At 69.0% G+C, this 54,634-nt stretch carries 59 protein-coding genes (2 of these 59 cut by a window edge); 37 read left to right on the top strand and 22 right to left on the bottom strand.

What is annotated here, in order from left to right; translation table 11 throughout:
• The 3 genes from ACWDOP_RS06245 to ACWDOP_RS06235 all read right to left on the bottom strand — a co-directional run.
• Window positions 1–738: the 5' portion of an aldo/keto reductase gene (locus ACWDOP_RS06245; protein ID WP_456344198.1), read on the bottom strand. 234 nt of this gene lie to the left of the window's left edge; the window shows 738 of its 972 coding nt (coding positions 1–738); it begins with the start codon at window positions 736–738; the stop codon falls past the left edge of the window.
• A gap of 61 nt (window positions 739–799) precedes the next feature.
• The gene (locus ACWDOP_RS06240; protein WP_454204384.1) at window positions 800–2,023 is read right to left on the bottom strand and encodes a cation:proton antiporter; all 1,224 of its coding nucleotides are present in this window, start codon (window positions 2,021–2,023) and stop codon (window positions 800–802) included.
• A gap of 104 nt (window positions 2,024–2,127) precedes the next feature.
• Entirely contained in the window at window positions 2,128–3,063 is a 936-nt protein-coding gene (locus ACWDOP_RS06235) for a MerR family transcriptional regulator (protein ID WP_456344197.1), read from the bottom strand.
• A 62-nt stretch (window positions 3,064–3,125) separates the two neighbouring features.
• Here ACWDOP_RS06235 and ACWDOP_RS06230 point away from each other — a divergent pair, with 62 nt between their 5' ends.
• The gene (locus ACWDOP_RS06230; RefSeq protein ID WP_456344196.1) at window positions 3,126–3,725 is read left to right on the top strand and encodes a maleylpyruvate isomerase family mycothiol-dependent enzyme; all 600 of its coding nucleotides are present in this window, start codon (window positions 3,126–3,128) and stop codon (window positions 3,723–3,725) included.
• A gap of 51 nt (window positions 3,726–3,776) precedes the next feature.
• Here ACWDOP_RS06230 and ACWDOP_RS06225 read toward each other — a convergent pair whose 3' ends face one another.
• Window positions 3,777–4,913, bottom strand: a complete 1,137-nt coding sequence (locus ACWDOP_RS06225; RefSeq protein WP_456344195.1) for an epoxide hydrolase family protein — start codon at window positions 4,911–4,913, stop codon at window positions 3,777–3,779.
• A gap of 61 nt (window positions 4,914–4,974) precedes the next feature.
• On the opposite strand from ACWDOP_RS06225, the gene ACWDOP_RS06220 reads away from it, so the two are divergent.
• The 3 genes from ACWDOP_RS06220 to ACWDOP_RS06210 all read left to right on the top strand — a co-directional run bounded on the left by ACWDOP_RS06220 (window position 4,975) and on the right by ACWDOP_RS06210 (window position 7,730).
• Window positions 4,975–5,949 (top strand): helix-turn-helix transcriptional regulator, encoded by a 975-nt coding sequence (locus ACWDOP_RS06220; RefSeq protein ID WP_456344194.1) that lies wholly within the window; start codon window positions 4,975–4,977, stop codon window positions 5,947–5,949.
• 141 nt (window positions 5,950–6,090) lie between these two features.
• The gene (locus tag ACWDOP_RS06215; RefSeq protein ID WP_456344193.1) at window positions 6,091–6,306 is read left to right on the top strand and encodes a hypothetical protein; all 216 of its coding nucleotides are present in this window, start codon (window positions 6,091–6,093) and stop codon (window positions 6,304–6,306) included.
• 110 nt (window positions 6,307–6,416) lie between these two features.
• Window positions 6,417–7,730 carry a cytochrome P450 gene (locus tag ACWDOP_RS06210; RefSeq protein ID WP_456344192.1) on the top strand — a complete coding sequence of 438 codons (1,314 nt, stop codon included), beginning with the start codon at window positions 6,417–6,419 and terminating at the stop codon, window positions 7,728–7,730.
• A 222-nt stretch (window positions 7,731–7,952) separates the two neighbouring features.
• On the opposite strand, the gene ACWDOP_RS06205 is transcribed toward ACWDOP_RS06210, so the two are convergent.
• Window positions 7,953–8,360 carry a MerR family transcriptional regulator gene (locus ACWDOP_RS06205; protein ID WP_456344191.1) on the bottom strand — a complete coding sequence of 136 codons (408 nt, stop codon included), beginning with the start codon at window positions 8,358–8,360 and terminating at the stop codon, window positions 7,953–7,955.
• A gap of 117 nt (window positions 8,361–8,477) precedes the next feature.
• Here ACWDOP_RS06205 and ACWDOP_RS06200 point away from each other — a divergent pair, with 117 nt between their 5' ends.
• The 5 genes from ACWDOP_RS06200 (at window position 8,478) to ACWDOP_RS06180 (ending at window position 12,090) form a co-directional block, all read left to right on the top strand.
• The gene (locus ACWDOP_RS06200) at window positions 8,478–9,434 is read left to right on the top strand and encodes an MBL fold metallo-hydrolase (protein WP_456344190.1); all 957 of its coding nucleotides are present in this window, start codon (window positions 8,478–8,480) and stop codon (window positions 9,432–9,434) included.
• Window positions 9,435–9,438: 4 nt separating this feature from the next.
• On the top strand, window positions 9,439–10,047 hold the full coding sequence (locus ACWDOP_RS06195; protein WP_456344189.1) for a GNAT family N-acetyltransferase: 609 nt from the start codon (window positions 9,439–9,441) through the stop codon (window positions 10,045–10,047).
• 234 nt (window positions 10,048–10,281) lie between these two features.
• Window positions 10,282–10,557, top strand: a complete 276-nt coding sequence (locus ACWDOP_RS06190; protein WP_456344188.1) for a YggT family protein — start codon at window positions 10,282–10,284, stop codon at window positions 10,555–10,557.
• Window positions 10,558–11,421, top strand: a complete 864-nt coding sequence (locus ACWDOP_RS06185) for a hypothetical protein (protein ID WP_456344187.1) — start codon at window positions 10,558–10,560, stop codon at window positions 11,419–11,421.
• Between the two features lie 177 nt (window positions 11,422–11,598).
• Window positions 11,599–12,090, top strand: coding sequence for a beta-class carbonic anhydrase (locus tag ACWDOP_RS06180; RefSeq protein ID WP_454204372.1), 492 nt, complete (start codon window positions 11,599–11,601; stop codon window positions 12,088–12,090).
• Between the two features lie 58 nt (window positions 12,091–12,148).
• Here ACWDOP_RS06180 and ACWDOP_RS06175 read toward each other — a convergent pair whose 3' ends face one another.
• Window positions 12,149–12,454 carry a hypothetical protein gene (locus ACWDOP_RS06175; RefSeq protein WP_456344186.1) on the bottom strand — a complete coding sequence of 102 codons (306 nt, stop codon included), beginning with the start codon at window positions 12,452–12,454 and terminating at the stop codon, window positions 12,149–12,151.
• A 240-nt stretch (window positions 12,455–12,694) separates the two neighbouring features.
• On the opposite strand from ACWDOP_RS06175, the gene ACWDOP_RS06170 reads away from it, so the two are divergent.
• Window positions 12,695–13,885 (top strand): NAD(P)/FAD-dependent oxidoreductase, encoded by a 1,191-nt coding sequence (locus ACWDOP_RS06170; RefSeq protein ID WP_456344185.1) that lies wholly within the window; start codon window positions 12,695–12,697, stop codon window positions 13,883–13,885.
• Window positions 13,882–14,799: an RNA polymerase sigma factor SigJ gene (gene sigJ, locus ACWDOP_RS06165; protein WP_456344184.1), complete on the top strand. Its 918-nt coding sequence runs from the start codon at window positions 13,882–13,884 to the stop codon at window positions 14,797–14,799. The genes ACWDOP_RS06170 and sigJ overlap by 4 nt, the downstream gene beginning before the upstream one ends.
• Before the next feature lie 75 nt (window positions 14,800–14,874).
• Here the strand turns inward: sigJ and ACWDOP_RS06160 are convergent, their stop codons facing one another.
• Entirely contained in the window at window positions 14,875–15,666 is a 792-nt protein-coding gene (locus ACWDOP_RS06160) for an SAM-dependent methyltransferase (RefSeq protein WP_456344183.1), read from the bottom strand.
• A gap of 323 nt (window positions 15,667–15,989) precedes the next feature.
• The gene (locus tag ACWDOP_RS06155; protein ID WP_456344182.1) at window positions 15,990–16,910 is read right to left on the bottom strand and encodes a hypothetical protein; all 921 of its coding nucleotides are present in this window, start codon (window positions 16,908–16,910) and stop codon (window positions 15,990–15,992) included.
• 511 nt (window positions 16,911–17,421) lie between these two features.
• On the opposite strand from ACWDOP_RS06155, the gene ACWDOP_RS06150 reads away from it, so the two are divergent.
• The 4 genes from ACWDOP_RS06150 (at window position 17,422) to ACWDOP_RS06135 (ending at window position 22,187) form a co-directional block, all read left to right on the top strand.
• Complete coding sequence (locus ACWDOP_RS06150; protein ID WP_456344181.1) at window positions 17,422–17,988, top strand: hypothetical protein; 567 nt, start codon at window positions 17,422–17,424, stop codon at window positions 17,986–17,988.
• Window positions 17,989–18,115: 127 nt separating this feature from the next.
• Window positions 18,116–18,967, top strand: a complete 852-nt coding sequence (locus tag ACWDOP_RS06145; RefSeq protein WP_456344180.1) for a hypothetical protein — start codon at window positions 18,116–18,118, stop codon at window positions 18,965–18,967.
• A gap of 203 nt (window positions 18,968–19,170) precedes the next feature.
• A complete protein-coding gene (locus tag ACWDOP_RS06140; protein WP_456344179.1) occupies window positions 19,171–20,694 on the top strand; it encodes a MutS-related protein in 1,524 nt (507 codons plus the stop codon).
• Window positions 20,691–22,187 carry a MutS-related protein gene (locus ACWDOP_RS06135; RefSeq protein WP_456344178.1) on the top strand — a complete coding sequence of 499 codons (1,497 nt, stop codon included), beginning with the start codon at window positions 20,691–20,693 and terminating at the stop codon, window positions 22,185–22,187. Before ACWDOP_RS06140 ends, ACWDOP_RS06135 begins: the two co-directional genes overlap by 4 nt.
• A 75-nt stretch (window positions 22,188–22,262) precedes the next feature.
• On the opposite strand, the gene ACWDOP_RS06130 is transcribed toward ACWDOP_RS06135, so the two are convergent.
• The gene (locus tag ACWDOP_RS06130) at window positions 22,263–22,580 is read right to left on the bottom strand and encodes a hypothetical protein (RefSeq protein ID WP_454204361.1); all 318 of its coding nucleotides are present in this window, start codon (window positions 22,578–22,580) and stop codon (window positions 22,263–22,265) included.
• Between the two features lie 261 nt (window positions 22,581–22,841).
• Window positions 22,842–23,264 carry a hypothetical protein gene (locus ACWDOP_RS06125; protein ID WP_456344177.1) on the bottom strand — a complete coding sequence of 141 codons (423 nt, stop codon included), beginning with the start codon at window positions 23,262–23,264 and terminating at the stop codon, window positions 22,842–22,844.
• 160 nt (window positions 23,265–23,424) lie between these two features.
• Between ACWDOP_RS06125 and ACWDOP_RS06120 the strand changes: the two genes are divergently transcribed.
• Together ACWDOP_RS06120 and ACWDOP_RS06115 are read left to right on the top strand one after the other, a co-directional pair.
• Window positions 23,425–23,910 carry an HAD domain-containing protein gene (locus ACWDOP_RS06120; RefSeq protein WP_456344176.1) on the top strand — a complete coding sequence of 162 codons (486 nt, stop codon included), beginning with the start codon at window positions 23,425–23,427 and terminating at the stop codon, window positions 23,908–23,910.
• Between the two features lie 97 nt (window positions 23,911–24,007).
• Window positions 24,008–24,346 carry a helix-turn-helix domain-containing protein gene (locus tag ACWDOP_RS06115; RefSeq protein ID WP_456344175.1) on the top strand — a complete coding sequence of 113 codons (339 nt, stop codon included), beginning with the start codon at window positions 24,008–24,010 and terminating at the stop codon, window positions 24,344–24,346.
• A 19-nt stretch (window positions 24,347–24,365) separates the two neighbouring features.
• Here the strand turns inward: ACWDOP_RS06115 and ACWDOP_RS06110 are convergent, their stop codons facing one another.
• The 4 genes from ACWDOP_RS06110 to ACWDOP_RS06095 all read right to left on the bottom strand — a co-directional run bounded on the left by ACWDOP_RS06110 (window position 24,366) and on the right by ACWDOP_RS06095 (window position 28,671).
• Window positions 24,366–25,871 carry a DUF4246 domain-containing protein gene (locus ACWDOP_RS06110; protein ID WP_456344174.1) on the bottom strand — a complete coding sequence of 502 codons (1,506 nt, stop codon included), beginning with the start codon at window positions 25,869–25,871 and terminating at the stop codon, window positions 24,366–24,368.
• Window positions 25,872–25,937: 66 nt separating this feature from the next.
• The gene (locus tag ACWDOP_RS06105; RefSeq protein ID WP_456344173.1) at window positions 25,938–27,416 is read right to left on the bottom strand and encodes a DUF4246 domain-containing protein; all 1,479 of its coding nucleotides are present in this window, start codon (window positions 27,414–27,416) and stop codon (window positions 25,938–25,940) included.
• 65 nt (window positions 27,417–27,481) lie between these two features.
• Complete coding sequence (locus tag ACWDOP_RS06100; protein WP_456344172.1) at window positions 27,482–27,910, bottom strand: ABC transporter permease; 429 nt, start codon at window positions 27,908–27,910, stop codon at window positions 27,482–27,484.
• A 272-nt stretch (window positions 27,911–28,182) separates the two neighbouring features.
• Window positions 28,183–28,671, bottom strand: coding sequence for a nitroreductase/quinone reductase family protein (locus ACWDOP_RS06095; protein ID WP_456344171.1), 489 nt, complete (start codon window positions 28,669–28,671; stop codon window positions 28,183–28,185).
• Between the two features lie 105 nt (window positions 28,672–28,776).
• On the opposite strand from ACWDOP_RS06095, the gene ACWDOP_RS06090 reads away from it, so the two are divergent.
• From ACWDOP_RS06090 to ACWDOP_RS06045, 10 genes are all read left to right on the top strand, one after another.
• Complete coding sequence (locus tag ACWDOP_RS06090) at window positions 28,777–29,454, top strand: TetR/AcrR family transcriptional regulator C-terminal domain-containing protein (protein WP_456344170.1); 678 nt, start codon at window positions 28,777–28,779, stop codon at window positions 29,452–29,454.
• A gap of 316 nt (window positions 29,455–29,770) precedes the next feature.
• On the top strand, window positions 29,771–30,817 hold the full coding sequence (locus ACWDOP_RS06085) for a fatty acid desaturase family protein (protein ID WP_456344169.1): 1,047 nt from the start codon (window positions 29,771–29,773) through the stop codon (window positions 30,815–30,817).
• Between the two features lie 222 nt (window positions 30,818–31,039).
• Window positions 31,040–31,951: an SGNH/GDSL hydrolase family protein gene (locus ACWDOP_RS06080; RefSeq protein ID WP_456344168.1), complete on the top strand. Its 912-nt coding sequence runs from the start codon at window positions 31,040–31,042 to the stop codon at window positions 31,949–31,951.
• Between the two features lie 220 nt (window positions 31,952–32,171).
• Complete coding sequence (locus tag ACWDOP_RS06075) at window positions 32,172–32,513, top strand: hypothetical protein (protein ID WP_456344167.1); 342 nt, start codon at window positions 32,172–32,174, stop codon at window positions 32,511–32,513.
• 25 nt (window positions 32,514–32,538) lie between these two features.
• Complete coding sequence (locus ACWDOP_RS06070; RefSeq protein ID WP_456344166.1) at window positions 32,539–33,444, top strand: SGNH/GDSL hydrolase family protein; 906 nt, start codon at window positions 32,539–32,541, stop codon at window positions 33,442–33,444.
• Complete coding sequence (locus ACWDOP_RS06065) at window positions 33,441–34,733, top strand: acyltransferase family protein (RefSeq protein ID WP_456344165.1); 1,293 nt, start codon at window positions 33,441–33,443, stop codon at window positions 34,731–34,733. Before ACWDOP_RS06070 ends, ACWDOP_RS06065 begins: the two co-directional genes overlap by 4 nt.
• Window positions 34,734–35,098: 365 nt before the next feature.
• Window positions 35,099–36,016 carry an ABC transporter ATP-binding protein gene (locus ACWDOP_RS06060; protein ID WP_456344164.1) on the top strand — a complete coding sequence of 306 codons (918 nt, stop codon included), beginning with the start codon at window positions 35,099–35,101 and terminating at the stop codon, window positions 36,014–36,016.
• On the top strand, window positions 36,017–36,757 hold the full coding sequence (locus ACWDOP_RS06055; protein ID WP_456344163.1) for a hypothetical protein: 741 nt from the start codon (window positions 36,017–36,019) through the stop codon (window positions 36,755–36,757).
• Window positions 36,754–37,905 carry a sensor histidine kinase gene (locus ACWDOP_RS06050; protein WP_456344162.1) on the top strand — a complete coding sequence of 384 codons (1,152 nt, stop codon included), beginning with the start codon at window positions 36,754–36,756 and terminating at the stop codon, window positions 37,903–37,905. Before ACWDOP_RS06055 ends, ACWDOP_RS06050 begins: the two co-directional genes overlap by 4 nt.
• Window positions 37,902–38,558: a response regulator gene (locus ACWDOP_RS06045; RefSeq protein ID WP_456344161.1), complete on the top strand. Its 657-nt coding sequence runs from the start codon at window positions 37,902–37,904 to the stop codon at window positions 38,556–38,558. The genes ACWDOP_RS06050 and ACWDOP_RS06045 overlap by 4 nt, the downstream gene beginning before the upstream one ends.
• 354 nt (window positions 38,559–38,912) lie before the next feature.
• Here the strand turns inward: ACWDOP_RS06045 and ACWDOP_RS06040 are convergent, their stop codons facing one another.
• Window positions 38,913–39,404 (bottom strand): DUF488 domain-containing protein, encoded by a 492-nt coding sequence (locus ACWDOP_RS06040; protein WP_456344160.1) that lies wholly within the window; start codon window positions 39,402–39,404, stop codon window positions 38,913–38,915.
• 170 nt (window positions 39,405–39,574) lie between these two features.
• A complete protein-coding gene (locus tag ACWDOP_RS06035; protein WP_456344159.1) occupies window positions 39,575–39,928 on the bottom strand; it encodes a YybH family protein in 354 nt (117 codons plus the stop codon).
• A 63-nt stretch (window positions 39,929–39,991) separates the two neighbouring features.
• Here ACWDOP_RS06035 and ACWDOP_RS06030 point away from each other — a divergent pair, with 63 nt between their 5' ends.
• Window positions 39,992–40,966, top strand: coding sequence for a helix-turn-helix transcriptional regulator (locus tag ACWDOP_RS06030; protein ID WP_456344158.1), 975 nt, complete (start codon window positions 39,992–39,994; stop codon window positions 40,964–40,966).
• A gap of 42 nt (window positions 40,967–41,008) precedes the next feature.
• Here ACWDOP_RS06030 and ACWDOP_RS06025 read toward each other — a convergent pair whose 3' ends face one another.
• The 5 genes from ACWDOP_RS06025 to ACWDOP_RS06005 are packed head-to-tail and all read right to left on the bottom strand — an operon-like array spanning window position 41,009 to window position 45,528.
• Entirely contained in the window at window positions 41,009–42,013 is a 1,005-nt protein-coding gene (locus tag ACWDOP_RS06025; protein ID WP_456344157.1) for an ABC transporter substrate-binding protein, read from the bottom strand.
• 17 nt (window positions 42,014–42,030) lie between these two features.
• Entirely contained in the window at window positions 42,031–42,372 is a 342-nt protein-coding gene (locus ACWDOP_RS06020) for a 4Fe-4S binding protein (protein WP_454204339.1), read from the bottom strand.
• On the bottom strand, window positions 42,369–43,961 hold the full coding sequence (locus ACWDOP_RS06015) for an FAD-binding protein (protein WP_456344156.1): 1,593 nt from the start codon (window positions 43,959–43,961) through the stop codon (window positions 42,369–42,371). The genes ACWDOP_RS06020 and ACWDOP_RS06015 overlap by 4 nt, the downstream gene beginning before the upstream one ends.
• Window positions 43,958–44,686: an ABC transporter ATP-binding protein gene (locus ACWDOP_RS06010; RefSeq protein ID WP_454204337.1), complete on the bottom strand. Its 729-nt coding sequence runs from the start codon at window positions 44,684–44,686 to the stop codon at window positions 43,958–43,960. Before ACWDOP_RS06010 ends, ACWDOP_RS06015 begins: the two co-directional genes overlap by 4 nt.
• A complete protein-coding gene (locus ACWDOP_RS06005) occupies window positions 44,686–45,528 on the bottom strand; it encodes an ABC transporter permease (RefSeq protein WP_456344155.1) in 843 nt (280 codons plus the stop codon). Before ACWDOP_RS06005 ends, ACWDOP_RS06010 begins: the two co-directional genes overlap by 1 nt.
• A 175-nt stretch (window positions 45,529–45,703) precedes the next feature.
• On the opposite strand from ACWDOP_RS06005, the gene ACWDOP_RS06000 reads away from it, so the two are divergent.
• Window positions 45,704–47,446 carry an N-acyl-D-amino-acid deacylase family protein gene (locus tag ACWDOP_RS06000; protein ID WP_456344154.1) on the top strand — a complete coding sequence of 581 codons (1,743 nt, stop codon included), beginning with the start codon at window positions 45,704–45,706 and terminating at the stop codon, window positions 47,444–47,446.
• An 8-nt stretch (window positions 47,447–47,454) separates the two neighbouring features.
• On the top strand, window positions 47,455–48,078 hold the full coding sequence (locus ACWDOP_RS05995; protein WP_456344153.1) for a TetR/AcrR family transcriptional regulator: 624 nt from the start codon (window positions 47,455–47,457) through the stop codon (window positions 48,076–48,078).
• On the opposite strand, the gene ACWDOP_RS05990 is transcribed toward ACWDOP_RS05995, so the two are convergent.
• Entirely contained in the window at window positions 48,073–48,774 is a 702-nt protein-coding gene (locus tag ACWDOP_RS05990; RefSeq protein ID WP_456344152.1) for a GAF and ANTAR domain-containing protein, read from the bottom strand. The genes ACWDOP_RS05995 and ACWDOP_RS05990 overlap by 6 nt on opposite strands.
• Window positions 48,775–49,200: 426 nt before the next feature.
• Here ACWDOP_RS05990 and ACWDOP_RS05985 point away from each other — a divergent pair, with 426 nt between their 5' ends.
• The 7 genes from ACWDOP_RS05985 to ACWDOP_RS05955 form a co-directional block, all read left to right on the top strand.
• A complete protein-coding gene (locus tag ACWDOP_RS05985; protein ID WP_454204332.1) occupies window positions 49,201–49,641 on the top strand; it encodes a response regulator in 441 nt (146 codons plus the stop codon).
• Window positions 49,642–49,663: 22 nt separating this feature from the next.
• Complete coding sequence (locus ACWDOP_RS05980) at window positions 49,664–50,443, top strand: ATP-grasp domain-containing protein (RefSeq protein WP_456344151.1); 780 nt, start codon at window positions 49,664–49,666, stop codon at window positions 50,441–50,443.
• Between the two features lie 37 nt (window positions 50,444–50,480).
• Window positions 50,481–50,828: a hypothetical protein gene (locus tag ACWDOP_RS05975; protein WP_456344150.1), complete on the top strand. Its 348-nt coding sequence runs from the start codon at window positions 50,481–50,483 to the stop codon at window positions 50,826–50,828.
• Window positions 50,829–50,981: 153 nt separating this feature from the next.
• The gene (locus tag ACWDOP_RS05970; RefSeq protein ID WP_456344149.1) at window positions 50,982–51,974 is read left to right on the top strand and encodes a hypothetical protein; all 993 of its coding nucleotides are present in this window, start codon (window positions 50,982–50,984) and stop codon (window positions 51,972–51,974) included.
• Entirely contained in the window at window positions 51,971–53,008 is a 1,038-nt protein-coding gene (locus ACWDOP_RS05965; protein ID WP_456344148.1) for a hypothetical protein, read from the top strand. The genes ACWDOP_RS05970 and ACWDOP_RS05965 overlap by 4 nt, the downstream gene beginning before the upstream one ends.
• Window positions 53,005–53,841, top strand: a complete 837-nt coding sequence (locus ACWDOP_RS05960; protein ID WP_456344147.1) for a hypothetical protein — start codon at window positions 53,005–53,007, stop codon at window positions 53,839–53,841. The genes ACWDOP_RS05965 and ACWDOP_RS05960 overlap by 4 nt, the downstream gene beginning before the upstream one ends.
• On the top strand, window positions 53,838–54,634 hold the 5' portion of the coding sequence (locus ACWDOP_RS05955; protein ID WP_456344146.1) for a hypothetical protein. Its footprint extends 223 nt past the window's final position; 797 of the gene's 1,020 nt are visible here — the first part of the coding sequence; it begins with the start codon at window positions 53,838–53,840; the stop codon falls past the right edge of the window. The genes ACWDOP_RS05960 and ACWDOP_RS05955 overlap by 4 nt, the downstream gene beginning before the upstream one ends.

The raw sequence follows: 54,634 nt of genomic DNA, 5'->3' as shown, positions 1-54,634 counted from the left end.
GGCTACATGTGCCGGGGGTACGCCGAGGTCGGCGGCCACCTCGGTGACCGCGGTGGCGATCGCCAGGTCGTGTCCGGTCAGGGTCGACGGATCCGAGCGGTTGCCCGCGACGCCGGTCAGCCTGCCCTGGGCCAGCGGGGCCCAGGCGGTCACGCTCAGGCCGAACGCCTCGGCCATCGGCAGCAGCTCGCGTTCGGCATCGCGCTGCAGCAGGTTGTAGGGCACCTGCAACCCCGCGAACTCGGTCCAGCCGCGCAGTTCGGCGATCGTATTCGCCTGCGCCACAACCCAGGCCGGGGCGTCGGAGATGCCGATGTGCAGGACCTTGCCCGCGCGCACCATATCGTCCAGCGCGCGCAGGGTCTCCTGGATCGGAGTGCGCCGATCCCACACGTGCACCCAGTACACGTCCAGGTAGTCGGTGCGCAGGCGGCGCAGACTCCGCTCCAGCGACGCCACGAGATTCTTGCGGTGATTGCCCCCGGCATTGGGATCGCGCGCGTCCCTCGTCAGGGTGTATTTGCTGCCGATCACGAACCGGTCCCGGTCGGTGATCGTCGCGCCGAGCACCTCTTCGCTGGTGCCGTACGCGGAGGCCGTATCGAGGAAGTTGCCGCCCGCCTCGGCGAAAACCTCCAGTACCCGGCGTGTTTCGCTCTCCTCGCGCAAGGCCATGGTCCCCAGGACGAGTTCGGACACCCGCAGCCCGGTCCGGCCGAATAGTCGGTATCGCATCATGGTGAGCAGTCTGCGTCAGAAGGGCGAGTGTAGGGAGGCCGTGCCAGTGCCTCCATAAGGCTCAGGCACTCACATTCCTGCGCCGATACAGCCTGCGCCGCTGGAACGTGCGCGCGGTCAGCGACGAGCCGAGCCCGTGCAGCACCACGCTGCCCGACACGGTCAGCACCATGATCGTCAGTGCCAGATCGGCGTCCCTGTCGTCCTGCAACTGGTTGAAGGCCAGCAGCGCGAACACGATCGACGTCGTCCCGCGCGGCCCGAGCCCGCCGATGAGCAGCCCCTCGATCCGCGTGAGCCCGGACCCGATGAGCGAGAGCATGACCGGCACGATCCTGATCACCGTCAGCACCGCCGCGCTGAACAGCCACAGCCGCCAATCCCCCACCTCACCCACGATGTACACCGCGACCACGCCGAACACGAACCACATCACGATGGTCAGCAGGAACCCGACGTCGTCGATCAATTCGAGCTCCCGCAGATGCTGCTCCCGCTTGCGGAAGCGGTGCAGCGCCAGCCCGCACACGAACGCCGCCACGAAGCCGTTGCCGCCGATCTGCGTGGACAACGCGTAGGTCAGCAGCGGCGCCGCGACCAGAATCATCCGCTTCGCCTGCGCGTTCATGAGATTGGCGCTGTCGGACCGATTGCTCAGTCCCGCGAGCACGGCCCCGACCAGCACACCCACCGCGATCGCTTTGAGCGCGGCGGGCACCGCGGTGCCCAGCGCCTGCGCCGGCGACTGCTGCTGGGACACGTCACCGGCCAGGATGAGCGCGAAAATGATGATGGGCGAGACGATTCCGTCGTTGTAGCCGCTCTCCACGTTCAGGATGTCGCGTACCCGCGTCGGGAGCCGCCCGTCCCGCAGAATGGCGGTGGCCGGCGCGAAGTCGATGGGCACCACCACACAGGCCACGACCAGCCACATCGCCCAGCCGTAGTCCGGGAGCACCAGCAACCCCAATCCGACCGCCGCCGCGAGGCTCAGCGGCATGGCGATGAGCAGCAGCCGCAGCGACGCGCCCGGATTGCGCCCCAGCAGCCCGCCGCGCACCTCGACCGCATCCACGAACAACAGAACCGCGAGCACGATCTCCGCGGTATGCAGCGCCACACTCGTATTGAGCGCCGAGCCGATGTTCTCGCGCGTCGACAGACCCACCAGCGCGCCGGCGGCCACGACCACCACCGCGGGACCGATGCGCCACGTATCCAGCTTGGCGGCCAGCAACGCCCACACGATGATGGTGGCGGTCACGGCGAGTATGGAAGCAACCATTCGGTTATCTTGTCAGGCGAGTTATCCGACCGCGCGGCGAGTTCGGCTCGGCACGCCGCAGAGGTGATCAACGGATTCGCGAAGGACAGCGCGATCGCCGAGAGCTACGCGGGCACTACTTGATCGGGCCCGTCCACCGACATCGCCAAGGCGGTATCCAGCCACGACAGAGCGGTCGCCGAGGTGATCGGTGCACCGAGCAGCTCACCGGTCGCACTCCAGTACCGGTCGACCCGACCGCCGACGGGGCCGATCAGCAACCGCCGCCGCAACTCCGGCGTGTCCGCCACCCCGCGGGCCCGGGCGTGCGCGTCCACGAAACGATCGAGTTCGACACCGGGCCGGGGCGCTACTCCCTCGGCCACCCGCGAGCCCGCTTCCACGCACGCGTCGGCCACCCCGACGAGCAGTCCGCGCCGGTCCCGGATCCGGAACGGCTCCTGCCGCCACAGCTGTTGTTTGAGCTGCGCACGCACCACCGGATCAGAGACCGCCACAACGAGTTCGGCGTAGCCGACGAGCTGCGCCGGACTCGGCTCACCCTCCGGAACCGGCACGTTCATCGACAGAAACGCCTCGAGCAGATCCGGCGGGAGGGCGCCGAGCGCACCCCGCCAGAACCCGATCAGCGTCTCGCGCGCGCCCCGTCGATCCGCGACGGCCGCGAGCAGTTCCAGGCGCACCGCGCGCTCGACCGGCCCGGCAGACTCGACCGCCACCAGCGCCGCACGCCGCCACGCCAGCGCGTCGAGTTCGATTTCGAGCGCGGCTCGCTCGGCGGCCAGTACGTCGTCGAGTGATCGTTCCCCCGCGAGTACCTCGGCGATGGCGGCCAGCCCGAGACCCAGCGCCCGCAGCCGGCGGATCGACCGCAGCCGCTCCACCGCGGCCGCGGTCTCGAAGGTCCGGTGCCCGCCGCCGGTGCGGTCGGCGTCGAGAAGCCCGCTGTCGCAATAGAACCGGATCGTCCGCACCGGCACACCCGTCAACTCCGACAGCTCGCCGATACTCGCGCGCCGCGTGTGCTGGATCGCTGTCACTTGAACCTCCACCCCGGTGGAGTTTCTACGGTACCGGCACCCCACAGACGAGGAGCCGTCCCATGACCACCCATCCCACCCCCGCCGCCGAAGACATCTGGCGTGCCGTCGCCACCGAGCGCACGAGTCTGCTCGCCATGCTCGAGCCACTGACCGAAGCCGACTGGCAGCATCGCAGCCTGTGCGCGGACTGGCGCGTCCGCGATGTGGTCGCCCACCTCATCCTGAGCGCCGAACTCCGGCTCCCCCGGCTCATCCGGGAACTGATCCGGGCGCGCGGGGACATCCACCGCGCGATCCGGGTCAGCTCCATCGAGCACGCCGAGGCGCACTCGACCGCCGAATTGCTCGGCCAGCTCCGCGATTCCATTCCCGCGCGCGTCACCCCGCCGGGCACCGCGCCCATCGATCGGCTCATGGATCTGGTGGTCCACGCCCAGGACATCGCGATCCCCCTCGGGATCGAGCATCCCGTGCCCGAGTTCGCGGGCAGGCTCGCACTCGAACACGTTTGGGGGATGCGGGATTTCCGCGCCGAGCGCAGATTCGCGGGCCGCCGCCTGATCGCCACCGACCTGGACTGGGCCGCGGGATCCGGAGCCGAGACCAAAGGTTCCGCGATCGAGCTGCTCATGCTGGTGACCGGGCGAACGACCGGCTAGCCGTCGCCGAGCGGGGCCTCGACCATCGAGGCCCCACCCGCGATCGAGCAGCTAGCGGAGCTTGCGCAGGAACTCCCGCATATCGGTGATCAGCAGATCCGGGGTCTCCATCGACGCGAAGTGCCCGCCCCGATCGAACTCCGACCACCGCGTCACGGTGTTCTGCTTCTCGGCGATCCCGCGAATCGTGGCATTGCCGGGGAACACCGCCACCGCGGTCGGCACACCCGAGTTCGGCAGATCCGCGCCCCACTGCTGGGACTCCTTGTACAGCCGCATCGAGGAGCCGATCGTGTTGGTGAACCACAGCACCGAGATATTGGTCAGCAGCATGTCACGATCGATCGCCTCGTCCGGCGTTGACTTCGAGGGATCCACATAGGTTTTCACCACGTCCAGCACCCAGGCCAGCAGGCCGGCGGGCGAATCGGCCACCGCCGGGGCGAGGGTCTGCGGGCGCGTGGAGTGTATCCCCGCGTAGCCCGAGGTGTCCTGACTGCTCCAGTCGGACAGAGCCGCGATCTTCTCCTGATCGGCGGCGCTGTACCCGGAACTGTCGTCGTCCCAGGACGGGATGGTGATCGGATCGTTCAGGTGCACGCCCACCACGTGCTCGGCGTCGATCCGGCCCAGGTTCGGCGCGACGAACGACCCGGCGTCCCCGCCCTGCGCGGCATAGCGGTCGTAGCCGAGCTCGGCCATGAGTTTCGCGATCAGCTCGGCGCTGCGCTCGGTGCTCGCCTGCCCCGGCTGCCGCGTCGGGCCGGAGAACCCGAAGCCGGGCAGCGTCGGAATGACAAGGTGGAACGCGTCTTCCGGATCGCCGCCGTGCGCCCGCGGGTCGGTCAGCGGGCCGATCACCTCGCTGAAATCGGCGAACGGCCAGCCGTGCACCAGCACCAGCGGCAGCGCGTTCGGCTCGGGCGAGCGCACGTGTAGGAAGTGCAGGCGCTGCCCGTCGATCTCGGTGACGAACTGCGGATGCCGATTCCACGCCGCTTCGTACGCGCGCCAGTCGTATTCGGTCCGCCAGTACTCGGCGAGCTCGCGGACATAGGCCGTCGGAATGCCGTAGCTCCACTCCACGCCCGGCAGTTCGTCCGGCCAGCGCGTGTTCGCGAGGCGCGCGTGCAGATCATCGATCACATCGGCGGGAATATCGATCTGGAAGGGTTCGGGATTCGTCATGCTTCTACGGTAGAAACCGCTTAGGCCAGCTTCTGTCCTAATCAGCGCGCATTCTGGAACCATGCTCGAAACCTCTGCGCGGCTGCTGCGCCTGCTGTCGCTGCTGCAAACCCATCGTGAATGGTCCGGCGCCGACCTGGCCGACCGGCTCGGGGTCAGCGGGCGCACGGTCCGCCGCGACGTGGACCGGCTCCGCGAACTCGGCTACCCGGTCGACGCCGTGCAGGGTACCGCCGGATACCGACTCGGCGCGGGCAGCGCCCTGCCGCCGCTGCTGCTCGACGACGAGGAGGCCCTGGCGGTGGCGGTCGGACTGCGCACCACCACCGGCGGTACCGTCACCGGCATCGAGGAAGCCTCGCTGCGCGCGCTCGCCAAACTCGAACAGGTGATGCCCTCGCGGCTGCGGCACCGGCTACAGGCCCTGCAGCGCACGGTCGTTCGCGTGGAACCGGGAACCGGCCGGGTCGAACCCGACGCCCTGCTGGCCATCTCCGACGCCTGCCACCGCCGCGAACGCCTGCGCTTCGACTACACCAATCACGGTGGCGGGCAATCGATCAAGGAGGTCGAACCGCACGCGCTGGTGAACTTCAACCGGCACTGGTACCTCGTCGCCTGGGACGTCGCCGCCGGGGATTGGCGCACCTACCGCGTCGATCGCCTGCGCCCCCGCATTCCCACCGGTCCCCGCTTCCCACCCCGCGATCCACCCGACGGCGACGTGGTCGCGTTTCTCTCACACCGGCTCTCCTCGGGCACCTGGCCGTTCCGCGCCACCGTCACCCTGCACCGCTCGGCAACCGAACTCGCCGACCGCATCTGGGCCGGAATGGGCGCGCTCGAGGCCGTCGACGAACACAGCTGCCTGCTGCACGTCGGGGCGGACTCGCCCTGGGCGCTGTCCTGGATGATCACGTCCATAGACACCGATTTCACCGTCACCGAACCCCCCGAACTGGTCGAACAGATCCGGAATCTGGCCCGGCGCTGCACCGATGCGACCCCTCCGGTGAATCCGGCCGTGTCACAGTGACGTTCGCGGCCGGGCGAATATCACCCGGAATTCGGATTGAGAAGGCGAACTCCGGGTACGCCCGGGGGCAGAAGGAAGTCCGGCCGGTGCCGGGCTGACCGGCATCAACACAGTCGCCCATTGTCGAAAAGGTAAGCCGCGATGCAGAACATCGCCGAGCGGATTCGCCTGTCGGCCATCCAGGTGTGGTGGTCGGCCCGCGATGCCGCGTTCATCGCCAGGTCCGAACAGTTTCCCGCGCTGAGCCATGCCAACGCGTCCTCGTCGCTGGCCGCGGTCGACGGCTTGATCGACAAGATCTGCCGCGCCGCCGCGCACGACTCCGCGCCACCCGATCGCGAGTACCGCCCGGGATAGGGTTCCGGAATTCGGACGCGCGGCTCCGCCCGCCGATCCGCGCGGCATAAGCTGAGGGGCAAGCGTTTCCGGCCGCTGCCCCGAGCGGCCCGCGCGAAGGGATCGACGTCGTGACCATCGCCCACCCACCCGGGCCCCGGCTGCCCAGCATCGTCCAGACGGTGATGTACGCGAAGTGGCGCGGCGCGCTGCTCACCCGGGCCCAGCGGCGGTACGGCGACGTATTCGGGCTGCGCCTCGTCCCGCCCTTCGGGCGCCGCGTCGTCGTGTTCTCCAGGCCCGAGCACATTCGGGAGATCTTCGCCGCCGACCCCGCCGATCTGCATGCCGGAGAGGGCAATCGGCTGCTCATCTTCGTCATGGGCGAACATTCGCTGTTGCTCACCGACGAAGCCGAACACGCCCGCGCCCGGCGCCTGCTGATGCCCGCCTTCGCCGGCTCCGCCCTGCGCGGCTACCGCACGCTGGTCGAGGCCATCGCCAAGACCCATATCGACCGCTGGGCGGGCGAAACCCGGGTACACGCGCTGGACCGGATGAACGACCTGACGCTCGATGTCATCATGCAGGTGGTGTTCGGCATGACCGACGAGGACCGCCGCGCGGCCCTCGCACCCCGATTGCGGCGCATCGTGAACCTCAATCCCATCGTGTTCTTCGGCTGGAAGTACCCGCGCCTGCAGCGCATCGGCCCGTGGAAGCGGTTCCGGGACAATCAGATCGCGATGGACGACCTGCTCTACCGCGAGATCACTCAGCGCCGCGCCAATCCCGAGGTGGCACAGCGCGTCGACGTGCTGTCGCGGCTGCTGGCCTTCGGCTCCGGCGAGAACGCCGCCGACGCGCCGCTCTCCGATGCCGAACTGCGCGATCAACTCGTCACGCTGTTGCTGGCCGGGCACGAGACCACCGCCTCCGCCCTGGCGTGGGTCTGCCACGAACTCGCCGCCGATCCCGCGGTGCAGGAATCGGCGCGCACCGCCGCGCTCGCGGGCGACGACAAATACCTGGAGGCCGTCCTCAAGGAGGCCATGCGCCTGCGCACCGTCATCGCGGCCACCGGCCGCAGGCTCACCCGCGACATGACCATCGGCGGCGTGGATCTCCCCCGCGGCACGATCGTGTCCACCTCGATCCTGCTCGCGCACGCCCGCACCGGAAGCTTCCCCGACGCCGCCCGATTCCGCCCCGAACGGTTCCTGGACGGGACCGTGGCCGCGAACACCTGGCTGCCGTTCGGCGGCGGTGTGCGCCGCTGCATCGGCGCGGGCTTCTCGCTCATGGAGGGCACGGTCATCCTGCGCGAGCTGCTGACCCGCTACCGGTTGTCGCTGCCGGAGGGCGTGAGCGGCGAGCGCGCCCGGATCCGCAACATCACCCATGTGCCCGCGCGGGGTGCGCCGGTGCTGCTGACCGCGCTCTGACGAGGCCCGCGCCCGCGATCGGCTCGGCGCGCAGCCGGGCCATAACCGCTCGAGCGGCACACACCACGCTGGGTCTCGACCACGTCGAGGCCGCCGGCGATGCCATGACCGGCGCGCCGTGGTCGCGAGCGAATCGGGGGCTGCGACACCCGAAGCCGGTTCGGCTTTCGCCGCGGCTCGAACCGGCCGGGACCACGCGCCACGATCGAGAACACGCCGATCTCACGTCCGGTGGCGACCCGATTCATCCGCCCGCACGAACGCCGCGCACTCGTCGCATTCGGCGATCACCGGGTGACCGCACTCGCCGACGTGCGCGAGAAACCGGTCGGTGGCCCGCAGCAGCGCGATCTGTTCCCGCACCTCGGCGCGTTTGGCGGCGATGAGGGCGACCCGCTCGTCGTGCCCGCTGAGGCCGAGCCGGCGAATCTGGGCCAGCGACAGTCCCGTTCGCTGGAGCCGCCGAATCAAGCGGACGACATCGAGGGTCGGCTCGTCGTACCCGCGATGGCCCGCGGAATCGCGCGGCGGCCGCAGCAGGCCGACCGACTCCCAATGCCGCAGCACGTGCGCTTCCATGCCGAGCAGCGCCGCGGCGTCACCGATCTTCAACAGCGTCGAGGTGGTCATCGCTTCGCCCCTTTACTTCACGTCGACCCTTTACTTCACGTCGACCTTAAGTAATACCGTGCATCGTCCGCCGCGGCCGCGAGGCCCGGAATCAGGCGGTGAATGGAGATTCAGCACATGTCCGACCCGGTTCATTCCCCCGGCCTTCTCGAATGCTGCAGCGCCGTAGCCGGTCTGGTGCGCGGCGCGGTCCGCCCCCGTCCGCGCGACGAGCGGTTCCTGCGGTCGATCACCGACGCCGGCCTGCCCACGCCGCGCGCCACCGTGCGGGTGACCGCGCTCGAGCAGGTTCCGCGCAGCGTGCCGACGGCCGCCATCGTCGAGGGCGTCCACACCCCGCGGCGAATCACCAACGCGCTCACCACCTTCCTGGTGCGGCACCCGAGTGCGGTGTTCCTGGTGGATCCGAGCGTGTGCCTGGACGCCGAAACCCGGGCCATCGCCCAGCTCCCGGCGATCCTGCGCGCGGTGGTGCGGCCGCCCGCGAGCACCCTGGCGACCATCACCGCGCTCGCCAACGAGCCCACCCTGCCCGCACCGGATTTCGCGCTGCCCACCCACGCGCACTGGGACCACGTCTGCGGCCTGCTCGACCTGCCGGGCCTGCCCGTGCACCTGCACCGGCCCGAATTCGACTGGGTCACCGCCGGATCGGTCGCCCCGGTCGGCGGCGTCCGCGACTCGCTGGTCGACCGCCCCGTCGAGCTGTACGACCTGGACGGCCCGCCCGTGCTGACGTTCACCCGCAGCCGGGACGTCTTCGGCGACGGCAGCGTCGTCCTGGTCGATCTGCCCGGTCACACGCCGGGCAGCGTCGGCGTCCTCGCGCACACCGAGCGCGGCTGGGTGCTGCTGGCCGGTGACGCGGCCTGGCACACGCTGCAGATCTCGGAGATCCGCCAGAAGTCCGGCTTCCCGGGCAAACTCGTGGATCACGATCGCGACCTCGCGTTCCGGACGCTGCACCGACTGCACCTCGCGCGGCACGCGGCGACCGTCGTGCCGACCCACGACCACGCCGCCACTGTCACCCTCGGGACTGATTCGGAAGCCGGTGCGCACCCAGTAGCGTGATGCCATGGACGTCACGGTTCGCCCGGCACTCGCTTCGGATATCCCGACCATGGGCAAGGTATTGGGGATCGCCTTCTCCGACGATCCCGTCTTCACCTGGCTCATCCCCGACGACAAGGTGCGCGCCCGGCGCGCGGCACTGATGTTCGAGGCCCTCATCCGGCATCAGTTCTTCGCCACCGGCGGCGCCGAGGTGGCGCTCGACGACAACGGCGTACTGGTCGGGGTGGCGGTCTGGGCTCCGCCCGGCAAGTGGAGCTCGAGCGGGCTGGCCTCGCTGCGCATCCTGCCGGGGCTGGCGCGTGCGCTGCGGGGCAAGCTGGCCCAGGGTGGCCGGATGGCCGAGACCATGGCCGAGCATCACCCGAAGGATCCGCACTGGTACCTGGCCTTCATCGGCACGCTGCCCAGCGCGCGCGGGCGGGGTTTCGGTCAGGCGCTGCTCAGTTCCCGGCTCGATCGCTGTGACGCCGAGGGCGCGCCCGCGTACCTGGAGTCCAGCAAGCCCGACAATGTGCCCTACTACGAGCGGTTCGGGTTCGAGAAGACCGGGGAACTGGACGTCACGCACGGCGGGCCGCTGATGTGGCCCATGTGGCGCGATCCGCGCTGATCAGCGGCGCGCGTGTCCGGTGCCCGGCACCGGACACGCCGTTCGCCGAGCAACCGCCCCCGCGTCCCCGGCGTTACGATCGGCCCACGTCGGCCCCGGCCGTCGTGCCGCGGTCGCGATGTTCGCCGTCAGCTGATATCAGTTAGCTGAGAATGCGACAAAACCGGCACTTTCGAATCGGCTGTCCGTTGAAACCGGTAGGGCGGCCGATGCGCCGCCGTGAAGGAGTTGATCATGAGCCTCATCGGCGCGGTACTCGGATACATACTGACGGCATTCATCCTCGTCATGCTCGCCCGGCTGATCCTGGACTGGATCGCCACCCTCGGCGACAACCCTTCCTCGACGTATCGGGCACGCGAGATCATCCACAAGCTGACCGAGCCGGTGATCGCACCCGTGCGCAAGGTGCTGCCGCCCATCCGCGCGGGCGGGCTGGCCATCGATCTGGCGTTCACCATCGTGTTCGTGCTGGCGATCATCCTGCGCTCGGTCTTCTTCAGTCTCTGAGTGTTCGCTCCGCTTCGCCGTTCGCGGCGAAGCGGAGTTCCGGAGAAATCGTATTTCATTCACAAGAACCACAATTCGCCCAATTCCGTCATTAATGGCTTTCGGAGTTGGTTCCACTGTCGGAAATCCTGCGGGCAGGTAGCATCTCGCAATGGCCTACCAACAGTGAGGAACTTCATGACTGAAGACGAGAAAGTGTCGATGTCCTTTCCGCCGGCTGAGCCTCCGCCATTTCCCGAGCCCGAACCGCAGCCGCCGAAACGCGGAATCTCCCGCCGCAGACTCGCCGCCATCGCGGGCGTGCTCCCGCTGGGCGCCGCGGCGGTCGGCACCGCCTTCTTCGTGCGCGACGAGGGCGACACCCAGCCCTCGCCCGTGCGGAACAGCGCCGAGACGAACGCTCGCACCGCGGCCGGCGCCGACACCATTCCCACCCAGTCCGCGCCGCCGGAGGGATTGCAACCCGAAATCGCGAAGATCGGCGGCCGGCATATCGCCGCGTTGCACGCCATTCACAACTACATGGCACACATTTCGAACTATGAACCGCAAACCCTGGACAGCTATTTCGCCGGGGCCATCGATTCCACGACGGGTGCGTGTCGCCAGCAATTGATCGACACCCGCAATTCCACCCGCGACTATTTCGTCTCTACGAACACGCGCTGCCAGGTCATCGAATTCAACGCGGGCCTGCGCGCGATCACCGGCACCACGGCATTGGGCATCGGCTACGTCAAACAATCCACCTCGAGCGATCTCGCGCCGATTCCGTCGGTGTCCCTGGTCGCCATGGCGGTGACGGCCGAGGAGCAGACCGACGGACGCTGGCTGATCAGCGACGTCAAGCGCATCTCCACCTGAACGAACCGGTCGGCCGGTTCGCCACGCCGGGCGAACCGCCGCGACCCTCGGCAATCCCACGGCACAAGGGTTTACGTCACCATGCGTGGATCCCTCGCGCTGCCACCGCGAGTGCGCCACCGTCGTCGATGCACTGATTCGCATGTCCTCACCCCACATCGACGCAAGGACGCGACCATGACCGTCACCGACGAATACCTCGCCAACAATGCCGAGTACGCCGCGCAGTTCAGCGGCCCGCTGCCGCTGCCGCCCAGTAAGCACGTCGCCGTGGTGGCGTGCATGGACGCCCGGCTCGACGTCTATCGCATTCTCGGATTGAACGACGGCGAAGCCCATGTCATCCGCAATGCCGGCGGTGTGGTGACCGACGACGAAATCCGTTCTCTCGCCATCAGTCAGCGACTGCTGGGGACCACGGAGATCATCCTCATTCATCACACCGACTGCGGCATGCTCACCTTCACCGACGACGATTTCAAACGCTCGATCCAGAACGAGACCGGCCTGAAGCCGGCGTGGTCCGCCGAGGCGTTCCCGGATTTGGACGAGGATGTGCGCCAGTCGATTCGGCGCATCGAGGCGAGTCCGTTCGTCACGGCCACGACGTCGTTGCGCGGATTCGTATTCGACGTCGCCACGGGCAAACTGAACGAGGTCATCGGCTGATCCCCCCGGCTCGTTCTCGAGTCGCGCGAGGGGCGGCTCGAGAACGAGCCGGTCGTGGCTACGCGGAGACGGTGGTGGCGGGTCGCCGCCAGATCCACACCGCGGCCGTCGCGAAGACGGTGGCGCAGGCCAGCCCGAAGGCGGCGGCGCCCAAGCGATACTGCCAGTGCGCGAGGTCGGCGAACGCCCCCGCGCGGGTGGGCGGGAAGAGCCCGAAGGCGACCGCCATCACCGCCAGGTAGGCGCACGAGGCCAGGGTGATCCAGGTCAGCGGGCTGCGTCTTCGCCACCGCCGGGCCGCGTCCTCGGACCGCGAACCCGGCTGCACGTCACGTTCCGACTGATTCGCCGGCTGGCTGATCATTGCGACAGACTACTTCCAGTAAACGGACAATTCGGGACTCGAAGGCTCGCCACGCGAGTCGCGCGGTGGCGGTCGGGGCCGAACCGGCTTCCACTCCCGTGTCCGGTGGCCTCGGGGCATCGCGTGCATCGGCGACCCGAGGCGCGGAGTCCGGACACCTCCGCTACACGCCGCTCGAGCCCGGGCCGTGACCCGGGTCACCCACTGTTACGCGGCCGCCGTCGGCGGTGTCTCGATGGCATGACTCCAAACAACACCGTCAGCACCAAGGTCGTCGTCATCGGGGGCGGATACGCGGGCATCGTCGCCGCCAACCGCCTGGGCCGCCGCGCAGACGTCGCGGTCACCGTCGTCAACGCGCGGGCCAGGTTCGTCGAACGACTCCGGCTGCACCAACTGGTGGCCGGCAGCGGAACGGCGAGCGCGGACTACGGCCCGCTGCTCGGCGAGAACGTGCGCTTGGTCGTCGACAACGCCGAGCGGATCGACACCGCGAGCCGGACCGTGCGGCTCGCCTCCGGCCGAACGTTGGAGTACGACTACGTCGTGTACGCGGTCGGCAGTACCGCGGCGGTGCCGGACTCGATACCCGGCGCGGCCGAATTCGCCTATCCCCTGGCCGAATTGGAGAACGCGGAGCGGCTGCGGGCGCGGCTCGCCGAAGTCCCCGCCGACGCGCCGATCACCGTCGTCGGCGGCGGGCTGACCGGCATCGAGACCGCGGCCGAGTTGACCGAACAGGGCCGGCGGGTCACCTTGGTGTGTGGCGGCCGGCTGGCCCCGGGCTTCTCCGAGCGCGGACGCCGCACACTGGCGCACTGGCTGGCCCGCCGTGACGTCCGGGTGATCGAGGAGGTGCGGGTGACCGCGGTGCGGGAGCGGCGAGTGCTGCTGGCCGATGACAGCGAGGTGCCCGGCGCCGTCGTGATCTGGACCGCCGGCTTCGGTGTTCCGGACCTCGCGGCGCGCAGCGGCCTGCGCACCGACGGACTCGGCCGGCTGCTCACCGATGAAACGCTGACCTGCATCGACGACGATAGCGTGCTGGCGGCGGGCGATGCCGCGGCGCCGTCGAATCAGCCGCTGCGCATGAGCTGCCAGGCGGCGGGCCCGCTCGGCGCGCAGGCCGCCGAGACGATCCTGAGCCGCATCGCCGGAAAGCGGCCCGCCGCACTGGATATGGCCTTCCTCGGCGCGAACGTCAGCCTGGGCCGCGGGGCGGCGGTCGTGCAGTTCACGCACAAGGACGACTCCCCCAATCGGATCGTTGTGCGCGGCAGGCTCGCCGCGTCGATCAAGGAGATCGCGACCAGGGCCACGCTGTGGGGACTGCGCGCCGAGGCCCGCCGGCCCGGATCCCTGGTGTGGGCCAAGGGCGGGCCCCGGCCCGAGACCGTGGTGCTCGACACCTCGGCAGGCCGCGACCGATGATCGCGCCCGACGAGCACGCCGAGAGATTCACCCTGCTGCGGCCGCTGCTGTTCACGATCGCCTACGAAATCCTGTGCTCCGCAACCGAATCCGATGACGTGCTGCAGGACAGCTATCTGCGCTGGGCCGAGGTCGACCTGTCGGCGGTCCGGGACACCAAATCGTATCTGGCGCAGGTGGTCACCCGGCAGGCACTCAATGTCCTGCGGTCGCGGACCCGGCGCCGGGAGGACTACGTCGGCCCGTGGCTGCCCGAACCCCTGCTCCTGGCCCCGGATGCCGCGACGGACGTCGTGCTCGCCGAGTCGGTGTCCATGGGCATGCTCGTCCTGCTGGAAACACTCACCCCCGAGGAGCGCGCGGTCTTCGTCCTGCACGAGGTCTTCGGCTTCGAACACGACGAAATCGCCGGGGCGGTGGGCAAATCCGCGACCGCGGTGCGCCAGCTGGCCTACCGGGCCCGCGGGCACGTGCACGCCCGGCGCAATCGGTTCGGGCCGGTCGACACCGCCCGCACCGCCGAGCTCACCGGCCGCTTCCTGGACGCCGCCGCCAGCGGCGATCTGGCGGGGCTGCTCGCCATGCTCGCGCCGGATGTCACCTGGACCACCGACAGCGGCGGCAAGGTCCTCGCGGTCCGCGAACTGCTGATGACCGGGGCCACGCGGATCGCCCCCGTGCTGCTGACCCTGCTGCGGGCGATTCACCGGTTGCCGGACGCGCGCCTGGAACCGGTGCACTGCAACGGTGATTCCGCCGTGGCGATTCGTCGCGGCGATAGGCTCGAAGCCGTGGTGGTGCTCGAGTTCGCCGACGGAAAGATCGTCAACGGCTACGCGATTCGGAACCCGGACAAGCTCGCGGCGCTCGGGGTGACCCGCACGATCAGCCGGACCGCCGACGCTCAGGGGTGAGCGTACGGACAACCACCGCAACGCACGACGGCCGGACGCGTGATTGCGTCCGGCCGTCGTGCCGAGTTGCCGTGGTCAGCGCTTGCGCGCGATACCGGCTACGACCATCGTCTCGAATTCGTTCAGCGCGTGGGGCGTCATGGTCTCGTCCGGACGCCAGTCCGCGCACGGCCGCACCGCCGGATCGTCGAGCGGTTCGAGATCGCCGAACAGCGCCTCGATCTCCTTGAGCGGACGGCACTTGCCGCGCCCGAACGCGTCGAAGATCTTCCGTTCCGTCGCGACGGCCTCGCGGGTCTCGCCGGAGCGGAAGTGCGAAATGTAGATCAGGCTATCCGTCGGCACCTGCTCGGCCCAGTAGCGAACCACGGCCGACGGGTTCTCCTCGTCCTCGAGAAAGCTCAGGACCGCCGCGAACAGGATACCGACCGGCTCGTCGAAGTTGATGAGCCGCTTGACATCCGGGTGTTCCCGGATCGCCTCGGGTTTGCTCGCGTCGGCTTCGACGAAGGCGATACCCGAATCGACAGCGAGCAGTGCGCGGCCGTGGCCCGCCACGAACGGATCGTTGTCGACGTACACGATGTGGGCGTCCGTGTGCTGGGCACGCGCCACCTGGTGGACATCGGAGTTATCGGGATCGGGGAGGCCGCAACCGATATCGATGAACTGCCGAATGCCCTGCTTGGCCATGGTGCTCACCGCGCGCCGGACGGCATGCCGGTTCGTAATCGCGAGTTGGTCGGAACCGGGCAGATCGCCCTTGAAGTAGTCGCCGACATCCTTGTCGACGCCGTAGTGATCCCGGCCGCCGAGTACGTAGCTGTATACGCGTGCGACACTCGGCCGCGATTGCCGTTGTCGCATGGTGTTGATGTTCAACTCTCACACCCCTTTACCCTCCGTGCACCAGCGGGTTTGTCGATCGCACGGGAAGCTCGCCTCCGGCAGAACCTTGATTGAAGATCATTCCAGATCAACGCCCGGACGGAGCGTGCTTTCCCTCAGACAATACCGTGACGAACCCACGTTCAGACCCTCTCATGGCAATAACGCTCGCGGGTTGCGGATGGTGAACCTCGATGCGGCGCAGCGGGTTCCATCCGCTCTCGTTACTGAGACTCACGTTCGATAGCGAGTCAGATGGGAACCTACCGTACCGAGGTCACGCCCCGGTAGCGCAGCGGGCCTCAGCCGGTCACTTCCGCCGCCGTGCCGCGTCCCGTCCGGCCGCTCGCCAGCAGCTCGTCCAGCTGGCGTTCCGCGCGTTCGGCGCGGGTCAGCGTCTGCAGGCGGGCGTCATCGAGGGTCGCCATGCGCGCGGCGGATTCCTGCCTCACCTGGTCGAGGGCGGTGGCCGATTCGGCCCGCACAGCGGCGATATCGGCGGCGGCCGAGCGCTGGGCGGCCGCCATGTCCGCGCGCACCCGGTCAAGTTCCTCCCGCACCCGGGTCAGTTCGTCGCGGGTCTCGGCGACGACCTGATTGCGTTCTGCCACAGCCTGTTCCGCCCGTTCGATGGCCCGCTCGGCGTCGGCGGCCCGCTGCACCGCCAGATCCCGCTCCGCGCCGGCGGCGGTGATTCGCTGCGTGGTGTCCCGGCGCACCTGCTCGATCTCCGCCGCGGTCTTGGACCGGGCCAGTTCGATCTCCTCGGTGGCCTGCTGACGGGCCCGTTCCACGTCCTCGGCGGCCTCCCGGCGAATGGTCCGCACTTCGGCCTCGGCCTCGGTGCGCGCGGCGAAGACATCGTCGGCGGCCTGCTTGGTGATTCGCTCCATCTCCCCCAGCGCGTCGTCACGGGCACTGAGCGCCTCGGCGATTCGGCCCTCGGCGGCTTCGGCGGCGGCGATCGCGTCCTCCGCGGCAGCCTCCGCGGCGGTGCGGGCGTCCTCCGATTCGCGCCGCGCCTGTTCGGCGCCGACGACCGCCATCTCGGCTTCGGCGATCTTGCGGCCGGCGTCCGCCTGCACGGCCTGGACCTGGGCCTCGGCCACGGAAGGGTCGGCCAGCGTGGACAACTCGGCCACGCTCGCGGCCAGGGTAGCGCTCAACTGGTCCGCCAGCGTCCGGAACTGAACGAGCAGTTCATCGGCTCGCAGCCGGGCCACGGTAACCGGCCCCCGTTGCGTCACAGTGACGTTCGCGTCCGGACCCGCCACCTCCTCCTGCGACAGCCTTTGCCGCTCCCGCCACGCTCGCCAGCGCGTGTGGTCCGGGTGTTCACAGTATTCCGAGGGCCGTCCCGGCCCCGTTCCCCGAGTGATCGGTTTCGTACAGCCCGGGTAGTTGCAGATGCTCGACACCGCAGAATCGTAGCGTTGGTTCCGTCATTTCCAACGCAACAACACGAAACGAATCCCTTTCCGCCCCAAACCAACCCAATTTGGCCTGACCTCCGATAAGTGAACCTTATCGGGGGTCAGGCTGAAGAACCTTCTCGTTCGACGTCGTATTTAATACGTTTACGTTTGGTCGCAACCAACGAAACGAATCACCAACAAAACCAGTCAAAAACTGTGCACCCCTGTACAGTCGTCCCATTTCCGCCAAATCGGCCCGAGAATCTGTCAGGGCAAGCCAGTAGCGTCACGCTGTCGTTGGAACGAACGGAAGAGGATCGTGGCGAATTCGCAAGTGTGGGCCGGGGACTCCGTCCATTGGATCGCCGTACGTGGCAAGTCCCCCGACGCGGTCTGTGCGGAGCTCGGCCTGCGGCGAACCGGCGTATACGAATGCGACTCCAGAACGCAGTACGCAGGCGCTGTGATGGCCGACGGGTGGTTCTTGATCGTCGAGGACGGGCGTAACGAAGTCCTGAGGAACAGAACCGACTTCGCGCGACTGTCGCAGGACTGCGAGGTAATCGAATGCACCTTGGAGGCCGAGTACCTCGACAGCGACAGCGCGATCGGGTGGCGGGACGGGTGGCGACGATCGAGAAGTCCCCTCGCGGCGGTCTCATCGTCACGGGTGGTGTGCGGGGGCCGGGTTCTCGTTGACCTGCCCGAAGCGGCCGGACCGAGACGGTCCTTTGCGCCGGATGCCACCGCCGGTGGGGAGATCGACTCCCACGGCTTCAGCGAGTTTCGGAATCCGTACGGCCGCATCCTCACCCATTGGATCGCGAACCGATCAGAACTCGAAGCCTCTGAGCCGCCGCCGACGTGGATCGAGTCGGCAGGCTGATCGGGCCGTTAGTCCTTCGTTGGTGGATGCGGAGTGTCGACCCCGAACATGGGTTTCAGACACAAAGCAACGGTGATCCGAACCGCTCGAGCGGGGCTGGTCCACCCACCAGAAAGGTGACAAGACAATGACCAGTGCCGCCAAGCCCGCCCTGAAACGAGCCGTCCTGGCCGCTTCGGTGTTCGCGCTCTCCGCCGCCGGTATGCAGCTCGCGACCGCCCCGGCCTACGCCGTGGCCGGCCCGACCTCCAAGTACGAGTGCCGCGACCTGCAGACCCCCGGCAGCCTGTTCCCCGGCGACGAGGTGGCCTGCACGCTCACCGTCAGCACCGCGGGCAACGACACCTTCGAGAATGTCGTTGCGGAAGTGACCATTCCGAAGAACACCGTCTACCAGTCCGGCGGCACGCTGCAGGGCACGCAGAAGGTCGTGTTCACCATCGGCGAGGTCACCAAGGCCAAGACCGGCACTGCCACCCTGCGGGTCATGGTCGCGGGCACCACCCCCGACAAGACCAACATCTCCAGCGAGGCGGTCGTCAAGGGCTTCGCCCCGAACGGCGCCTTCGACACCACCGCGGCCTCCAACACCCTCGTCGTCACCACCGCGGGCGCGGGCAACCAGGGCGGCAAGCTCACCGCCAAGGAGGATCGCGCCTCGGTCAACACCTTCGGCCGCGCCGAGACCCCGATCTCCGACCTGGTCGACGCCGCCGCCGGCGTCACCCCGAAGATCGAACTGGTCACCAGCGCCGAGCCCAAGAAGGGCTACGTGGCCGCCCAGATCATCGACAACGGCCAGAAGATCGCCTGGACCGCCCTGTGCACCGCGACGGCCCAGCAGAAGACCGAGTCCTTCACCGTCAAGATCTCGGCTCCCGGCCAGACCGCCGTCGAGGCCAAGGTGACCGTCCTGCTCGGCGACAACGTCGCCAACCAGGGCTTCGCCCCGCCGGCCCCCTGCGCCCTCAAGCCCTGACCCCAATGCTGATCCGCCGCCGGCGGATCCGGCGAGCGCGGTCGGTGCGGCTTCCCGATAGCCCACCGGCCGCGCTTTCGCGTGTGTTCTCGCGGGTCCGGTGGGGGCGCTTGACGGTTGGTCCGGGGCATCCCTAGTCTCCGAAGCTGGTGGCCGGGCGGTGCGATCCGCCGTCCCGGCTCGGCACGAGCGTAGGGGTGGGTATGCGAGCGGGCAGTGTGCTGTGGCCGAACGGGGCGAGCGTCGCGGAGGTGGTCGTCGGCGCGGAGACGGTGACCGATCTGAACATCGATCAGGTGATCGCGGCCGTGCTGCGGGAGGGGCACGAGTTCGGGCTCGAGGGGGTGTTCGGGCGGCCGGTGCGGGACGTCGCGACGGTGCGGTATCGCCAGGAAGTGTTCGCGGACTTGGCGAATGACGCGGTGCGAGCGGTGTTCGACGAGTTCGCGGCGGGGATGCGGCGGATGCGCCGGCGACTCGCCGGGTCCGAGCGGTTGAAGCACCCGTTGCAGCGGGCGCGGTGGCGGCTCGACGCGGCGGCGGATTACATCGATGTGGTCACCGCCATGGCCGTGGGCTCGAGCCGGGTGACGCTGCGTTCGCGAGCGTTGCGAGAGTGGCGGGACTTCGTCGAATCACACGTCGGGAGTGCGGATTTCGTTCGGCTCGACGGCGATGTGCGGGAGGTTCAGCGGGTGCTGGCCGCCGTGCGGTACAGCGTGCGGCTCGTGGACGGGACCGTCGAGGTCGGCTCGGCCGGTGACGCGCCGGATTACAGCGCGACCGTCGCGACCCTGCTGGCGCGTTTCGGGTCGGGGCCGCCGCCGGTCGCGAGGAGGGCCGCGGAGTGGGCCGACATGAACCAGCTGGAGGAACAGATCCTCGAACGAGTCGTGGCGCTGAATCCGACGGCCTTCGACCGGCTCACCGCGTTCGCGGCCGGGCACGAGCGGTTCGCCGATCCCGGTGTGGTCACCTTCGATCGGGAGATCCACTTCTACCTGCTGTACCTCGACTACGCCCGGACTCTGACCGGTGACGGCCCGGCCATGTGCCTGCCGGAGCCGGCGCTCGGCGGCGACGTCCATGCCACCGGTGCTTTCGATCTAGCGCTCGCCGGTCGGCGAGCAACCGCGGGAGAGTCGGTGGTCCGCAACGACTTCCACCTCGCGGGCCCCGAACGCATTCTCGTGGTGACCGGCCCCAATCAGGGCGGCAAGACCACGTTCGCGCGCATGTTCGGCCAGCTGATCTACTTCGCGGCGCTGGGCTGCCCGGTCCCGGCCGCCGCGGCGCGACTGCCCCTGCCCGACCGCCTCACCTCGCATTTCGAACGCGCGGAACAGGCGAGCGACACCGACGGCAGACTGCTCGCTGAACTCGAGCGGGTCCGTGTCACGCTCGAGCGGTCCACGGCCGACAGCGTGATCATCCTGAACGAGAGCTTCAGCTCGACCAGCACGGCCGACGGCGTGCGGATCGGCGCCGACGTTCTCGATCGGATCGTCGCGCGGGGCTCGATCGCGCTGTGGGTGACATTCTTCGACGAACTCGCGGACGCGGGACCGGAGACCGTCAGCATGGTCGCGGCCACCGATCCGGAGGACTCGTCTCGCCGCACGTTTCGGATCGTGCGCCGCCCCGCCGACGGCAACGCGCACGCGGTGGTGCTCGCCGAGCGCTACGGGCTGACCTACGACCGGGTCACGGCGAGGATGTCGCGATGAGGGTGAATCTGCTGCACCCCGAAGGCCACGCGCCGAGCATCGCGATCGTCGGCGATCGGGTCCGCGACGACCTCGGCCTGGAATCGCTGCACACCGCCATGGCGGCGGGCGATCCGATCATCCTGGAGGCCGTGCGCGCGATCGTGCCCGCGGCGCTGACCGATCCGGACGCGATCCAGTACCGGCAGGCCGTGCTGACCGACTGCCTCGCGCACCCGGAGATCGTTCGCGAGCTGTACGCGATCGCGCTGGAACCCAAAGACATTCGGCGCTGGCCGCTCGATGTCCGGCGCCAGGCCGGTGGCAAGATCCTGTTGGCCCTGCCCCCGTTCGTCGAGCTGCTCGCCTGCCTGCGCCGCCTGCGGGAGCTGTGCGACCGGAACGGCTCGGTGTTCGGCTCGACCGGGCTCACCGACCTGTTCCGCACGGTGCTCGACCACTTCGACGACGATTTCCTCGACGCGGTCGAAACACAGCTAGCCGCACTGTATTTCGACAACGGCGTGCACCTGACAGCCGGGCTCGGGATCGGCAACAAGATCGCCGACATCGTGCTGCACGATCCGCTTCCGCCCCGCCGCAACCGCTTCGGCCTGACCCGCCGCCCCGATCGCAGCTTCCGCCCCATCGAAGACCCCGAAGCCCGGTCCAATCCGGCCATGAACCCGGTCAAGCAGCTGCAGGACCGGGCGCTGGCCGAGGTCGCCGACGTCGTCGGCTACGCCGCGGAGCACATCCACGCGTTCTTCGAACGCCTGCGCACCGAACTCGCGTTCTACGTGGGCTGTCTCAACCTGCGTGACCGCCTCGCCGCGGCGGGTCTGCCCGTCTGCCTGCCGGTCGTCCACCCCGCCGGCGTCCCGCACCTGCGCGCCACCGGCCTGCGAAATATGAGCCTGTCCCTGTCCGGGAACCGTGCGGTGATCGGCAACGACCTGGACGCCGACGACCGGTCGCTGATCGTGGTCACCGGCGCCAACAACGGCGGGAAGTCGACCTTCCTCCGCAGTCTCGGCACCGCCCAGCTGATGATGCAGTCCGGCATGTTCGTTCCGGCCGAGACCTTCGAATCCGATGTCCGCGACGGGATATTCACCCACTTCGTCACCGACGAGGACCGCACCATGACCCACGGCAAGCTGGTCGACGAGCTGTCCCGCATGAGCGCGATCGTCGACCTGATCACGCCCGGGTCCCTGCTGCTGTGCAACGAGTCCTTCGCCTCGACCAGCGAACGCGACGCCACCCGAATCGCCACACCCCTGCTCGACGCCCTCACCGCCTCCGGCGTCAAGCTCGTCTTCGTCACCCACCTCTACGAGTACGCACACCAACGCCATCTAGCGGGCCACCCCGCCGACCTGTTCCTGCGCGCCGAACGCCGCCCCGACGGCACCCGAACCTTCCAGCTGTCCCCCGCACCGCCCGAGCCGGGCAGTCACGCCGCCGAGATATTCCAGCGCGTATTCGACGGCGGTGCGATCGGTGGATGATCCCTACTCGCGGCAGAATGCCGGGGTCGCCATTTGCCGATGGCTACCGACCGGCATTGAACCGAGCGCATCGCCCTACGCCTGAATCACCTCGATATTCACCAGTGCGTTGAGAGAATCGCAGCTGGCCCAGGATTGGTTCTGTCCGTACTGGACGGGACCGTATTTCCAGTAGGTGAAGGGAACGGGCCAGGCGACGCAGGTGAGTTTCACCTGATGCCAGGTGGGCAGCTCGCAATTGGCCATCCCGCCCGTGTTGAAGATGTTGTAGACGTGGCAGTTGGCCTGCCACACCGGTACGTCCGCCTGGGCGGCGCCGCCACCGGCGAGAACGAGACCCGCGGCTGCGGTGGCGACAAAGGCTCCGGCAGCAAACCGCTTCGCAGATAGCATTCCGACCTCCTGAATCGATGTTGTTGTGAACATCGCGTGCGAGGATCGGTCGTTACTCTTTCTCCAGTGGGCGCGGAATGGCTATGAATGAATTCGAAAACAAATTCGAACCCGCAGAAACTCTGTACCAGCAATCAGCTGGCGAAACGCGTGGAGTCACCTCGATGATCACCGGGTGACGTCAGCGGAGACGATCCCCGAGCACTTTCTCGGCGGTGGTCCGGCGGGCACGCGCGCCCGCCGGACGGGGATGCCGGTGACCTACGCGCCGCGCGGCACGCAGCGGAACCAGCCGCGGAAGCTGATCTCGCAGAACGCCCCGGCGTGGGAGAGCTTAGGGCCGAACGGCCCGGAGTCGTTGGCGACCGCGAAGAAGTCCGGGTTGCCGCCCGGCAGGGTGAACGGCTGAGCGAGATCGTAGGTGGGACGGATGCCGCCGGCGTCCTGGATCGACTGCGGCGCGGGCACCGACACCGGGATGCCACCGCCGATCGGGACCGAGAACACCGGCACCATTTGCCAACCGTCACAACCGATGACGCCGTCCGCGGTGATCGCACAGTTCTTGCCGCCGTAGTTGAAGAATGCGGCCCCCTCGGGCGCGCCCTGGGCGACACCCGCCGCCGCGACCGCCGTCATCGAGATTCCCGCGACGGCCGTGGCCGTGATAGCAACACGCTTCATGCTGGGTCCTTCCCTCGGGCCGAAAACGCGAACGCTGATAACCGTACGACGCCATAACGAGTGCGATGTCCGACGCGCAGGATGCTTCGGCGCGGATCCGACCGAGATCTCTCAAACCATTCGTCACGTGATCATGCCGCCGCGAACTATCCTCCACGTCGTGCCCCTCCCCCTCCTGTTCCTCGATGTAGACGGCCCCCTCCTGCCATTCGGCGCACCCGAATCCCCCAAGGGCACATCACAACCGGCCACTTCACCCACCCTGCTCGGTCGCCTCGACCCCGAACTGGGCCCGCGCCTGGCCGCCCTGCCCTGCGAGCTCGTCTGGGCGACCACCTGGGTGCACGAGGCCAACGAGGCCCTGGCGCCCCTCCTCGGTCTCCCCGCCCTACCGGTGGTCGAGTGGCCCGATGACACCGATCACCGCGCAGACGACTGGTTCGGATTGCACTGGAAGACAAGGTCTCTGCTCACGTACGCCCGCCACCGCCCTTTCGCCTGGGTGGACGACGAACTGACCGAGCACGACATCGACTACGTGACGACCCACCACCCCGCTCCAGCCCTCCTGCACCGGGTAGAACCCCGAGTCGGCCTGCGCCCCTCTGATTTCGACACCCTGGAACTTTGGCTGGCGTCGCACTGAGCAACCCACCCGCGGGTGCGCTCACTGGCTCGCGTGGTCCGACCTACGCAGCAGAAAAGTCGGGACGACGGGGCATGGCGATTCATACACTCCCCTGATGAATCACGAGGAACTGGCGATGAGCGGGATCTCCCGCTGGGCGGACATCCGAGACGTATGCGTCGAACGCGCGGGTGGCGAGGCAGCCTTGCGAGCCGGCAAGGAGACGATCCTCGCTCGGTCCGTCGGTTTCCGGCTCGCCGAGATCCGCAGGAGCCGCGGGTTCACCCAGCAGCAGCTCGCCGTCCGGATGGGGGTCACCAAGGGCCGGATCTCGCAGATCGAGCGCGGGCAGATCTCCGGGCAGGAGGTGCTCGCCCGGTACGCGACGGCCCTCGGCGGGCGGCTTCACCAATCCATTCACTTCGATGACGGAGACGTCGCCGCCATCGCCTGACGCACTCCCGCAGCGGCGGTCAGTGTTCGCAGAGGGAGAACTCACGTTCGTAGAGGTAGCCGGTGTGGGCGTCTACGGCGTACTTGCGTTCCTTCATCAGGGCCTCGCGGTGGGATTTCGCCTCGGCGAGGGTCATCGTCGTGGTCGGGGACCAGGGCTGCTGGGGTGGGACGTCGGTCGTGGAGGGGACGCGACGGGTGGGATCCACGAGGAAGAAGGCCAGGATCTTGCGGTGGCCGGGGCGGGTCGGGTCCGCGAGGGAGAACGGGGCCACGCGGTGCTGCAGGACGTTCGGGAAGGCCAGGCAGCGGCCCGAACCGGTGGGGACCGAACCCAGGAACTGGTTCAGGGCGTCCTGGTCCTCCAGACCGTAGACCTCGCGCATGCCCATGTCGTCGTTCTGCTCGTAGTAGGGATCCGACACCGCGGTGCGGAAGCCGAGGGTGCTCTCGGTGATGTTCTCGCTGTCCCAGTAGTAGATGGCGGTCGAGACGATGCGTTCGTTCAGCATGCCTTCGACATGCCAGGACCCGCCGGGATAGTCGGGTTTGCCGGGGGTCAGGTGGATGGTCGCGAGTTTGACGATTACCTGAATTCGCCTGTCGCGCAGACTGAAACGTTCGCCGGCGGACGGGAGCGCGGGTGGGACGTACACCGGCGCGTCGGGGATCGTCGGCCGGCGGTCGCGGTACCAGTCGTCCCAAGCCGCCTCGTACGCCTCCTCGGCGGCGTCGTAGGCGTCGTCGTCCTCGATATCGAGGTCGGGTTCCTCCGGCTCGCCCTCGTACCAGGCCGAGGAGTCCGGCACGATCCGAATCGGCGCGGGATGCAGCAGGTCCGTCAGCACGGCCTCGAACAGCGGCAGCATGCGCGCCAGGAGTTCCGGCAGTACCGCCTCGAGTTCACCGTGCCGTTCGGGATGCACGTTGTTGACGTAGGAAGCGAAGGTGACCGCGCCGTCGGCGTCCACATCGACATCGGTGGGCAGCCACTGGAATCGCTCGGAGAACGGGACGGGCGACTGCTTCGTTCCGGGGTTCGCCCAGACCGCTTCGTCGATCGGACTCACGCCGCGCACCAGGCAGAACAGCGACGGGTGAACGAGATCGAGCACCTGCCCGTCCGACCCAGGGTGCCAATCCAACTCCGCCTCGGGCACCTGTTCCAGCACTCGCACGGCCGCACGCAGCCGGTCGGTCAGCTCCGCACCGATCAGATCGTCCGACTGCCACACCCCGTCGACGGCGGTCACCTCGAGCCCGGTGCTCGCGTCGCGCAGTGCGGCGTAGTGCCGCAATTCCGCCAGCACATAGGCGATTTGCGCCGCGGTGAGCCCCTGTTCGGCCGCCTCGCGCGACCAGCGGCCGGCGATCTCGGCATCGTCCATCTTCTCGAACCAGCGCGGCTTGGCCCGGATCTCGGCGCTGAGCCGCATCATCTCGACCTCGCGCAACGTACGCAGGGCCGGGGGCCGCAGTGCACGGAAGGAGCCGAAGGGCAGGGGAAATTCGATGACGTCGTTCATTCTCGCGGTTCTCTCACGTATCCCGCCCGGCGAAACACCGGGCGGGAAAAGGCGATTCGTAGCGGGTCAGTGTTCGCAGAGCGAGAACTCTCGCTCGTACAGTTCTTCCTCGTTGTGGTCGTCGATGATGAACTTGCGCTCTTTCATCAACTCGTCGCGGAAGGCCACGGCCTGTTCGAGGGTCATGGTCGAGGCCGGAGACCAGGGCTGCTGCGGCGGGACATCCGCCGTCGAGGTAACCCTGTGGGTGGGATCGACCAGGAAGAACGCCAGGATCTTGCGGTGGCCGGGGCGGGTCGGATCGGTCAGGGAGAACGGCGCTACTCGGTGCTGCAGGATGTTCGGGAACGCCACGCAGCGACCCGAATCGGTGGGGACCGAGCCCAGGAACTGGTTCAGTTTGTCCTCGTCCTCGAGGCCGTAGATGGCGCGCACGCCGTCGTCGTCGTTCTGCTGATACTCCGGATCGTCCAGGGCCGCACGGAATCCGAGGCGACTCTCGGTGATGTTCTCGCTGTCCCAGTAGTAGATGGCGGTCGAGACGATGCGTTCGTTCATCATCCCCTCGACATGCCAGGAACCACCCGGATAGTCGGGCTTGTCGGGCGTGAGGTGGATATTGGCGAGTTTGACGATCACCTGCACGCGCCGCCCGCGCAGATCCACCGGCTCGAAATCCTCCGGGACCTCGGGCGCGCTGAACTCCGGAGCATCGGGAATGACGGGTACGCGGTTGTCGTACCACGCGCTGCGCGCGTCGTAGTAGGCGTCCTCGTCCCCGTAGTCCCCATACACGGGCTCGTCCTCGTACCAGCCCCACGGATCGGCGACGATCCGCGCGGGCCGCGGGTTGCGCAGGTCGGTGAGCACCCGCTCGAACAGCGGACGCATCAGCGCGAGCACCTCGGGCAGTACGACCGCGAGTTCACGGTGGTCCGCGGGATGCACGTTGTTGATGTACGAGGCGAATTCGACCCGGCCGCCGGCGTCGATATCGACCTCCGAGGGTAGCCACTGGAACTTCTTCGAATGCGCCGTCTCGTACTGCTCGCCCGGGTCCTGCCAGATGTCGTCCGGAGAATTTCCGAGCTCGCGGACGAGGCAGAACAGCGACGGATGCACCAGGTCGAGGACCTGCCCGTTCGATCCGGGATGCCAATCCCGCTCGGCCTCGGGCACGTCCTCCAGGACCCGCACCGCCGCGCGCAGCCGCGCGGTGAGCTCCGCGTCGATCAAACGTTCCGACTGCCACACCCCGTCGACAGCCGAAACCTCGATACCGGTCCGCGCGTCCCGGAGCCCGGCGTAATACGCCAATTCCGCCAGCACGTAGGCGATTTGCGCTTCGGTCAGCCCGCTGTCGGCCGCCTCCCGCGACCACCGGGCGACGATCTCGGCGTCGTTCCTCTTCTCGACCCAGCCCGGCTTCGCCCGAATCAGCGCGCTGAACCGCATCATCTCCAGTTCGCGCAGGGTTCTGGGCGGGTTGAACGGCAACTTCCAGTACGGCAGAAAGGGCAGGGGAAAGGCTTCGGCGTCGGTCATTCTCTCGGTTCTCTTCGCTGAATCATGGCCTCCGCCACGTTACTTCAGCGCACCGACGCCGGCTCTCACCGTTCGCGCCGGTACAGTCGCATGGTCAGCGGCCCTAAGACCGCCACCAGCCCCGCGACCCCGGCGCCGGGCCGAAAGCCCAGCAGCACACCGGCTCCCACGATGACGGTCGCGGCGATCACGTAGCGCGCCACGTCGGCCAGGAGCGCCCCGACCAGCGGGGCCGGCTGCCAGATGGGCAGGGACCGGAAGCGGTCGAATACTCCCCTGCCGATGTCGGCGTTGAGCGCGACCGCGGTCGACTGGGTGGTCATGGTGATGGTCAGCACGAGAATGCCCGGCAGCACGGTCTGCAGATAGTCCGCGGTGGACCCCGCCAGCGCGCCACCGAGCAGGTAGGTGAACATCACCAGCATCACGGCGCGGTCCGGGCGTTCGAGGGTCGAGAGCGCCGCCCGGTGCGGGCCGGCCGGGTCGATGGTCATTCCGGAATCTCCTCGCGGGCAGGGTCTCGCACGGCGGTCAGGGCCAGGAACACCTCGTCGAGGCTGGTGTGCCCGGCGGACGCTTTCAGCTCCCGCGTCGTACCCTCGGCGATCACGCGGCCGTGGTCGTCTTACCCGCGCCGTTCGGCCCGAGCACCCCGTAGACGCAGCCCGCCGGTACCGCGCGATGCCGCCGAAGCTCTTGCACAGCCCTTCGGCGCGAATCGCGTAGCGGGACATGACCTCTCCCTCCCGGGACCGGTGCCGCGGGATCATCCCTGCACCTCCGCCCGGCGCAGCCGCAGCACCTGGTCGACGCCGAACACACGCTGCGCGACGCGTTCGGTGCGCGACTGATGGCCGGCGACCGACGCGGCCGCGACCAGTTCGGGTTCGGTGACCCGGTAGGTCCGGCCCTCGTGCACGGCCTCGGCCTGCCCGGCCGCGAGCACGTTGCGCAACCAATCCGGGGTGGTGCCGTAGGGCAGGGAGATCAGGAAGTCGTCCCCGGCCTCGGTGATCCCTACCGGGGTGGAATAACCCTTACCGCTGCTGCGCCCGACGTGCTTGATGATCGAGGCGGACGCGCCCGGCTGCCCGGCCGACTTCATGACCCCGCGATTGGTGACCCGCCGATTGAACCGGCGAACCACGGCCAGCCCCGGCGCGTACCCGGTCTGCATCACCACCACCAGGAACAGGAACCAAGCCAGCGCCAGCCCGATCGGCGTGCCCGCGGCAATGGCGACGAGTACCCACATGATCCACTCCCTTACGTTGTAAGTCTTCTGCTTCCCAGCGAAACACTTACAACGTAAGGCTGTCAAGAGCGGGCGAACTTACGACGTACGGTAAATTCGGAAACCATGGTCACCGAGCAGCGACCCCGGCTGAACCGGGGACAGATCCTGGCCGCGGCCGTCGCCCGCGCCGACCGCGACGGCATCGAGGCCGTGACCATGCGCAGCGTCGCCACCGACCTCGGCGTCGAGGCCATGTCGCTCTACCACCACGTGGCCAACAAGGCCGAGTTGCTCGACGGCATGGTCGAGGTCGTACTGGACGCCATCAACGCCGCGGTCGGACCGGCGGCGACGGACTCCCCTGACGACTGGAAACCGGTGCTGCGCAAGCGCATTCTCACCGCTCGCGCCGTACTGCTCGACCACCCCTGGGCGCCGGCGCTGATCGGCACGCGCTCGCCCATGACGCTGTCGATCATCGCCTACTTCGACTCGATCATCGGCCTGCTGCGCGGCGGCGGATTCTCCTACGACCTGACCCACCACGCCCTGCACGCGCTGGGCAGCCGCGCGCTGGGCTTCACGCAGGAGTTGTTCCAGCCCATGTCCGAACAGCACGAACGCGAGGGCGTCGCCGCGCTCGAGGCCATGGCCGACAGGTTCCCGAACATCGCGGGCATGATCGCCGACGATCCGGGCCACGACGACGCGGGCCCGAACCTGGGCTGGTGCGACGATCAGAGCGAATTCGAGTTCGGCCTGGACCTGGTGCTGGACGGCCTCGAGCGACTACGTTCCTGACCGCGGGCCTCGAGGGTCCCCCGGCGTCGGAGCGACCCGGAGGTCATGAATAATGGCCCGCGCAACCCGCACCGCCTGACCGACCCGAAACAAGTTGCGCAGACGCCATTTTGACGCCCCCCGGGGGCAGGTCGCGACAATAGTCGTGATCCCGGCGTCCCGCGCGAGATTGTCATGCAGATGTGTCGCTATTCCACGGGTCCGTTCACCCGGCGGTGGTCGCGTCCCGTCATGCTCGTGTCGAGTCCGGCGACTCGAACAGCGACACCCAGGATGTGCAGCGACCGTGGTAATTGAGATGGCACCGCGTCGGCCGATGCGAGCCGAGCACGACTACCGGCCTGCCCCGGTTGCCGAAACGGCCCCCATCCGGGGCAGCGAGTACGCGGTGCTCAAGCGCCGCATGCGTGAGGCGCGCCTGCTGGACCGGCGCTACGGGTACTACGCGATCAAGAGCGCGATCACCGGCGGCGCGTTCCTCGCGGGCTGGGTGGCGTTCGCGCTGATCGGCGATTCCTGGTGGCAGCTGGCCACCGCGGCGTTCCTGGCCGCGGTGTTCTCCCAGATCGCGTTCCTCGGCCACGACGCCGGGCACCGGCAGATCTTCAGAACCCGCAGAGCCAACTACCTGTACGGGCTGATCGCGGGCAATCTCGGCATCGGCCTGAGCATCGGCTGGTGGACCAGCAATCACAACCGGCATCACGCGCATCCCAACACCGAGGGCGCCGACCCCGATGTCGGCGGCGTGCTGGCCTTCTCCGGCGGCCGGGCCGCGGCCGAACGCGGCTGGCGGCGTTTCATCTTCCGCTACCAGGCGTGGCTGTTCTTCCCGCTGCTGTTCCTCGAGGCGGGCAGCCTGCACTTCTCGAGCGTGCGCGCGTGCCTGCGCTGGCCGATTCCGCATCGGCGCTGGGAGGGCGCGCTGCTGGCGGCGCACGCCGTCGGCTACCTCTCGACGGTGTTCCTGGTGCTGCCCCCGGGTAAGGCGCTGATCTTCATCGCGGTGCAGCAGGGCCTGTTCGGCTTCTACATGGGCTGCACCTTCGCGCCGAACCACAAGGGGATGGAGGTGTTCGAGGAGGATGACACCACCGACTTCCTGCGCCGCCAGGTGCTGACCTCGCGCAACGTGCGCGGCGGATTCGTCATCGACACCGCGCTCGGCGGGCTCAACTACCAGGTCGAACATCACCTGTTCCCGTCGATGCCGCGCCCGAATCTGCGCCGGGCCCAGCCGATGGTCGCGGCCTTTTGCGCCGAGATCGGCGTTCCGTACGCCGAGACGGGTCTCTTCGATTCCTACGCGCAGGCCATGCGCCATCTCGACGAGGTCGGCCGGCACGCCCGGCCGCTCGGTTGATCGTTCACGCCCACCGACCTGGCGCGATCCCGTCCCCCGGATTTTCGGGGCAGGTATTTTCACCGTTATGGGTGGTATGCCCGGAGCCCTTTTGTACACTCCCGCTGAAGTGAACAACGTTCACTTCAGTTTGGACCCGCTCCGCATACGCACGAGCCCGCACCCCCGATCCGGCGTCGCCCGGATTCGATCCGCGGGCGATGAGAAGGCCAGGGAATACAGGTGTTCGGCAATAGCAAACGGTGGCTCTGTGCCACCGGGGTGGCGCTCTCGGTCTCGATGACCGGGGTCGCGGGGGCGGGGGCGGAATCCGCCTCCGGGGGGAAAGATCTGGTGGTACTCGGCGATTCGTTCTCCGCGAACGCGTGGGACTTCTTCGACGAGAGCAATACCTGCCTGCGGCACGGCGATACCGCCTGGCCCGCGCAGTTGGGCACCCTGATGGGCGTGCACGGGACCGACCGGATGGTCAACACCTCGTGTCCCGGCGCGTCCGTCGACAGCGGACCCGGCTGGACCATGGGCATGGAGGCCTCGAAGGCCGACAAGGCGGGCGCTTTCGGGCCGCGCACCAAGCTGGTGACCCTGCAGTTCGGGCTCAACGACAAGTGGGGCAACTCCGACCAGACGCTGTGGAAGTCCCTGCCGATCTGCGTGTTCAACCTCGCCGACGGCTGCGATCCCGACGCGGTCGCCCAGGGCCGGATGACCGACTTCAACGGGGTCTCCGGCGCGCTGCTCGCCGAGCGCATGAAGAACGCGGTGACCTACATCCGCTACTACGCGCCGAACGCCAAGATCGTGCTCGTCGGCTACCCGGAACTGTTCACCCCGGGCACCAGCACGATCTGCCTCAACATCCTGGGCGCCGCACCGTTCATCCAGCCGCGCGGGCGCGCGGTGGTCGAGTACATGGACCGGATCGACAGGGCCCAGCGCGAGGCCGCGCAACTGTTGAAGATCGACTTCCTCGATGCGCGCGCGCTCACCACCGGGCACGGACTCTGCTCGGAAGAGCCGTGGCTCAACGGCGTCTTCGATCCGCGCACCGACATCGACGGCCTGTTCTTCCACCCGTCCACCAAGGGCGATTCGGTGGTCGCCACGGCCCTGTACGAACGCTACGGAAAGTGAATTCTCGGGGCCGGCGCAGGCCGAAAACTGCCCCGCAACAGGGTTGACAGCCGTTAGCTATCGAGCCGGAACCCCGTATTGCCCTGCGGTTTTGGGGCTTGCGGGAACCGGATCTACAACGCTCGTTTCTCTTGTACACTGCCCGCTTGAAGTGAACTTTTCCCACTTCATTTTTCGATTCGAGGACTCTATGAAGATGCGTACCCCAGGTGTGTTCGTGATGCGTTCCGCGGCAGCGGTGCTCGGCGGAATGCTGCTCGTCGGCGGCGTCGCCGCGTGTGGCGACGACTCGTCCGACAGCACGCCGTCCAGCAGCACCACGGCGCCGGCCGCCAGCACCACCGCTCCCGCGGCGACCACCGCCCCGGCCGCCACCACCGAGGCCGCTCCGCAGCCGGCCGCGCCGGAGCCGGCCGCCCCCGAGCAGCCCGCCGCGCCCGAGCCGGTCGTGACCCAGCCCGTCGCGCCCGCGCCCAAGCCCGCCCCCGAGACCAAGGCGCCCGAGAAGCCCGCGCCGCCCACCCTGGACGCCCCCGGCTTCGAGCCGCGCGCCGGCTACTGATCCAGAGGGATCCGGAGCAACTCAGGTGTCGGGAAACAGTGGACGGTGGTTGTGCGCCGCGGTATTGGCGGCATCCACCGCTCTGACGACGAGCCCGGGAGCGAACGCGGAACCCGCTCCCGACGGCAAACCCATTGTCGTCCTTGGTGATTCGTTCACCGCGAATGTCTGGGACCCGCTGTCCACGAACGAGTGCCTGCGCGGGCCGACGGCATGGCCCGCGCAGCTGACCGGCAAGCTCGGCGCGCGTGGCGCCGAGCAGGTCGCGGACATCTCGTGTCTGGGCGCCTCGATCGACACCCCGCCCGGGCACACGCTGACCCATGAGACGCGTGCTGCCGCCACGGCGGGGGCTTTCGGGCCGGCGACCAAACTGGTGACGCTGCAGTTCGGGCTCAACGACCGCTGGGGCGGGTCGCAGCAGTCGCTGTGGGATGCCATGCGAGCGTGCGTGTTCGACCTGGCCGGGGGCTGCGGCGCCGAGGCGGTGGCCGAGGGCCGCATGCCCGACGCGCAGGCCATCACCGGTGCGGCGTTCGCCGACCGCGTCCGCAACGCGGTGACCTACATTCGCTATTACGCGCCCGCCGCGCGCATCGTGCTCGTCGGCTACCCGGAACTGTTCCGGGAGGAACAGGAAACGGTCTGCCTCGAGTTCTTCGGTGTGGTTCCCTTCGTACAGCCGCGGGGCCGCACCATCGTCGAATACCTCGAGCGCATGGACCTGGCGCAACGCGATGCCGCCGAGGCGCTGAACGTCGAATTCTTCGACACCCGCGCCGTGACCACCGGGCACGGTCTGTGCTCGGACGATCCCTGGGTCAACGGCGTCTTCGACCCGACCGTCAAATTCGACGGCCTGCCGTTCCACCCGTCGCCCACGGGCGACGCCGTAGTCGCGAATGCGCTGTACGAAAGGTACGTCCGATGACCCGCCCGCCCGAGGTCGTGCCTCACGCGCAAACCGAATCCGCCACCGCGCCGGTGCAATCCGCGCCCGCGCCGCAGACAGACGCCGACCGGAATCGGCCCGCGCTGCCCTCGCTGACCGGCGCCCGCTGGTGGGCGGCGTTCGCGGTGTTCGTGCTGCACGCGCTGGTGTTCCTGCCGGTCTACCCGTTCCAGAAGTCGGAAACGTTCAAGACCATCCACCAGTGGATTCCGATGCAGCTGGGCGCGGCCGGTGTCACGTTCTTCTTCGTGCTGTCCGGCTTCATCATCTACTGGTCGGTGCGGCCGGGCATGTCGGTGCGCGCGTTCTACCGCCGCCGGGTGCTCAAGATCTATCCGACCCATCTGCTGGCCGCGGCGGCGTTCATCGTCGCGGCGAGTGTGCCGCTGAGCCGCGTGGTCGTGTGGGTGCCCAACCTGCTGCTGGTGCACACCTGGGTGCCCAAGTGGACGACGGTCGGCGGGCTGAACGTGCCGTCCTGGTCGCTGGCCTCGGAAGTGCTGTTCTACGCGTTGTTCCCGCTGCTGCTGCCGCTGATCCGGCGCATCCCCACCCGGCACCTGCTGCTGGCCGCGGGCCTGCTCATGCTCGGCATCGTCGCGATGCACACCAGCTACTTCCTGTGGGTCGACGGATTCAAGGGCACGGCCAACGCCTTCGCGCCGCGCCTGGTCCCGGGCGACGACTCCCCGTACTACGAGTTGCACGCCGATCCCCGGTGGTTCGTGCAGCCCGATATCCCGGTCTCGCTGTCGTACTGGCTGAGCTACACCTTCCCGCTCTCGCGGCTGCCGGAGTTCTTCCTCGGCGTGCTCGCGGCGCGCATGGTGCTCGAGGGCAAGTGGCGCAACACCAGCATGGTGCTGCCGCTGCTGACGCTGGCCATCACCTACGCGGCGACCTGGGTGGTGCCGGTCAACTACAAGATGTCGGTGCTGATGCTCGTGCCCATGACCGCGGTCGTGGCGACCATGGCCACCCGTGATCTGGCGGGCATCCGCGGCATCAACTCGCATCCGCGCATGGTGTGGCTGGGCAACGTGTCCTTCGCGTTCTACCTGATCCAGTTCCCGGTGATGGTGGTGATCACCCGATACCTGATCGGCGGCAAGCAGTTCGGGATCCTCGGCTGGGCCGGGTTCTCGCTGCTGAGCCTGGTGGTCGCCACGGCCATCGCGGCGGCGCTGTACCACTGGGTGGATCTGCCGATCATGAAGAATTTCGCACGACCCGGCGCACGTAAGCCGAAGCCGGTGCCGGTGAGCTGATTTCGGCACACCCCGGGGGTCCCCGGGGCGCGAGCGCCCCTGTCATACGACTCGGTATGACAGGGGCGCTCGGCTTTTCCCCGGCCGTCGACAGGCGTCGCGGGCGCGTCGTAGGCCTCGATTTCCGCAGGTACCGGCGTCGACTGGCATGACCCGAGCCTTGCCGCGCGCCCGGGGGCGAGCTATACAGGTGATGTGGGGCAAGGATGTTTTCTCTCCTTGCCTCCGCCCATGTCACAGCCTTGGCTCGAACTCCGGGGCCGATCTGCCGTCGCCTCGAGCACGCATGTGGTCCTCGAGAGTGACGCGCAGGTGCACTCCTTCGCCGGATGTCCCCGGCGCACCGCGCTCATAGCGTGGAACGCGTGATCGAATGCGATGCCTTGACGAAGAACTACGGTGCGGCGGTGGCGGTTTCGGAGCTGAGCTGCACGATTGCGCCGGGCCGGGTGACCGGCCTGCTCGGCCCCAACGGGTCCGGAAAATCGACCACCATGCGGATGGTGCTGGGACTCGATCGGCCCAGCCGGGGACGGGTGCTGATCGCGGGCCGGCCGTATCGCGCACTGCGCGAGCCGCTCCGGACCGTCGGCGCGCTGCTCGACGCACGCCGGGTGCATCCGGACCGGCGGGCCCGCGATCACCTGGCCGTACTGGCGCTGAGCAACGCGATACCGCGATCCCGGGTGGACGAGGTGCTCGACATCGTCGGGCTGAGTTCGGTCGCGCGGCAGCGGGTGCGCGAGTTCTCGCTCGGCATGCTGCAGCGGCTGGGTATCGCGGCCGCGATTCTCGGCGATCCGGCCGTACTGCTGCTGGACGAACCCACCAACGGTCTCGACACCGAGGGCATCCGCTGGTTGCGCGGCTTCCTGCGCGAACAGGCCGGGCGGGGACGCACCGTGCTGCTGTCGAGCCACATCATGAGCGAGATGGAAGTGGTGGCCGACCACCTGCTCGTCATGGGTGGGGGCAGGCTGCTCGCCGACGAACCCATGGCGGCGTTCATCGCCCGGAACACGGCGGCGGTACGGGTGCGTTCCGACGACGATGCCGCGCTGGCACTGGCTATCGCGCGCTCGGGAGTCGGTTCGACGCAGATCGAGCCGGCCGGACGCGGGCTGATCGTCCGCGGCGTGCCCGCGGCCCGCGTGGGCGCCATAGCGTCCGAGGCGGGCGTGGTCGTCTCCGAGTTGACCGAACAGCGGGCCTCCCTCGAGGATGTGTACACGGACCTGGTGACACCGCACGCGCGGCACCGGGTGGCCGGGGAGGTGGCGTGAATGCTTGCCGCACAAGTTCGTTCGGAGGCGCTCAAGGTGCGATCGGTGCGATCGCTCACCGCGCTGCCGGTCCTGACGACGCTGGTGGGCCCGGCGATCGCGCTGCTGGTCGGGCTCACCGGGAGCCTGCGCCCGGACGATACGGTGCTCGGCGGCTCGCTGACCGGGGCCGGGCTGGGCATCGCGCTGATCGGGGCGTGGGGCGCGCTGCTGGTGACGACCGAGTATTCGACGGGGACGCTGTGGGCGGTCGTGGCCGCGCGGCCCCGGCGCGAGGTCGTGCTCACGGGCAAGACGCTGGTCGCCGTCGCGGTGGCGAGCACGGTGGGGGTCGTGTCCAGCGTCGGCGCGTGGGTCATCGGCGCGATGCTGCTCGATCCGTCGAAATATGCTGCGGGCGCGGCGTTTCCGGCGCTGGTCGGGGTGGCCGCCTGCTATCCGGCGGTGGCCTGCCTCGGGCTGGCGGCCGGGGTGCTGCTGCGGTCCTCGGCCGGTGCGGTCGCGCTGATGCTGTCCGTGGCCGTTCTACCCGGAATCCTCGGGCCGCTGCTCGGTGCGGCGGGACCGTGGGTCACGGGCGCGAGTCCGGCGGCGGTGGTCGCCAAGCTCGCGCAGAGTTCGGATGCCGCGCCCGAGATCATGGGGACCCTGGGCGGCTGGGCATCGCTGACGGTCGTGTGCGCGTATTCCGCGCTCGCGCTGACCGGCGCGGCCGTCCTGTTCGACCGGCGCGATGTATGAACCGTCTTCCCGATACCGTTGTCCGGCAGTGGGGTTGGCTCGCGGCGACCGCGCTGCTGGCGACTCTCGTCTGCGCGATCGTGCTGCACACGCTGCTGTCCGACACCGGCCTGTCGGATCGGCAGGCGCTCGGGCTGGCCCTGGCGCAGGGGCTCGCGATGCTGACCGCGGTGCGCGCGCCGCACGCGGCGTGGGCGCTCTCGGCCGCCGCGACCGCGCTGTGCTCGTGGTGGGTGGGCGCGGGTCTGTGGGTGGACCCAATGTTCAACAGTCACCTGGTCGTGCTCGCGCTCATCGCGCTGCGGGTCACGCCCCGGGTGGCCGCCGGATACTGGTGTGCGGCACTGGTTCTGGCCCTCGGACTGGCGCTGGCGATACGCCCGCCGGACGCGGTCGCCGGGTCGATCGAGCTGGCGGTACTGGCGGGACTCGCGCTGATAGCCGGATCGGCCTCGCGCGGACTGGTCGAGGCCCGGCGGACGCTGCGCAGCCAGCGCGATGTCGTCGACCGCGAACGCGAACGCGGCGCGCTGCTCGAGGAACGCGCGCGCATCGCTCGTGAACTGCACGATGTCGTGGCACATCACATGTCGGTGATCGCGATTCAGGCCGAAGCGGCCCGGGTGCGCGACCCCGGCGCCGTACCCGAGACCCTCGCCGGTCTCGACATGATTCGCGAGAGTGCGGTGACCGCCCTCGGGGACATGCGGCGCATCCTGGGCGTGCTGCGTTCCGGCGACACCGGACTGCTCCCCCAGCCCACCCTCGCCGATGCCGGCGCGCTCGTGGATTCGGTGCGCGCGGCGGGCACCCCCGTCGACTGGGAACTCACCGGCGACCCCGCCGCGCTGCCGCCCGGGCTCGGACTGTCCTCGTATCGCATCGTGCAGGAGGCCGCCAGCAATGCCTTGCGGCACGCCCCGGGCGCACCCCTGCGCATCGCGATCGACCTCGGCGCCGAACGGATTCGCATCCGCGTGGACAACGAGGTGCGCGACACCGGTGCCCCCGGACCCGGCGCCGGGCAGGGATTGCTCGGTATGCGGGAACGAGTCACACTGCTGGGCGGCGACTTTCACGCGGGGCCCGACGGAGCCGGCCGGTTCCGCGTCGCCGTCTCGCTGCCGATCCGAGAGACGACCGCATGAGCATCCGCGTGGTGGTGGCCGACGATCAGCGCCTGGTGCGCGAGGGCATCGCGGTTCTGCTCGACGCCCAGCCCGATATCGAGGTCGCCGCGCTCGCGGAGGACGGCGCGCACGCGGTGCGCGAAGCCGAACGCCACCTCCCCGACATCGTGCTCATGGACGTGCGGATGCCGGTCATGGACGGCATCGAGGCCACGCGCCGCATCATCGCGTCCGCCTTGACGACCCGCGTGATCATGCTGACCACGTTCGACCTCGACGAGTACGTCTACGCCGCACTGCGCGCCGGGGCGAGCGGTTTCCTGCTGAAAGAGTCCTCGGCCCAAGCGCTGTCGGACGCCGTCCGGGTGGTGGCATGCGGCGACGCGCTGCTGGCCCCCTCGGTGACCCGCCGACTGCTCGACGAGTTCGCCGCCCAGGCCGATCGTCCAGCCCCGGCGACCGATCGCCTCACGGCCCTGACGACCCGCGAGATCCAGGTGCTCACCCTGATAGCCCGGGGCCGCTCCAACCTCGAAATCGCCGGTGATCTCACCATTTCCGAACAGACGGCCAAATCCCACGTCAGCCGAATCCTCGACAAATTACACCTGCGCGACCGCACCCAGGCGGCGATCTTCGCGTACGAGGCCCGCCTGGTCATCCCGCGCTGATCCGCCCGGCGACGCCGGTGCATGAGCCGATCGTCACGTCCCAGGAGGGATCGTCCGTGGGACCTCGCCGCCCGCAGCATCCAGGTGCGAGCCTCGGGTCGATCCCACACCGCAATCGTCAGCGCGACGGTCATCGTCCGATGGACAGCAGAGTCCTCGACGAGGCGAACATCTCGTGGATGCCGGTGCGGGTCAGCATGTTCAGGGCAGCCTCGGCCGGGTCGGTACGTGACTGCACAGACCGCCGGTTTTCCCTGCGGAGCCGAGATCACTGCGTCAGGATTTGTGCGAACCGTGGCTCTCCGGTCGAATCCCCCCGTATGCGTCTCGACTCCCGTTGCGGCGCGGTGTCTTTCAGGCCGACAGCGGGTGCAGGTCAGTGATCCGCATCCCGGTCTCGGCGCGCAGTCGTGCGGCCACGAGGGAGCGATGGCACGCTTCGGCATCGCGTTCGACGCAGAAGAGGGCCACCGACGCGGTGGCGGGGAGTTCGGCGACGAGGGTGTCGAGGTCGAACGGGGTCAGGATTTCCCGGGTGTAGCGGTCAGCGTATTCGGGTGCCAGGGCGACGCGGTTCCGCTTGCCGACACCGCGGCGGTCGTCCTCGCGGTATTGCAGGTGGCGCAGTTCGGTGGTCGGAGCGAGGTTCCGGACGTGGCGATAGCCGATACCGGTTGCGGCGAGGGCGCTTTGGAGTCGCAGGGAGTTCGCCCAGCTGTAGTCGGGGCCGCGGACGCCCCGGCGCTGGCGCAGGTCGAGCAGCAGCGTCACGCCCGCGGCGGTGAGTGTGTCGAGGAAGGTCTCGGCGGTGAAGCCGTAGACACCGATTGTCGTTATTCGTGTCATGGCGTACCCCGGGTGGTCGGTGGCGCGCCGCTCAGGCGCGCCAGGGTTGTTCGCAGGGCGAGAGTGTGTGGCGCTCGTCGATCGGAGGGTCAGCGGGCGACCGGTGTGATCGCCCGCGACCCGGAGTCACCGGCGGTGAGCCCGGTCGAACCGAGCTCACCGCCACCCGCCTACGGCAGCAGCACCGGCTGATCCACGGCGTAGCGCCAGGTCCCGTCGGCCTGGCGGCGGGCGATCTCCACGGCGATCTCCCCGGTGGTCAGGGTGGTCGCGGTCAGGGCCACGTCCTCGCTCACCAGCGTGGGGTGCTGACGGCCCGGGATCAGGGTCGGCGCGTGGGCGACGAAACCCTCGTAGACCTTGCGGATCTCCGCGTGCCCGGTGGCCACGCTGCCGGGCGGGAAGGCGAGCACGGCGGTGGGTTCGTAGAGGGCGACGAGCCCGTCCACGTCGCCGGCGTTGCCGAGTTCGATGAAGAGGCTGGCGAGCTCGTGGGGGTCTTTGGCGGTCTTGTTCTCGGTCATGAGAACAACCCTGTCAGCGAATCACGACACCTTGTGTCATGTATTTATGACAGGATTTTTCCCATGCGCGCGGATCGATTGGTGTCGCTGGTGCTGCTGCTGCGCCGGCGCGGTCGCATGTCCGCGCCCGACCTCGCCCGCGAGCTCGAGGTGTCCACCCGGACGGTGCTGCGCGATATCGACGCGCTGTCCGCGGCGGGCGTGCCCGTCTACGCCGAACGCGGGCGACTCGGTGGTTTCGCCCTGCTGCCGGGCTTCCAGACCGAGCTGACCGGACTCAATCACGACGAGGCGCTGGCCCTGCTGGTGGCCGGATCCCGGCGTGGCGCACAGGCTTTCGGCCTCGCCTCACCCCTGGCCTCGGCCATGCGCAAGGTGGTGGACGCGCTGCCGGAGAGCTATCGCACCACCGCCGCCGACGCCGCCGAGCGCCTGCTGATCGATCCGGAAGTCGATCTGTTCTCCCGCACGGTCGAGCCGCGGGAACTGCCCGACCCCGTCGCGACCGCGGTGCGGCGGGCGGTCCTGGCCGGGCACAAGCTGCGTATTCACTACACCGCGATCGACCAGGAGGCCCGCTGGCGCACGGTGGACCCGATCGGCCTGGTCACCGCGCGCGGCAACGGCTATCTGCTGGCCATGCGCGGCGGCGCGGAACGCACCTACCGGCTCTCCCGCATCCTGGACGCCGAGGAACTCGACGAACCCGCGCAGCGCCCCGACCGCGTCGACCTCGACCGGGCCTGGCGCGAGCACGGCACCAAGTTCCGCACCGGCGGCGATCAGGTGACCGTGCGCCTGCGGGTGAATCCGGCCCGGCGCGAGGAACTGGTCGGCACCGCGCTGGCCGTGCTCGCCGAGGAGACCGAACCCGACGGCCGGCTGCTGCTCACGGTCACCTTCCAGGACCCGAGGCACGCCGAATGGGCGGTGTGGCAGCTCGCGGGCAACGCCGAAGCGCTGTCCCCGCGATGGTTGCGCACCACCCTGCGCGATCGCGCGGCGGCGCTCGCGGCACAGTACGACGAACCCGCGTGACGGCGAACGTCACGCGGGTTCGTGATCTCGGGTCCGGCGAACTCAGCCCTTCGCGGTCTGCTCCGGGCGGTAGAACCACGCTTGCAGGTCGAAGTCCTCGCGAATCTTCTTCTGCTCCACCAGGAACTGCTTGGTCCCGGTCAGCAGGGTGACACCGCGCTCGGAGAAGCTCTCCTGCGGGAAGTAGTCCCGCTGCGCGGCGGCGCGTACCACGGCCTCGGGCAACTTCGACTGGGAGACTTCGTAGTTCACGTAGTCCTCCCAGTGCTCCTGGGCATACTTGTTCGCCTCCGACAGCACCCGCTGCCAGGTGCCGCCGAAGTCCGGGTTGGTATCCAGGAACGGCTGGCTGCTCACCGACGAACTGGTGCCGGCCAGGGCCGGGTGATTGTTCGCGATGGAATCGACCTGATGGAAGCCCTTGGCCAGGAACGCCCGGAAGTAGGAGTTCGGATTCGTATCGGGCAGCGCGACCGCGTCGATCTCACCGCTGGTCAGCGGCGCCTCGGCATCGGTGGACAGCAGGTGGATCAGCTGCGCGGCCGCCACGCCCTCGGCCTTCAGCGCACCCTGCAGATACCGGTCGATGTACGAGCCGGACTGCACCCCGACCTTCTTGCCCGCCAGATCCTTCAGCGTGCGGATGGCCGGATCCTTGGCCACCACACCGGCGTTGTACCCGACCGCGGCGATGGACAGCAGCCGCGTCTGCAACCCGCTGCCGCGTGCCACCAGCGCCGGGGTATCGCCGTAGGTGGCGACATCGAGCCGCCCGCCGACCAGCGCCTGATTCAGGTCCGGACCGTTCGGGAAGCTGAACACCTCGATCTTCTCCGCGCCCAGCGGCGCCAGCGCGGGCAGCAGCGCCCCGCGCTGATGGGCGAAACCGAGCGGGCCGGTCAGCACGTTGCCGGAGCCGATGACGCCGATGCGCAGGGTCTCGATCTTGGTACGGGTCGCCGACCCGTCGTCGCCGCCGGAGCAGGCGGACAGCACCAGCGCGAGCGCGGCGACGGCGGCGGGCAGAACACGTTTGAGCTTGGACATGAAGAGCTTTCGGGAGATCAGAGTTCGGACAGGCGCGGGGGTGGCGCGCCGTGGGGCAGGCGGGGGCCGACGGCGATGAGGCTGCCGGGCTTGCGACCCCGGCCCCAGCCGATTTCCTTGCGGTAGCGGCCGATGTGGTCCTGCGGAATCAGCGTGGGGTCGGGCAGCGGGGTGACGTTCGGGTCCACGTAGAGGGCGTCGGTCGGGCAGTACGCCTCGCACATGAAGCAGGTCTGGCAGTCCGATTGCCGTGCGATGAGCGGTATTCCGCTCTCGGTCCGGTCGAACACGTTGGTCGGGCAGACATCGACGCATTTGTCGCAGGCGATGCAGTCGTCCGCGCGCACGAGCTCGATCACGAGGCCACCGCCAATCCGGTGGTGGCGGCCGCGGTGGTCGCGGTCCACACCCGGTCGAGTCCGCCGGACAGGATGTGATGGTGCTGGCCAGGATCCAGGTCCGGATGATCCGCGCGCTTGCTCATACCGCGAGTTTCCTTGCGGGCCAACGTCGATTCGTACATGAGCCGCCCGACCGCGGTGATGGCGGCGGCCTGGCGATTGCGCACCCGCTCGTCGCCGGTCGCCCCGCCCAGCGTCTGGGCGCGGGCCCAGAGGCCGTCGAGCGCGTCCAGGGCCGGGCGAATGCGGTCGCCGTGGCGCAGGTAGTTCTTCTCGAAGGGGATCAGCTCGTGCTGCGCGGCGGCCACCACCTCCTCCGCGGTGACGGACTCCCCCGCGTCCGACTCCAGGCCGGTGCGCCCCGCACCGGTGAGCGCGGCGTGATCGGGACGCGGTGCGCTCAGGGCGAATCCGGCCGCGCCTTGTCCCGCCCAGCTGCCCGAGGACATCGCCCAGGCCGAGTTGTGGCTGCCGCCGCCGGTGAAGCCGCCGCAGATGCGTTCGCGGGTCGCCGCGTCCCCGGCGGCGTAGAGCCCGGGCACCGAGGTCGCGCACAGATCGTCGACGACGTCGATGCCGCCGGTGCCGCGCACGGTGCCCTCGGCGAGCAGGTCCACCTCGAAGCGATCGGTGAACGGGTCGATCCCGCGCCGGTCGAACTGCAGGAAGAAGTTGGGCTGACCCACCCGCATCTGCGCCTGCACGGTGGCGTCGGCGCGGTCGAGCTGCGCGAACACCTTCTCCGACAGCAGGGTTCGCGCGATGACCGAACGTCCCTTGGTCGAGCCCGCGCCCTCGAGCACGTCGCCGTTCTCGTGGAAGAAGGTGGCGTAGCCGTAGTAGGCGGTCTTGGTGACGGTCGAGCCCTTGGGCACGATGGCGTAGGCGTTGGAGAACTCCATGCCCGAGAACCGCGCGCCCACCTCGGCTGCCATGAGCGCGCCGTCGCCGGTGTTCACGTTGGTGCCCAGCGCCCGAGACAGGAACGCGCAGCCGCCGGTGGCGAGCACGACCGCGCCCGCCGCGATGCGGTAGTCCCGGTCGAGCTGGCGCTGGTACCCGGCCGCGCCACGCACCACGCCGTCACCGTCGACCAGCAGTTCCAGCGCCGGTGAGTGATCGAGGATTTCGACCCCGGCGCGCTTGACCCAGGCGCGCATCCGGCGCATGTACTCCGGGCCCTGGACGCCGGTGCGCATCGACTCGCCGGTGTTCGGGTCGACCGGGAACGGGTACCGGCCCTCCACCGCAAGGCGATTCATATTGGCGTAGGTCTGGTCCAGGACCCGGTCCATCCAGTAGTGGTCGGCCAGGTGCCCGCCCAGTGTCTCGCGGCTGGCCTTGGCGTTCGCGCGCGCGGTGGCCTCGGGGGCGACGTACCAGACGCCGGTGCCCGAAGGCGCTGTGGCGCCGCTGGTTCCGGTGTAGCCCTTGTCGACCAGGATCACCTCCGCACCGCTCTCGCGGGCGTGGATCGCGGCCCAGCAGGCGGCGGGGCCACCGCCGATAACCAGGACATCCGTGCTGATCTGCCAAGTGTCGGTCATAGGTCCGCTCCTGTCGGTGCATCGGGGTTCACGCCGAGCGCGATGAGCAGCCGGCGGCGTAGTGCGGAGAATTCGGGATGGACCACCGAGCGCGGGCGGGCCACGGTGATGTCGAAGGATTCGGCGATGGCTCCGTCGCGCAGGACGAGGGCGCGATCGGCCAGCAGCAGCGCCTCTTCCACGTCGTGGGTGACCAGCAGCACCGATTGCCGGTGCTGGGTCCAGAGCCGGGCCACCAGGGCCTGGGCCTTGAGGCGGGTCAGGGCGTCGAGCGCGCCGAAGGGCTCGTCGAGCAGCAGCAGTTCGGGATTGCGTACCAGGGCGCGGGCCAGCGCGACCCGCTGCGCCTCGCCGCCGGACAGCGTCGAGGGCCAGACATCGGCTTTGGCGGCGAGCCCGACCTCTTCCAATGCGGCGAGCGCCTGTCCTTTGGAGCCGCGGTCCACCCCGAGGGTGACGTTGCGCCACACGGTCATCCACGGAATGAGCCGGTGCTCCTGGAAGACGATGGCCTTGGTCTTCGGGGCTTCGAACACCCCGGTGAAGCCGCGATCGAGGCCGCCGAGTCCGCGCAGCAGGGTGCTCTTGCCCGAGCCGCTGGCGCCCAGCAGCGCCACGAATTCGCCCGGGGCGATGTCGAGGTCGACGTCGCGCAGGACGGTGCGCCCGCCGAAACTGCGGGCCGCGCCGCGAATGCGGACGCCGGCGCCGATGGTCGTGGTCATCACTGTCCTTCGAATCCGGTGCGCCAGGACAGGAATCGGCGTTCCAGCAGGCGCACGAAGGTGTCGGTCAGCAGGCCGAGCACCGCGTAGATGACGAGCACCAGGAAGATCTGGTCGGTGCGCAGGAACTCCTTGGCGTCGTTCATGAGGAAGCCGAGCCCGACCGGGGTGGTCTGCATCTCCGCGACCACCAGGGTGAGCCAGCCGATGCCGAGGGCCTGGCGCAGTCCGACCAGGATCTGCGGCAGCGCACCGGGCAGGATGATCTTGGTGGTCAGCTCGAATCGATTGAGGCCCAGCGATTCCGCGGCCTCGACCAGGCGACGGTCCACCCCGCGGATGCCCGCGAGCACGTTCAGGTAGATCGGGAACACCGGCGCCACGATGATCAGCGCGATCTTGAACGGATCGCCGATGCCGAACCAGATGATGAACACCGGAACCAGCGCCAGGGTGGGCAGCATGCGCAGCGCCTGCAAAGGTCCGTTGACGAGATCCTCGGCGGCGCGGAACAATCCGGCCGCCGCGCCCAGTACGAGGCCGATCGAGATGCCGATGCTCAGGCCGATCGCGACCCGCTGCGAGGACGCAGCCAGGTGCCGCCACAGCTCGCCGGTGCGAATCAGTTCCCAGCCCGCCTCGATGACCTCCGAGGGCGCCGGGGTCGTGGGGCCGAGCCAGCCCCGCGCGCCCAGCTGCCACAGGACCAGGACCAGCACCAACCCGGAGGCTTTGCGCGCCGTGCCGATGACGCGGCGGATCCGGTTCCCCGATTCCGGGGTGGCGGCCTCGACCGGAACCGGGGCGACGGCAGGAGCGAGGGGCTCCAATTGCAGTGTCATGGACGGTGTCCTCACCCGAGAAGAAGTGTGCGGACACCGTAAGTCCGGGCACCGGCCCGAACGTATGGTTGCGATCAGCCCGATCCTGAATCCCGTACGCCGCCGGGCACACTGCCCGAAACGTTTGGTGCTTTTGCGTATTGACAGTTAGTGACCGATCGGTTGCAATGTTCGTGTGACCTACGACACGATCATCAAAGGCGCCCGCTGGTTCGACGGCACCGGCGCGCCCTCCGCACTTCGCCACCTGGGACTGCGCGGGGATCGCGTCGCCACGGTCTCGGCGGAACCGCTCGACGAGACCGGGTGCCCGCACGTCATCGACGCCACCGGCAAGTGGGTGACGCCCGGAATGATCGACATCCACACGCATTACGACGTGGAGGTGCTGCGCGCGCCGGCGCTGGCGGAGTCGGTGCGGCACGGCATCACCACGATCATGCTCGGCTCCTGTTCGCTCTCGACCGTGCACGTGGAGGCCACCGACGCGGGCGACCTGTTCGGCCGGGTCGAGGCGATCCCGCGCCAGCACGTCATCTCGGCGGTCGCGGACAAGACCTGGCGCACCGCGCACGAATACGTCGAGGCCCTCGAAGAACTGCCGCTGGGGCCGAATGTGGCCGCCATGCTCGGACATTCGGACATCCGCACCGCGCTGATGGGACTGGACCGCGCCACCCGCAAACGCGTGCGGCCCAGCGCCGCGGAACTCGCGGCCATGGAAGGCGCGCTGTGCGAGGCGCTCGACGCCGGCTTCGTGGGCATGTCCGCGCAACAGCTGCTGTTCGACAGGCTCGACGGCGACGTCGCGCGCTCGCGCACCCTGCCCTCGACCTACGCCGGCGCCCGGGAGCGGCGTCGGCTCAATCGCATTCTGCGCCAGCGTGATCGGGTGCTGCAGGCCGGTCCGGACATCGCCTCGCCGCGCAGCATCGCGGCCATGACGCTGAGCACGCTGGGGCTGTTCCGGCCCAAGCTCAAGACCACCCTGCTGTCCGCGGCCGACCTCAAGGCCAATCCGTACCTGGTCTACATCATGGGTCCGCTGGCGCGCCTGCTGAACCGGCTGGGCGGGGACTTCCGCTGGCAGCATCTGCCGGTGCCGTTCGAGGTGTACGCCGACGGCATCGATCTGGTCATCTTCGAGGAGTTCGGGGCGGGCGCGGCCGCCCTGCACCTGGCCGATCAGGTGGAGCGCAACGCGCTGCTGCGCGACGAGGCGTACCGGCGCCGATTCCGCCGCGAATACGACGCCAAGTTCGGGATGCGGGTGTGGCATCGGGACTTCTTCGACGCCGAGATCGTGGACTGCCCGGACAGCGCGGTCATCGGCAAGACCTTCGGGCAGGTGGGTCTGGATCGCGGCGGGCTGCATCCGGTCGACGCGTTCCTGGACCTGGTCGTGGAGTACGGCACCAAACTGCGCTGGCGCACCACGATTTCCAATCACCGGCCCGAGATCCTCGATCGCTACAGCGCGGATCCCGGTGTGCAGCTGGGCTTCTCGGACGCCGGAGCGCACCTGCGCAACATGGCGTTCTACAACTTCGGGCTCCGGTTCCTGCGCCGGATCCATCGCGCGGAACAGGCCGGGCGGCCGATCATCTCGCTCGAGCACGCGGTGCACCGCATGACCGGCGAACTCGCGGACTGGTACGGCATCGAGGCGGGGCGCCTGCGCGAGGGCGACCGTGCGGATCTGATCGTCATCGATCCCGCGCACCTGGACGAGAGCCTGGAGGACTACGCCGAGGACATCATTCCCGCGTATGACAATCTGTCCCGCATGGTCAATCGCAACGACGCCACCGTCTCGGCGGTCTTCATCGGCGGCGAATACGTGTTCGGCGACGGCGTGGCGGCGCCCGCGCTGGGCACCCGCCGCACCGGCCGCTTCCTGCGGGCGGGAGGCCGATGACGGCGACGATGGGACGTCGCACCCAGGCCGAACGCAGCGCGGCGACCATCGCCGCGCTGGTCGAGGCCACCATCGAGGCCATCGGCGAGGTCGGCTATCACGGGGCCTCGCTCGGTGAGATCAGCAAGCGCGCCGGCATCTCCAAGGGCGCGATCTTCCGGCACTTCGATTCCCGCACCGATCTGGTGGTGGCCGCGGCGAACGAGGTGCGGCACCGGCACATTCGCAGCGCGGCCGAGGTGATCCGGCCCGAGAACCGCACCGGGCCGATCGATCTGGTGGAACTCATGATGCGGGTGCGCGGGCAGATCCGGCATCGAACGAACGCGGTGTGGTTCGAACTGCTGGTGGCGGCGCGCACCGAAGCCGATCTGCGCGAACGTCTCGAGCCGGTGGCGCGGGCGCTGCTGGACGAGGTCGAGGAGCTGGCCGTGGCCGCGCTGTCGCCCACGCTGCCCGCGGATATGGCCCGGCTGCTGGCCACCTCGCTGATTCACATGTTCGACGGCGAGGCCATCTTCCGCTCGACCTACCCGCGGCCGGAGCTCGAGGAATCGCGCATCACGCACATCGCCGGTGCGTTCGAACAGCTGACCGGCACGACCGCCGACGCGCGGGGCCGGGACTCATAGCCGCAGACCCGCGTCCACGATGGCCGCCGCGACCGCGTGCAGGCGCAGCTGTTTCTGCCGGGCGTAGCGCCGGATGGTCTCGAATGCCTCGTCGGTGGTGATGTCGTTGGTCGTGGCGATGACGCCCTTGGCCTGCTCGATCACCACGCGCGATTTGAGCGCGTGCTGCAGCTGTTCCATCAGTTGCTGCTGCTGGCGGCGCTTGTCAGCGTTGACGACGTAGCCGGTGGCAATGTCGGCCAGCACCCGGGCCGCCTCGATCTCGGCGGGTTTCCATTCCCGCCGGGTGACGTCGTACAGGTTGACCACGCCGACCGGTTCGCCCAGGTGCATGGGAATGCCCATCGCGGACACTATCCCGTGCTCCGCGGCGACGGTCGTGTAGTTCGGCCACCTGTCCATATGCGCGGTCAGATCCGCGACGGGGACCGGTACGCCCGATTCGAAGGCTTCCATGCAGGGACCCTCGCGGGTGGCTTCCTGGCAGCGTTCTATCGCGGCGATCGCCTCGTTGGGCGCGGTCACGAACCGCAGCTGGCCGTCGGTGTTGAGCGAGACCCCCGCGCCGGCGAGATCGAGCACCGTGGCCACGCCGTCGACCAGCTCGTCGAGGGCCGTGGGCACGTCGTACTCGGTGGGCAGCAGGCGCGCGAAACGAGCCAGCACCTTCAGCAGTGCGTCACTGTCATAGGACATACCAACCTCCCGTGCGTCGTTGTCCTGTCCTTTCGCACTACCCCGGTCCACGGTCACAACACGGTGACAACCGTCCCGCCGCGCCCGATCCGGACATAATGTCCGGTCCGTGTGCCCCTGAGCACGGCGTCCGCGGGTGCGCCGGGCTATCATCTGCTTCGAATCGAAAACAACTGTCGGCCAGTATGTTCGGTTCGCCCTTTTCCACCCCTGACCCCGGTGGCAACGGTTCATTTCCGACCATTGGGAAGGCATCCAGCGTTCGCCACGGCGCTCCGCATTCGCGGTCCGCCGGGCCGCTCCGCGCTCGTCACGCCCGGTTTTCCAGCGGGGTGTGACCGCCGTCGTGGCCGCGTACCGCTCGTCCTCGCATTCCACGACACCCCGCCGTCAGCCGGGGACCCCTTACCCCCTTCAGGAGCGTTCGTGCACCTTCTCGGCCAGCCCATCACCGTCCTGCTCGTGGAAGACGATCCCGGCGACGAGATGATGACGCTCGAGGCCCTCGGTGAGAACGAGGCGCACAACACGGTCTTCGTGGCCCGGGACGGCCAAGAGGCCCTGAACTTCCTCTACCGCGCCGACCCCCACTCGACCGCGCCCCGCCCCGACCTGATCCTGCTCGACCTCAACCTCCCGAAATACAACGGCCGCCAGATCCTCGAGCGCATCAAGACCGACCCCGACCTGTGCACGATCCCCGTGGTGGTCCTGACGACCTCCTCCGCCGAGGAAGACGTGCTCAGCAGCTACCGCCTGCACGCGAACGCCTACGTCACGAAACCCGTGGATTTCCCCCGCTTCCAGGAGGCCATCAAACAGATAGACGACTTCTTCGTCCGCACCGCCCGCCTCCCCACCCTCTGACGGTCGGCACAATGGGCTGATCATGTTCACGATCGCCTATCTGCAGTACGCCGGGCGCGGGCCGCTGCGCCACGAGGAGGCGCTGCTGACCGTGGGACTCGAGCGGCTCGGAATCCCGGTGCGGCACTACACGATCAAGCGCGTGCATCGCCGGCAATTGCCGCTCGGGCCCGACACCTTCCTCGCCGGTGACATGGACGCCGTGCACGGGGCGCTGCGCCAGCTGGGCGTGGCGATCCCGGTGCCCGACGACTATCCCGACTGCCTGCGCGAGTTCCTGCACCGCAGGGTGTGGACGAGCACCCTGGGCGCGATCGAGCGCGAACTGGAGATCGGTTCCGCGCCACCGACGTTCGTCAAACCCGCCGAGCGCAGGAAGAGCTTCACCGGCGCGGTCTGCTACTCCGAGCGCGATGTCGCCGGGTTCGGCAATGTCGGCCGGCGGCAACGGGTCTGGTGCGCGGAGGCGGTGAGCTGGGTGTCCGAGTATCGGGTGTACGTGGTCGGCGACGCGATCGCCGGGGTGGATCACTACTCGGGCGACGCGGCCGTGCCGGTTGACATGGCCGTGGTCGGGCGAGCGATCGCGCTGTACCGCGCGTCCGGGACCGCTCCGGCCGCGTACGCCATCGACTTCGGGGTGCTGGCCGACGGGCGGACGGCGCTGGTCGAGGCCAACGACGGATATGCGGTGGGCGCGTACGGGATCGACGCGCACGCCTACACCGCGATGGTGGTGCGGCGCTGGGCGGAGTTGCTCGCGGGGGCGGGCGGGCCATCGGCGCAGGTGAGGGTGGGATAGGTTGGGCGAGGGGGCGAGTGGAAGGGCGGTGGTCTGGATGGGTGACGCGGACAAGGTGAGTTGGAAGCATCTGAAGACCCGGGTGCCGGACGACGCGGATCGGGCGGCGTTGCGGGCGGTGCTGGTGGAGCGGGCGCTCGCGGTGCGCGAGCGGGGCTGGGACGCGTGCCGGGCCGAATGGTCGCCGGGGGAAGTGGCGGATGTGGCCTATCTGCTGAACGATTCGGCCGTTCTCGACGAGGTCGAGGAGCACGAGGGGTCGGTGCTCACGCGCTACGCGGGAAATCTCTACGGGTTCAACGGCGCGCGCAAGGACATCGCGGCGGGGTTGGTCGGAACACAGGAATGGTTCGCCGCCACGCGGGCGGAATTGGCCTCCCGCTGAGGTCGGCGCGGGTTTCCGGGAATAAGCCGGAATATAGCGCATTGCGATCAGACTGACCGCAAACGCTTACATTTTCCTCGACTCGAGTTGCCATGTGTGTGCTGTCCGAGAAGTTGGAGCACACCAGCACCGAATCAATCGAGGGAAAACGTCATGGGTCAGAATTCGTACCGGTTTGCTGCGGGCATCGCCGCGCTCGGGCTGACGGTGCTGGCCGCACCGCCCGCGCAGGCCGACCCCGCACCGCTGAACGGTTTGTTCGCCCTCGCGCCCGGTGTGTGCGCCAACGGCGCGGTCACCGGCAGCTTCTTCCGGATGATCCTGCCCACCGGCGACGCGAGCGGACCCTACCTGCAGAACAGCGATTCGCGGTGCAGCGATCAGACGGTGACCCCGCTGTCCGCGGGCAGCGACGGTGGCCTCGTCACCGGCGGCTACCAGCCCCAGCCCGCCGCGGCGTTCGACGGCGCGGGCAACGCGGTCTCGGGCCGGGTCACCACGCCGGTGCGGTTCTACGGCGTCGACTTCGCCACCGCCACCAATCCCGTCGATCCGCAGACCGGTACGGGTGCGGCGCTGCCGCAGCTGTTCAGCGACGGCGGCCGCCTGACGGGCGATCTGAGCAGCCTCGGCGTCACCTGGAACAACCAGGTCTTCAATCAGGGTTCGCCCAAGCCCGGCGGCGGACTGCCCGGCAAGACCGGTCCGATCAACGGAAGCATCGACGCGGCAGGCAATTTCGTCATCGAGTGGACGAGCCAGATCGTGGGCGGGCCGTTCAACAACTTCACCGGACTGTGGCATCTGGCCGGGCAGTATCGCGGCGCCCTGCCCCAGGCCGCGCCCGCCGCCGCGCCGCTCGCGCCCGCCGCACCGCAGGCCGCTCCCCCGGCCGCCGCCGAGTCCGGCATCGATCCGGTCGCTCCCGCACCGGCTCCGGCAGGCGCCGCGCCCGCGGCGGCCTCCACCACCGCGCCCGCACCGCAGACCGCGCAGGCCGCCCCCGCCCCCGTCGCACAGGTCACCGAACTTCCTGCGAAGCAGAGCAATTCGTGGCTCATCGCCGGATTCGTGGCCCTGGCCGTCGTCGCCACCGGCGGCGTGTTCGGGGCGAACCGTCTGGCCCGCATCCGGATTCGGCGATGACGGCGGCGCCACCGTCGACCGGGCTCCCCGCCTACGCCGACTACGTCTCGCACGTCGAGAGCGCGCCGCCGCGAGCGGGCAGCCGCCTGCCGTTCCTCGCCCTGATAGCGCTCGGGGCGCTGCTCGTGACCGTCCCCCTGGTCACCGGCATGTTCCCGCGAGCGGTCAAGGGCGAGGCCATGATCGCGGCCTTCGAACCGCACATGAGCCCGGACAGCCTGGGGAACTACCGCACCGATCTGCGAGTGCTCGGCGAGGCCCGCGCGAACCTGCTCGCACTGCGGGCCGCCGGGCAGGAGCCGGGCCGGTTTCCGCTCATCGATACCTTCGTGCGGGACTACCCGGCCATCGAGTCCGACCTGACCGGCATGGTCGACCGGATCGAGGCTAACCGGGACAACTACCGAAAGCTCTCGGACACAACGCCGTTCGGCGCTCTGCCGTGGCTGCTCGCGCTGCCCGGACTGGTGCTGATCGGGGCGGGCGGCTTCGGCCTGCGCGGCGTGGCCCAGGGCCGGCGCGGGCTGGGCTGGTACGGCGTGGCCGCGCTCGCCGGAGCGGGCCTGCTGCTGGTGCCCGCCACCGGCGGGCTGTTCCAGGCCGCGCCCGCCGCGCAACCGCTGATCGAGGATTTCCGGCCGATTCTCACGCACGAGCGCGTGCGCGCGGTCCAGGGCTACTTCGTGACCATCGTCGGCGCGGACGGCGAGCTGAACAGCCGTTACTCGGGCGCGCTCGCGGCCGCGCATCCCGACGCGGACCGCGCGGGCATCGCTGCGCTCGAGGCCCGCTGGCAGCCCATGACGGCCAGGTTCGCGAGTCTCGTCGGCGTCCTGAACGACAACGTCGAGAACTTCGATGCCGTTGCCGCGCTCGATGATTCGACCGCTCCGCTGGGCGTCACCGCGTTCCGCGTGCTCGGCTGGGGTTTCGCGGTCCCCGGCGCGCTGGCCCTGGCAGGTGCGGCCGTGGGCGTGCGGCTGTCCCGCGTCGATTCCCGCCCCGGCGGTTCCCCAGGAGGAGCCTCGGCATGAGAATTCTCGGACGACGGGCCGGGCGCGTCCTCGCCGCGCTCGCGGCAGTGGCCACCGTAACGGTGACCGGCTGTGGCGCAAGCGATTCCGGCGCACCCGCGAGCGGTCCCGAACAGCTGACGGGCCTACTGCGCTTCACCGCGGGCGCGGTCGCCGGCGACTCGGTGTCCGGCACCTGGTTCCGCATGGTCCAGCCCGGCGGCACCCCCGCCGACGGCCCGTACATGCCCAACGGCGACTCACCCGCGCAGGGCGGTTCCACCACGCTGCTCGAGCCCGGCACCGAGGGCGGGCTGCGGATCGGCGGCTACCAGAGCGAACCGATTCCCGCCTTCGCACAGGGCAATTCGCTGGCCGCCTCGATCACCAAGCCGACCAAGTTCTTCGCCGTGGAATTCGGCACCTCCACCAATCCGGTGGACCCGCAGACCCGGCGGCCGGTGCCGCCGCCGACGGTGATCAACGACAACGGCACGCTCACCGCCGATCTCTCGGCCTGGGCGGCGTCCTGGAACGACCAGGAATTCAATCAGGGCGCCCCCAAACCGCCGGAGAAACAGGGCGCACAGGTCGCGGGAGCCGAACAGGTGCAACGCGTCTGGGACTGGGTCGCCCAGCGCTGGTTCGACCGCCCGAGCGCAGACGCCGCCCAGGGCCCCTCGGCGACCGGCACCTACGACCCGCGCACCCGAGCCTTCACCCTCGAGTGGACCAGCCTCATCGTCGGCGGGCCGTTCAACGGCTTCACCGGCGTTTGGCACCTGGAGGGCTTCTACGAACCCGGCACGACGGCGGGTTCGGCCACCACGACATCAAGGAGTACAGGGCGATGACTTCCGCCGACACCACCCGGCGACCGGGCGTGGCCGCGGCCATCCGCGCCGTCGCCGCGCTGACCGTCATCGGCAGCGCGGCCGCCGTCACGGCACTGACGGTGCTGGACGACGAGCAGCGGCCGGTCGCCGCGACCGCCACCGCGCAGACCACGGTCACCGCGGCGAACGCGCCGGTCGCGGCCGCACCGACCGCCGCCGAAGGTGCGGTTTCCGCCCCGGCTCCGGCGGACGTGCCGGCGGTCGTGCCGCCGGGACAGGCACCGAATGAGAGCGTCGCACTCGGCGTTCCCGGCGCCAGCGTGCCGCCGGGCGCGGGTGCGGGCCCGGGCGTATCGGTCCCGTTGAACCCGGGTGCCGGGCCCGCCGCATCAGTGCCACTCACTGCGGGCGCGGGGCCCGCAGCTTCGGTTCCGCTCACTTCGGGCGGCGGACCCGCGGCGTCGGTCCCGTTGACCGTCGGCCCCGGCGGTTCGGTTCCGGCCACGGACCCCGGCACCCCGCTGGCCGCCGCCAATCCGTTCGCCACCGCACCTGTCGACACCCAGCCCGCCTGCCCGCTGGGCTGGCCCGCGCCGAAACAGCAGGGCGGTCTGGCGTCCTTGATCGGCCTGGCTCCCCTGGCCGGCCCGTTTTCCTCGGAGGCGTTCGCGCTCGGCTCGGTCTACCAGCCGATCCTGCGTCTGGTGGGCCCGGTGCTGGCCGAGATCTCCCCGGCGATCACCCAGCACCAGCCGCTCATCGATCCCCTCATCGCCCAGGTGCAGGGCGTGGAAGCCGTTGTCCTGGAAGC

Source organism: Nocardia sp. NPDC003693, from assembly GCF_053981095.1.
This window is presented reverse-complemented; position numbering and strand designations above follow the sequence as displayed.

What these genes read in the sequence shown, in the direction of transcription:
- ACWDOP_RS05980 (WP_456344151.1), top strand. Translation starts at nt 49,664, where the DNA reads ATGTTCACGATCGCCTATCTGCAGTACGCCGGGCGCGGGCCGCTGCGC.
- ACWDOP_RS06130 (WP_454204361.1), bottom strand. Translation starts at nt 22,580, where the DNA reads ATGCTATCTGCGAAGCGGTTTGCTGCCGGAGCCTTTGTCGCCACCGCA.
- ACWDOP_RS06215 (WP_456344193.1), top strand. Translation starts at nt 6,091, where the DNA reads ATGCAGAACATCGCCGAGCGGATTCGCCTGTCGGCCATCCAGGTGTGG.
- ACWDOP_RS06105 (WP_456344173.1), bottom strand. Translation starts at nt 27,416, where the DNA reads ATGACCGACGCCGAAGCCTTTCCCCTGCCCTTTCTGCCGTACTGGAAG.
- ACWDOP_RS06225 (WP_456344195.1), bottom strand. Translation starts at nt 4,913, where the DNA reads ATGACGAATCCCGAACCCTTCCAGATCGATATTCCCGCCGATGTGATC.
- ACWDOP_RS06190 (WP_456344188.1), top strand. Translation starts at nt 10,282, where the DNA reads ATGAGCCTCATCGGCGCGGTACTCGGATACATACTGACGGCATTCATC.
- ACWDOP_RS05960 (WP_456344147.1), top strand. Translation starts at nt 53,005, where the DNA reads ATGAGAATTCTCGGACGACGGGCCGGGCGCGTCCTCGCCGCGCTCGCG.
- ACWDOP_RS06145 (WP_456344180.1), top strand. Translation starts at nt 18,116, where the DNA reads ATGACCAGTGCCGCCAAGCCCGCCCTGAAACGAGCCGTCCTGGCCGCT.
- ACWDOP_RS06205 (WP_456344191.1), bottom strand. Translation starts at nt 8,360, where the DNA reads ATGACCACCTCGACGCTGTTGAAGATCGGTGACGCCGCGGCGCTGCTC.
- ACWDOP_RS06240 (WP_454204384.1), bottom strand. Translation starts at nt 2,023, where the DNA reads ATGGTTGCTTCCATACTCGCCGTGACCGCCACCATCATCGTGTGGGCG.
- ACWDOP_RS06135 (WP_456344178.1), top strand. Translation starts at nt 20,691, where the DNA reads ATGAGGGTGAATCTGCTGCACCCCGAAGGCCACGCGCCGAGCATCGCG.
- ACWDOP_RS06200 (WP_456344190.1), top strand. Translation starts at nt 8,478, where the DNA reads ATGTCCGACCCGGTTCATTCCCCCGGCCTTCTCGAATGCTGCAGCGCC.
- ACWDOP_RS06160 (WP_456344183.1), bottom strand. Translation starts at nt 15,666, where the DNA reads ATGCGACAACGGCAATCGCGGCCGAGTGTCGCACGCGTATACAGCTAC.
- ACWDOP_RS05965 (WP_456344148.1), top strand. Translation starts at nt 51,971, where the DNA reads ATGACGGCGGCGCCACCGTCGACCGGGCTCCCCGCCTACGCCGACTAC.
- ACWDOP_RS06195 (WP_456344189.1), top strand. Translation starts at nt 9,439, where the DNA reads ATGGACGTCACGGTTCGCCCGGCACTCGCTTCGGATATCCCGACCATG.
- ACWDOP_RS06090 (WP_456344170.1), top strand. Translation starts at nt 28,777, where the DNA reads ATGGTCACCGAGCAGCGACCCCGGCTGAACCGGGGACAGATCCTGGCC.
- ACWDOP_RS06085 (WP_456344169.1), top strand. Translation starts at nt 29,771, where the DNA reads ATGCGAGCCGAGCACGACTACCGGCCTGCCCCGGTTGCCGAAACGGCC.
- ACWDOP_RS06115 (WP_456344175.1), top strand. Translation starts at nt 24,008, where the DNA reads ATGAATCACGAGGAACTGGCGATGAGCGGGATCTCCCGCTGGGCGGAC.
- ACWDOP_RS06095 (WP_456344171.1), bottom strand. Translation starts at nt 28,671, where the DNA reads ATGTGGGTACTCGTCGCCATTGCCGCGGGCACGCCGATCGGGCTGGCG.
- ACWDOP_RS06230 (WP_456344196.1), top strand. Translation starts at nt 3,126, where the DNA reads ATGACCACCCATCCCACCCCCGCCGCCGAAGACATCTGGCGTGCCGTC.
- ACWDOP_RS06025 (WP_456344157.1), bottom strand. Translation starts at nt 42,013, where the DNA reads ATGTCCAAGCTCAAACGTGTTCTGCCCGCCGCCGTCGCCGCGCTCGCG.
- ACWDOP_RS06005 (WP_456344155.1), bottom strand. Translation starts at nt 45,528, where the DNA reads ATGACACTGCAATTGGAGCCCCTCGCTCCTGCCGTCGCCCCGGTTCCG.
- ACWDOP_RS06050 (WP_456344162.1), top strand. Translation starts at nt 36,754, where the DNA reads ATGAACCGTCTTCCCGATACCGTTGTCCGGCAGTGGGGTTGGCTCGCG.
- ACWDOP_RS06035 (WP_456344159.1), bottom strand. Translation starts at nt 39,928, where the DNA reads ATGACCGAGAACAAGACCGCCAAAGACCCCCACGAGCTCGCCAGCCTC.
- ACWDOP_RS06110 (WP_456344174.1), bottom strand. Translation starts at nt 25,871, where the DNA reads ATGAACGACGTCATCGAATTTCCCCTGCCCTTCGGCTCCTTCCGTGCA.
- ACWDOP_RS06175 (WP_456344186.1), bottom strand. Translation starts at nt 12,454, where the DNA reads ATGATCAGCCAGCCGGCGAATCAGTCGGAACGTGACGTGCAGCCGGGT.
- ACWDOP_RS06125 (WP_456344177.1), bottom strand. Translation starts at nt 23,264, where the DNA reads ATGAAGCGTGTTGCTATCACGGCCACGGCCGTCGCGGGAATCTCGATG.
- ACWDOP_RS05975 (WP_456344150.1), top strand. Translation starts at nt 50,481, where the DNA reads ATGGGTGACGCGGACAAGGTGAGTTGGAAGCATCTGAAGACCCGGGTG.
- ACWDOP_RS06055 (WP_456344163.1), top strand. Translation starts at nt 36,017, where the DNA reads ATGCTTGCCGCACAAGTTCGTTCGGAGGCGCTCAAGGTGCGATCGGTG.
- ACWDOP_RS05990 (WP_456344152.1), bottom strand. Translation starts at nt 48,774, where the DNA reads ATGTCCTATGACAGTGACGCACTGCTGAAGGTGCTGGCTCGTTTCGCG.
- ACWDOP_RS06065 (WP_456344165.1), top strand. Translation starts at nt 33,441, where the DNA reads ATGACCCGCCCGCCCGAGGTCGTGCCTCACGCGCAAACCGAATCCGCC.
- ACWDOP_RS06045 (WP_456344161.1), top strand. Translation starts at nt 37,902, where the DNA reads ATGAGCATCCGCGTGGTGGTGGCCGACGATCAGCGCCTGGTGCGCGAG.
- ACWDOP_RS06010 (WP_454204337.1), bottom strand. Translation starts at nt 44,686, where the DNA reads ATGACCACGACCATCGGCGCCGGCGTCCGCATTCGCGGCGCGGCCCGC.
- ACWDOP_RS06180 (WP_454204372.1), top strand. Translation starts at nt 11,599, where the DNA reads ATGACCGTCACCGACGAATACCTCGCCAACAATGCCGAGTACGCCGCG.
- ACWDOP_RS05995 (WP_456344153.1), top strand. Translation starts at nt 47,455, where the DNA reads ATGGGACGTCGCACCCAGGCCGAACGCAGCGCGGCGACCATCGCCGCG.
- ACWDOP_RS06170 (WP_456344185.1), top strand. Translation starts at nt 12,695, where the DNA reads ATGACTCCAAACAACACCGTCAGCACCAAGGTCGTCGTCATCGGGGGC.
- ACWDOP_RS06140 (WP_456344179.1), top strand. Translation starts at nt 19,171, where the DNA reads ATGCGAGCGGGCAGTGTGCTGTGGCCGAACGGGGCGAGCGTCGCGGAG.
- ACWDOP_RS06075 (WP_456344167.1), top strand. Translation starts at nt 32,172, where the DNA reads ATGCGTTCCGCGGCAGCGGTGCTCGGCGGAATGCTGCTCGTCGGCGGC.
- ACWDOP_RS05970 (WP_456344149.1), top strand. Translation starts at nt 50,982, where the DNA reads ATGGGTCAGAATTCGTACCGGTTTGCTGCGGGCATCGCCGCGCTCGGG.
- ACWDOP_RS06040 (WP_456344160.1), bottom strand. Translation starts at nt 39,404, where the DNA reads ATGACACGAATAACGACAATCGGTGTCTACGGCTTCACCGCCGAGACC.
- ACWDOP_RS06030 (WP_456344158.1), top strand. Translation starts at nt 39,992, where the DNA reads ATGCGCGCGGATCGATTGGTGTCGCTGGTGCTGCTGCTGCGCCGGCGC.
- ACWDOP_RS06100 (WP_456344172.1), bottom strand. Translation starts at nt 27,910, where the DNA reads ATGACCATCGACCCGGCCGGCCCGCACCGGGCGGCGCTCTCGACCCTC.
- sigJ (WP_456344184.1), top strand. Translation starts at nt 13,882, where the DNA reads ATGATCGCGCCCGACGAGCACGCCGAGAGATTCACCCTGCTGCGGCCG.
- ACWDOP_RS06015 (WP_456344156.1), bottom strand. Translation starts at nt 43,961, where the DNA reads ATGACCGACACTTGGCAGATCAGCACGGATGTCCTGGTTATCGGCGGT.
- ACWDOP_RS06220 (WP_456344194.1), top strand. Translation starts at nt 4,975, where the DNA reads ATGCTCGAAACCTCTGCGCGGCTGCTGCGCCTGCTGTCGCTGCTGCAA.